A 57,671-nucleotide genomic window follows, 5' to 3' on the forward strand; every position below is an offset into this window, starting at 1 on the left:
ACCATAGTTGCGAGAGTCAAAATCAGCGTAGAGGCGTCCCAGCATGACTCCGACCTGAGAAAGTGGCATGTATCCGTCTTCATCGGAGTCGAAATCAATAATTTCCCGGATTTTTTCTACGATCATATCCAATGGAACAAAGGCTGCAGCAAGTTCTTCGTCATGATGCGGTTCGGCAGGAGAACAGATGGTTTCGGGCTCTTTATCACGAAGTGGCTCAGACTCCTTTTTGCGCGCGGTACGCGGTTGTTTCTTGGATGCCTTGGATTGTGCCTTTTTCTCCGATTCTGGTGGAATGCTCGTTTCGTTCTTTTTCATCCCCATCAGTACATCCAAATATTTGAATGTGTCACATGCCGATTTGAACGCTGTGGGTGTTTTGTTTTCGCCCATGCCAATTACAAACATTCGGCTTTCGCGCAGTCGGGTTGCCAGACGCGTAAAATCTGAGTCCGAACTGACCAAGCAAAACCCATCAACATTTTTTCCGTAGAGAATATCCATGGCGTCAATGATCATGGCAGAGTCCGAAGCGTTTTTCCCTTGGGTATAACTGAATTGCTGGATAGGTGTCAGATTATGTTCTAACAACACTTTTTTCCAACTGGCCATATCCGAAGCAGTCCAGTCACCATAAATTCGCTTATAGGCTGGAGTGCCATACATACTCACTTCGTCGATAATTGTTTTGATATACTTGGGAGAGACATTTTCTGCATCAATTAAAAGTGCGATTACTTTGCCGTTTTCCATAGTTCCTCTTTCCTTTTAATGGACAAATATCAATTGCTTTTATTATACAAGATAATTCTCGCAAAGTACAATGGCGCTTGCACTTTCTTTGGGTGCGCCATATAATGATAGAAATGCTATTTCATGGCAGATCGTAAAAGAGGGGCTTACAAGTATGACGGAATTTTTAGTCAAGCACTTTATCCGAGATCCAGAGAATACGCAAGATGTGGCCGTCCGCACGGCCTTTGGCAATTTGGCGGGTGTGGTCGGCATCGTGTGTAATGCATTTTTGTGTGTCTCGAAGCTTCTAGTGGGTACAATTTTTGGAAGTATTTCAATTACTGCAGACGCAGTAAACAATCTTTCCGACGCGTCGTCTAGCATTATCACCTTGCTGGGTTTTAAACTTTCGAGCCGTCCTGCGGATGAAGAACATCCTTATGGACATGCGCGAATTGAATATTTGGCAGGTCTGTGTGTATCCGTAATGATTCTTGTAATCGGAGTGGAACTGGCCAGAAGCAGTATAGATAAAATTATTCATCCTACACCGGTAGTATTCAGTTGGCTGACAGTGTTTGTTTTGCTCTTGTCCATAGCGGTCAAACTTTGGATGTCTCTGTTTAATCGTACCATCGGCCGGAAAATCGGGTCTTCTACCTTGGAGGCCACTGCAGCAGATAGTCGAAACGATGTGATCAGTACGAGTGCTGTATTGGTCGCAGCTCTTTTGGCACATTTCACCAATCTGTCCTTGGACGGATGGATGGGATTGGCGGTAGCTGTATTTATCTTTTTCAGCGGTCTGGGAGTGCTGCGCGATACGCTGAATCCCCTTTTGGGAGAGGCACCCAGTGAAGAACTGACGGCTTATATCGCCCGCAAAGTGTTGAGTTATGATGGAGTATTGGGTACGCATGATTTGATGATCCATGACTACGGTCCAGGTCGGTGTTTTGCCAGTGTACATGTGGAAATGGACGCCAAAGAGGATGTGATGAAAAGTCACGATATTATTGACAATATTGAGCGGGATTTTCATGAGCAGGATAATATCCATTTGGTGATTCATTTTGATCCCATTGTGACAGGGGATGAAGCGGTAGGAACTATGCGCAATTGGATGGCAGAGAAAATCAAATCGATTTCTCCAGAGCTTTCGATTCATGACTTCCGCATGGTGCAAGGGAGAAGCCATACAAATTTGATTTTTGATGTGGTAGTTCCGCATGGTTTTACATATTCGGATCAGGTGCTGCGCCAAAAGATTCAGCAACTTGTTGCGGATGAAGAAACACGCTACTATACGGTTGTGACCATTGACCACAGTTATGCTCCATTTCATACGGATGGCGCAGGAATTTAAAGGAGGAAGGAACTTGGATTTTCAAATTTCAAATCGCATGAGGGGAATGAAACCTTCCGTTATTCGCGAAATTCTTAAGCAAATGAGTGATCCGGAATTGATTAGTTTTGCTGGAGGAAACCCTGCGGCGGATTCTTTCCCTGCAAAGGAGATTGCTCAGTTCTCTGCAGAAATGTTGGAACAAGATCCGGTTGGGGTGTTGCAATATTCCGTGACAGAAGGTGTACCAGCCGCCCGTGAGGCCGTTCGTAAATTTGCCAATAGACACTATTCGGTTGTTAAAGCAAACGATGATCTGATTCTCGTGTCCGGAAGTCAGCAAATTTTAGATTTTGTGACAAAGTGCCTTTGCAATGAGGGCGATGTAGTGGCTGTGGAAAATCCGGCATTCCTTGGAGCCTTTTTGTCATTCCGATGTTATGGAACAAAACTGGTAGGAGTCTCCATGGAAGAGGATGGAGTGAATCTGGAAGAACTGGAAAAAGTATTTGCGGCTGAACCTAAGCCACGTTTCTTCTATTGCATTCCCAATTTTCAGAACCCGACGGGAAGAACGATGAGCGAGGCTAAGAGAAAAGCGGTCTATGCGTTGAGCGTAAAATATGGTGTTCCCGTTTTAGAGGATGACCCCTATGGCGAGTTGCGTATTGCAGGGCAGGCCATTGCACCTATTAAAAGCTTGGATGAAACAGGAAATGTAATTTATGCCGCAAGCTTTTCAAAAATTATGTGTCCTGGTATGCGTCTTGCATATTGTGTTTGCGATAAGACTTTGATGAAAAGTCTGGTCATTGCAAAGCAGGGAAGCGATGTGCACACAAATGTTTGGTCCCAACGAATTTGTGCGGAGCTTTTGACTCGGATGGACATGGAGGCGCATATCCAGGAAATTCGCGGAATTTATCGGGAGAAAGCACAATGGATGATGCAGCTTTTGGATGAAAAGTGTCCTGAAATTCGTTATATACGTCCAGAGGGCGGTATGTTCCTTTGGGGAACCTTGCCGGAAAATGTTCAGATGCAGGATTTTGTGAAAAGATGTTTGGATAAAAAGCTCGCGGTAGTACCGGGAAATGCATTTTTGGTGGATGAAAATCAGCCGTGTCAGAATTTTCGGATGAATTTTTCGACCCCTACAAAGCAGCAAATTAAAATGGGCGTAGAGATTATGGCGGCGGTCCTTAGGGAAATGCAGTTGCAATAAGAACTCAAAAAAGAGAACCTTGTTATGAGGTTCTCTTTTTTTGCTCTCAAATTATGCAGCGGGAATATTTTCCATATAAACGACCATACTTCCACACAGAACAGGAGTGTGGAACAATGAAAAACCATAGATGTGTACGTTGGAAAGTGACAGAAATCTCAGTAGCAATTGGTGTTTTACTCGCTATTTTGATTACTGCTTTCGCTCCATTTGCCGAAGCTTGTGAAGAAGTAAGACAGGATACTCTTAGACTGCATATTCTGGCGAATTCTGATTCTGACGAGGATCAAGCTTTGAAATTAAAAGTGAGAGATGCGGTCTTGGCAGCACAAGCGGATCTTTTTGGCGCGGCGTCATCCAAAGAGGATGCGATTGAAATTGCGACAAGAGAACTGGAGAACATTCGTACAGTGGCTCAAAAAACGGTGTGGCAAGAGGGGTATTCTTATCCGGTAAGGGTTCGTTTGGAAAATATTTATTTTGCTACGAAAGAGTATGAAGAATTTACTCTTCCTGCCGGGAGATATGATGCGGTTCGCATTGAGATTGGTGAGCAAGCAGGACATAACTGGTTTTGTGTATTGTTTCCGCCCTTGTGCGTACCGGCGGCAGTGGATGCAGATGATACAACACAATATACCGAGGAAGAACAACAGGTTTTAACCTCTCCGTATCGAATAAAATTTGCAGCAATTGAGCTGTTTGAGTATTTGAAGGAAAGTGTAAAGTGATACACGCGGCAGGAAGAAAAGATTTTCAGGAATTTTGTGTTAACTTTTTGTCAATCTACTTGCAGTTCTCAAATATTTAGGGTAAAATAGGTACAGACCTATGGGTAAATCAACGGCGCGGGGTGCGTCGAGCTTTGCCTAAATATAAGGAGGATGTATTCATTATGGCAGTTAAAGTTGCAATTAATGGTTTTGGCCGCATTGGTCGTCTGGCTTTCCGTCAGATGTTCGAGGCAGAAGGCTATGAGGTTGTTGCAATCAACGACCTGACCAGCCCGAAAATGCTGGCCCATCTGTTGAAGTATGATACTGCACAGGGCAGCTTTGTTGGCAAAATCGGTGAGAACAAGCACACAGTTGAATCCACTGAGGATTCCATCATCGTTGACGGCAAAGAAATTAAGATTTATGCTATTAAAGATGCAAAAGAGTGTCCTTGGGGCGAACTGGGCATTGATGTAGTTTTGGAGTGCACTGGTTTCTACACCAGCAAAGAAAAATCCATGGCTCACATTGAGGCTGGCGCTAAAAAGGTTGTTATCTCCGCTCCGGCTGGCAACGACCTGAAGACCATTGTGTACAGCGTAAACGAGAAGACCCTGACCAAAGAGGATCAGGTTATTTCTGCGGCTTCCTGCACCACCAACTGCCTGGCTCCTATGGCTGATACGCTGAACAAAGCTTATCCTGTTGTTTCCGGTATTATGACAACAGTTCATGCTTACACTGGCGACCAGATGATTCTGGATGGCCCGCAGCGCAAAGGCGATCTGCGTCGTGCTCGTGCTGGTGCTCAGAACATTGTTCCGAACTCCACTGGCGCTGCTAAAGCGATCGGCTTGGTTATTCCTGAGCTGAACGGCAAACTGATTGGTTCTGCTCAGCGTGTTCCTGTTCCCACTGGCTCTACCACCATTTTGGTTGCAGTTGTCAAGGGCAAAGATGTTACAAAAGAGTCTATCAATGCTGCTATGAAGGCTGCTGCTTCTGAGAGCTTTGGCTATAACGAGGAGCAGATCGTTTCTTCTGACGTTATCGGTATGCGTTATGGCTCTCTGTTTGATGCTACTCAGACCATGGTCACTAAGATCGACGATGATACCTATCAGGTTCAGGTTGTTTCTTGGTACGACAATGAGAACTCCTACACTTCTCAGATGGTCCGCACCATCAAATACTTCGCAGAGCTGTAATTTTTACAACAAAGCAAAACCGGGTTCCCGAAAGGGAACCCGGTTTTTTATTGTGCCAAGAGAGTTAGCGATACAAGATGAGAGCGATCATCTCGACGGGCTCATCGCCCAGAGCACGGATGCCATGACCTTCGCCGTCGCCTGTGAAAGTGACATCGCCAGGGCCTACTGTGACCAGTGTACCATTGTCATTGAACTCTGCAGTACCGCTCAAAATATAGTAAGTCTCCGACTCTTTGTGGTGAACATGATATCCGATAGCAGAACCGGGATAGACGGTCGTATGTGCAAAAACACGACCTTTTTCATACAGTTCTTCCGGCCCGCTCAAAAGGCTACGGACGGTAATGTTGCCTACACCGTCAAACGGAGCGGGTTTGTACTCGGAAATTTTTTCGTCGTTTTTACGAACCATTGAAAAGCCTCCTATTTCATTTTGGAATCGATTGCAGTTCCTGTATATTTCAAAATAGCACATTTTTTCGTGTAAATCAAATAAAAATACCGATTTGAGGTGAAAAATAGAGCAACAAATCTTGTGCAATGTGTATAAAAAATGCAATCGAATGCAGTATTTTATTGCAATGAATTGAAAAGATGATAAAATGAAACCAGAGTATACCTTGAAACGAGGGAGAAAGATGACAATCTACGACATTGCAAAAGAGGCCGGCGTTTCTGCGAGCTCCGTATCGCGCGTTATTAATAATAAGCCAGGTGTAAACGCGGAAACTAGGCAGCGAATCATGAAATTAATGGAGAAACATAGCTATTCTCCCAATGCGATTGCGCGTGGACTTGTCAGTCAGTCTTCAAAAACCATTGGAATCATGGTAGCGGATATTCGAAATATCCATCATACAGATGGTGCTTATTATATTGAACGCGAAATGGTTGCAATGGGATATTGCTGTATTATTTTAAACACAGGCAATAACGAAAAGGAAAAAGTGAAAGCGATCCTGACTTTGCAGCGCAGGCGGGTGGAAGGCGTAGTAATGATGGGCTCGATCTTCCAATCAGAACCCGTTCGGGAAGCAATCGCGCTACACTTGTCCAATGTGCCGGTGGTTATGGTAAACGGATGGTTAAATTTGCCGAATGTATATGGAATCCTATCGGATGAACAAGGTGGAGTGGAGCAATGCGTCCAATTGTTGGCATCAAAAGGTCGCAGTCGAATTGCGTTTGTGTGTGATGTGCCCAAAACGCCCAGTAACTCCTTAAAGGAAAAAGGATTCATCAATCAAATGCATTTGGCGGGCGTAGATGCAGAAAAATGGGTGTATGAAACCGAAAACTCTTTGGAGGGCGGCAGTGAGGCCACGATGCGGATATTGAATGCACATCCCGATGTAGATGGAATTATCTATGCAGTTGACCTTCTTGCGGCGGGAGGGCTGCAAGCGTTAGCGGCAAAACATATTTCGGTTCCGGACGATGTGGCGGTCATTGGCATCAACAATTCTGCATATGCAGAAATTTGTACTCCAAGATTGACCTCGTTGGACAATAAACGCCTAGATTCGAGTGTATTGGCCGCTCGGACTTTGCTGGATTGCCTTGCGGGAAAGACTACAACTAAGCGGATTATGCTTTTGCCGGATTTGGTGGAACGTGATACGACTTGATATTTTTATCGCTTTCATAGAAAGCGCTTTCGGTTTTGAATGGCGACTTTTTCACAAAAGCGAAATCGATTGCAATGAAATAAGAGTGAAACCGGTATAATTTTTCAAAAAAACAGCGCAATTTCCACAAAACATAGCAATATAATTCTCGAATTTGTAGATATTGCGGAATAAATATTGTATTTTCCACTGGATGTTGTTAAAATCATGACGTAAGATGTTGTAATCGATTGCGGCTAACTTGGATGATGCTGAGAAATTTCGCTTGAATAAAAGAAAAGTTAGCGAGTGTAATGACAATAAAACGAGAGGAGCATGAGTGGTGATTTTAACAAGCATTTACGATACGGTCGGAAAAAAGACTTGTCCAAAGGCGGTTGAACGAGCGATTGAATATTTGCAGTCCCATAACTTTATGGAGATGGAACCCGGGGAATATCCCATTGAAGGGAAAAAGATGTTTGCAAAAGTTTTTGACGCAACACCGCAAATTATAGAGGATACGCACCCCGAACTTCACAAAGAATATGCGGATGTGCAGTTTTGGCAGGAAGGCGATGAGTGGATGGGATATGCACTCAATCGCGGTGATGTTAAAGTGATTCAGGAAGACGTGGAAAACGATTTGTATTTTACGGAAAACATCGAAGGCGAACGGTTTATTCCGGCCCAGCAAGGCGATGTAATCGTTTTCTTCCCGGGAGAAATCCATCGTCCGGCAATCAAACGCGAAAGAGAAAGCGCTTACAGAAAAGTAGTCGTTAAAGTAAGTGCAGAACTCTTGTGAGGGGGGACAGATGTGAGAATTGCGGTTTTAGGAGCAGGCGCTATGGGGATGTTGGTCGGCGGAACGCTTAGCACGGCCAACGATGTGTTCCTGATCGATGTAAATCAACAGGCGGTTGATAAGATTCAACGAGATGGAGTAGTGATCCATGAGAAAGATGGTTCCTCCCACATTGTCCATCCGAAAGCAGTTGTGGATACAACGGGCTTGGAACCTGTGGAACTTATGATTGTATTTGTTAAAGCGATGTTTAGTAATACAGCGCTCAAAACCAATCAGCATTTGATTGGGCCGAATACATATCTGATGACTTTGCAAAATGGTGCAGGCCATGAGGAAACACTTTTGAATTTTGTTGACAAGGAGCACGTTGTGATCGGCACGACACAGCATAACAGCTCCGTTCAAGCGCTTGGAGAGGTTTTCCACGGTGGCGCTGGTCATACGTACATCGGTGATTTGACGGGAGATGCAACTCGCTTGCAAGCGATTGCGGATGCTTTCAATGCATCGGGGCTGGAAGCCAGTGTGGACAACAATGTGCGCAAGCTGATTTGGAGTAAACTTTTTACAAATGTTTCGGCGAGCGCGCTCACAGGCGTTTTGCAGTGCCCACTCGGATTTATTGCCGAGAACGAGCATGCGACTTATTTGTGCCGGCGGTTGGTAACGGAAGCAACCGAAGTGGCCAATAAGGAAGGCATGGGCTTTGACGCGGAAGAGGAGCTGGAAAAAGTTTTGGCGGTATGCCGCAATGCTCCCAATGGATATACTTCGATTTATGCAGATTTGCACGATGGACGCCGTTCGGAAGTTGATACCATCAGCGGCAGCATTGTGAAGGCGGGACGGAGGAACGGAGTGCCCACTCCTTCTCATGAGTTTATGGTGGAAATGGTTCACGCCATGGAAGATTTTAAAGGAGATGCAAAACGATGAATACAAGTTATGAGATGAATGGATTGAGGATTGTAGATCTTACAAAGGTTCTGGATCCGAAAACAGAGAGCAGAAGATGCCATTTGATCCGTTACAATACCGGCGGTCCCATCCCTGATTTTCATACGGCACTGGATTTGACAAGCCACTTGGGAACACATTGTGAGTGCCCTTATCATCACGATGATAATTGGCCCAGTGTTGCAGAACTTCCCCTGACAACTTTCATGGGCCGTGGCCTGTATGTGGTTTTGGATTTGCCGGAGAATCATCAGATCACTGGTGACGATTTGGAAAAAGCAATTGGCGGTCGTGTCAAAGAGGGCGACGTTGTGATTTTGGACAGCCCTCATAAACTTGCTCCGTTTACACCGGCTACCAATGGTCCCGATGATCACCGTTTGGTAGTGGGTGAGGACAGCGCTAAATGGTTTGCAGCCAAGAAGGTAAAATGTGTTGGCTTCGGAGATGGTGTTTCCATTGAGGATTGCCTGGAGAACGTCAAACCTTTCCACGATATTTTGATGGCAGAAAACATTGTGTTCTTGGAAGTGCTCAAGAATCTGGATCAACTGAAAAAAGATGTTTTCTTTGTGTCCTATGCGCCGCTACCCATTGTGGGTGCGGATTCCTGCCCGGTTCGGGTATATGCAATTGAGGGACTGTCAGAGTTTTCGGAATAATGTAATTTTGAATATCGAATTTTGTTCAGAATAGGAGGATGAAACGAATGAAGATCCCTTCATTGCAGGAGGTTTTGAAAGAAGGCCAAATCGTGGTGCCGGACGTGTTTGACGGTATTTCCACTCGTGCGGCGGAAGTTTTAGGGTGCCGTGCAGGACGTTTGAGCGCTTCTGCTTTAACTCACACCGTACATGGCACACCGGACGAGGGTACTTTGAGCACTACGGAAATGGTATGGTCGCTGTACAGAATGGTAGAAGACAACTGCAATATTCCTTTGATTGCAGAAGTGCGCAGCGGATTTAGCGATAACCTGAGAATTATGCCGTATGATTTAGAGCGTGTTGTGAAGGCGGGCGCTGCCGCATTGCTGCTGGATGACCGTGCTTTCGGTTGTGGAAGTGACAGCGAAGAAGTTGTTTTGGTAAGTCCAGAAGTGTTTGCACGAAAAGTTGAAATCGCCGTTGAAGCGGCTTCTAATACGGATTGCATGGTTTTGGCACGCAGCTATTCTCAGGACCCGGACGATGCCATTGCACGTTGCAAATTGGCACGTCAAGCTGGTGCAGAGTTTGTGGGTGCAGCTTGTATGCATATAGAAAGCGATGCAGTTCGTTTCGCACAGGAAATTCCCGGTGAAAAGTTGTGGAGCGATTTGACGGTTGCGAACGATGAGCCGGAGGTTACTGCTGACAAGCTTAAAGAATTAGGCTATAACCTGGTCTTTATTACCTTTATGGAAAAGGCAGCATGGTTCGGCGATATGGACTTTGGCGTGAAGAACTTTGCCAACGGCAATACCGTTTATGCGGATCTGCATGATTTTGATGGATATTTGCGTGCAGCCGATGGCAGCTTGACGGATTATCACGTAATCTTCAGCTACTGGAAAAAATGGATGCCGCTTGAAAAGCGTTTTGAAGATCTTAGCGAATTGGGCGCAGATGCTTATCAGGAGGTGTGAAGAGTATGAAAAAGAAATTGACAGGAATGGAATTATTCAACTCCGGCAAGCAAATCTTCGCCCCCTGTGTGTATGATTGCATGAGTGCTCGCGCAGCGGAAAAAAGCGGTTATCCCTGCATGATGCTCAGCGGCGGTGCAATTGCTTACAGCATGGACGGACAGCCGGATATGGCGTTCGGAACGCTGGATGAAGTAATCACCATTGTAGAGGCCATCACCAATTGCGTGGATATTCCTCTCTTGGTAGATTTTGATGATGGTTATGGCGAGAGCCCGGCAGTTATCTATCGTAACGTCAAGCGTTTGATCCGCGCCGGTGCGGCTGGATTTACACTGGATGACAGCACTGGTTTCCGTGGCTTTGAGCGTATGGAGTATTACAAGGCAAATCCCAATGAGGTAAATCCGGTTACGGTTGATCCGACATACAAAACGATTTCTCGTCAGAAATGGCTTGCAAAAATAAAAGCCGCTGTGGCTGCTTGTGAAGGAACCGGATGCGTATGCATTGCACGTACCGAGGCAGGCCCTTCTTACGGAATGGACGAAGCAATTCTTCGTTGTGTGTTGGCTAAGAAATTGGGTGCTCCGATGACGACTGTATGCGGTGGCATGAATGATTTGGCGATGGGCACTCGTGTAGCGGAGAAAGACATCGGATGGAAAATGTGGCCTGACGTAATTGTGATCAACGGAAAGCCGTCGATTGAACTGTCTGATGCGGAAAAACTTGGATTCAATTTGGTGACCATGCATGTATTTGAGAAATCTGCTCTGTATGGCATGATTAAATATGGCCAAGAGGATCTCAAAAATAAAAATGTTGTTTTTAGCACAAAACATGCGATGGGCGGGCTTTCTGTAGAGGAGCAAAAAGAGCTTTTGTCTATGAGATAAAATGGTTCTTTCGGGTTTGGTATTTGCATATGCGGGATGCATATGAGAATATTTAAGTATTTTGAATGGAGGAGAAACGAATGAAAAAAATTACAGCGTTGATTCTTGCTGCGATTATGTGCGTGTCGTTGGCGGCGTGCGGAGGCGGAACGTCGTCTTCTGCTTCCACCGCAACTGGTTCCAGCAGCAGCACTGCGCAGGCCACCACAGCTACGGAGCCGGTGTCTGGCGGTACCGTAAATATTCCCATCACCGATGATCCCACTACTCTGCAAGGATGGATGCTCCGCAACTCGAACGAGAGTGTTCTGTCCTCGGCCATTTATGAAACCTTGCTCAAATATGATGAGACTGGCAAACCCCAGCCTTATCTGTTGGAATCCTTTGAGGGCGATCCGGAAGCTCTGACCTACACGATGGTCGTAAAAGACGGTATCACCTTCCAGGATGGAACTCCTCTGGATGCAGAGGCTGTTAAATGGAATCTGGATTGGTACAAAGAGAATGGTGTTCTGACCGGTTCTTACTTCGGAAAAGTCGAGAGCGTTAAAGTTGTCGACGAGAAGACCGTTGTGGTTCATATGAGCAGTTGGGACGCACTGTTTGACTATGGCTTGGCTCGTCCCTGCTACATCTGCAGCCCGACAGCCGTGGAAGAACTGGGTGCGGACGGATTCAATGAGGCTCCGGTTGGCACAGGCGCATTCAAAGTGACCAAATGGGTACATGGCGAAGGCGTGTACACTGAGAGATATGAAGATTACTGGCAGGGCACTCCGTATCTGGATGGTGTAAACTTTAAAGTTTATGCTTCTACTGCAACTCAGCAGGCTGCTCTGGAAGTAGGCGATCTGGACATCATGAACCTTTCCGGTGACGCCGTGACTGCGGATGCTTTGGAGCAGAAAGGTTATGTATTGACCAACGCGGCTATTCCTGCTACTGGTTACACCCTGTGCTTCAACAGCTTGAGCGACGGTCCTTTGACCGATGTGCGTGTACGTCAGGCGATTTGCTATGCCGTTGATGCGGAAAGCATCTGCGAGGCTCTGCTCGGCGGTGACAAGTATGGTTCTGTTTCCACCCAGTGGGCTCTGCCGACCTCTAGTGAGTACACCGAAATCGAAGGATATGGCTATGATGTTGAGAAAGCAAAATCTTTGCTGGAAGAAGCCGGTTACGGCAGCGGATTTGATCTGACCATCAACTTCCAGGTTGGCGACTTTGCAAAGAACGTATGCCAGATCATCCAAGCACAACTTGCAGAAGTTGGTATCACAGTTACCTTGAATCAGGTTGACGTTGCGAACTATGCGAACTATCTGGGCGAGTGGGATGGCATCCTGTTCCACCCGATGGGCCTGAGCAACGGTCAGTATTCTCAGATTGCTGCGAACATGATCCCCGAAGCGACCTTCGGTGCTGGTTCCTTCCTGCACGACGAGGAGTCTGTTGCGAAGATCAACGAGGCTATTACTTCCGATGCAGAGACCATGGCTGCGGATTTGAGCCGCGCTGTGGAGATCCTGTTCCAGGAGAACGTAGAATTGTATCCCATCGCAATCACCTATACCACTGCTGTTTCCAGCCCCAAACTGCATGGCGATTACAATGCAGTGCAGCAGTACAATGCATCTTGGCATGAGATGTGGAAAGAGGCCTAATTGAGAGCCTTTTGAGAGCTTTTTGTAAGTGAAGATCTGAAAAAGGGCACACGCCTGCCCTGAGGCGGCGTGTGCCCTGATTTTAAGTAAGTGTGCATAATTTTGAACAATCAACAAAGGCGGTGATTTTATGAGCCGATACATTTTGAAGCGCCTGGGTATTTCAGCAATCGTAATCCTTCTGGTTTCGATCATCGCATTTACGCTGGTCCATATTTTACCGGGCGACCCCGCAGTTTTGGCTCTGGGTTCTGAAGCGTCGGAACAGGATTTGGCTACTTTCCGTGAACGGTATTATTTGGACAGGCCGGTAGTCGAACAATATTTTATTTGGATGAAGGATTTGCTGCATGGAAATCTGGGCGATTCGATCGCATATAGCCGCCCGGTGCTGGATTGTTTGGTAGAGCGGTTGCCTCGTACGATTTCCATTGGTCTTCCGGCGTTGATTCTCTCCAGTGTTTTGGGTATTTTGTGTGGAATTGTCAGTGCGGTAAACCGCGGCAAATTTGTAGATAACTTGATTACATTTTTAAGTACGATTGGATTGGGTGCGCCTCAGTTCTGGCTTGGAATTGTAGGAATTTATGTATTTGGTATGAAGCTGGGATGGCTTCCTCTTTCCGGATATGTGGCGCCCAGTGAGGATTTTGGGCAATATCTGTATTACGGAGTAATGCCGATTTGTATTTTGTCGTTTAGCCTTCTGGCGTCGGTTGCGCGTCAAACGCGCTCCAATATGCTGGAAGTTATTAACCAAGACTATATCCGTACTGCGCGTGCCAATGGTTTGGCTAACCGCAGCGTAATTTATAAACATGCGTTGAAAAATGCGCTCATCCCTGTTATTACTACCATCGGCCTGCAGGTGCGTGTAATCGTTGGCGGCTCCTTGATGGTTGAACAGGTATTTAATATTGCTGGTATCGGCACCTTGATTGTCAGCGCCATCAATGGACGCGACTACATGGTAGTGCAGGGATGCGTTTTTGTGATTTCAGTGTTTACTGTTCTGTGCAACCTCGTCATTGACCTGTTGTACGGTTTGGTAGATCCGCGCATTCGAAAGTCCTGGAGGTGAAACACGATGACAGCATCAACAACAACTTCTGTGAAAAAAGTTTCTCGTCTGGCGGGTGCGCGTCGATTCTTTCGCGTATTTTTTAGTCGTGGCTGGGTAACAAAGCTTTGCTTCGCAATCATTGTTGCGTTCGTGTTGTGTGCGATTTTTGCGCCTGTTCTTACGCAATATACTCCTTATCAGCAGGATTTGCTGAATATGTTGAAAGGACCGTCGGCAGAACATCTGCTCGGAACCGACAGTTTAGGGCGCGATACCCTCACACGTTTGATTTATGGTGCGCGCGTGTCCTTGGTAACCGGTTTGCTGTCCAGCATCTGGGCTGCCGTGGTAGGCTCTACACTGGGTTTGATTGCTGGTTATTTCGGTGGTTGGCTGAACAGCATCATCATGCGTCTAACCGATGCAATGTTTGCAATCCCGCCCCTGATTTTTACAATGGTTTTGTCCACGATGGTATCCGGAAGTCTGCTGGGTGTCAGTGTGGTAATTGGTGTATCAATCGTACCGAGTTACATTCGTATGGTCAATGGATTGGTCATCAGTTTGCGTGAGAATGACTACATCACTGCGGCCAATTTGATTGGTCAGAAACAGGGAATCATCATGTTCCGACATCTGCTTCCCAACTGCCTTGCATCTTTGATCGTTACCTTCACCATGAACGTTGGTTCCGCAATCATGCTGGAATCTACACTGAGCTATTTGGGCGTTGGCATTATTCCGCCGACTCCTGCTTGGGGCGTTATGGTTTCTGAAGGATACAAATACCTGTTCAACCAGCCCTTGGTAGCAATTTTGCCTGGTATTTGCATTATGCTGGTAGTAATTGCATTTAACATTGTGGGCGATGCGTTGCGCGATGCGCTCGACCCGAGATTGAGGGGGAAACTGTAATGGAACAGCAAAAGGTTTTACTAGACGTAAAGAATTTGCGCACTTCATTCTTTACGGATGAGGGCGAAGTAAAAAGCGTCAATGATGTCAGTTTCCATGTCAATGAAAAAGAAGTCGTCGCGGTCGTTGGTGAGTCCGGGTCCGGTAAGTCAGTCACACAGTTATCAGTTATTCAACTGATTCAAAGCCCTCCGGGAAAAATTCTGGGTGGTGAAGTGTGGTTCGATGGCAAGGATTTAATGAAATTTACTAAAAATGAGATCAAAGAAATTCGTGGAAATGGTATTTCTATGATCTTCCAGGAACCAATGACCAGCTTGAATCCGGTTTATACGGTTGGAAATCAGTTGACGGAAGTTTTGCGCAGTCATAGCAAGATGAGCAAAAAAGAAGCTTGGCAGCGTGGTGTAGAGGCTTTGGCCGCGGTGGGAATTCCCGATCCGGAAGCTCGCATGAAAAACTATCCGTTTGAAATGTCTGGTGGTATGCGTCAGCGTGTTATGATCGCAATCGCCGTGGCATGCAATTCCAAATTGATCGTGGCGGACGAACCCACGACTGCCCTGGACGTAACAACGCAGGCGCAGGTTATGGAACTGTTGCTGTCATTGGTAAAGGAAAAAGGAACGTCTATCATCGTTGTGACGCATAACTTGGGCTTGGTCACACGTTATGCGGATCGGATTTACGTTATGTATGCTGGACGAATTGTGGAGAGCGGAACAACGGAACAGTTGTTGACAGATCCCCGGCATCCTTATACGCTGGGTTTGCTGGCTTCCGTTCCTCGTTTGGACAGTAATAAGGACGAAGACCTGGTTCCCATCGAGGGAACACCTCCAAACTTGGCCAGAATCCCGGAGTATTGTGCGTTTTATCCGAGATGCCGTTATGCTTGTGAGGAGTGTAAGAAGAAAGCACATCCTGAATTGCGTCCAGTAGGTGGGGATGGGCATTTTATCGCTTGCCACCGGAACGTAAAGGAGGGGTGATCAATGGCGGACAAAGATATTTTGCTGAAAGTCGAAAATTTAAAAATGTATTTTTCGGCTGAAAAAAGTTTGTTGGGCAAAACCCTTTCCAGCGTAAAAGCAGTAGATAACGTTAGCTTTGAAGTAGAAAAGGGAAAGACTTTTGGCCTTGTGGGTGAGTCTGGTTGTGGAAAAACTACCACAGGTAAGTGCATTTTGCGAATTAATAAACCTACCGCCGGAAAAATTTTCTATAAGGGCCAAGACATTACAAAGATGTCAAAACATGCATTTCGGTCGATACAACGTCAGATTCAGTTGATTTTCCAGGATCCGTATGGCTCTTTGGATCCGCGTCAATCAGCGGGTTCGATTATTCGTGAGGCCATTTTGGCGGATGGAAAGCATCATTCGTCTGCCGAGGTTACAAAACGTGTAAATGAGCTTTTGGAGACGGTTGAGATGCTTCCTGAAATGGGAGCAAGGTATCCTCATGAAATGAGTGGTGGACAGCGGCAGCGTTTGGGAATTGCACGTGCTTTGGCTTGTGACCCTGAACTGATTGTTTGCGACGAGCCTGTTTCGGCTTTGGACGTGTCCATTCAAGCACAGGTTATTAACCTGTTCAAAAATCTGCAAAAGCAATTGGGTTTAACGTATGTGTTTATTGCACATGATTTAGCGGTAGTTCGTCATATTGCTGATACAATCGGCGTTATGTATTTGGGGCATATTGTGGAGATCATGGATGCTGCTGAGATTTATTCCAATCCAGTTCATCCTTATACGAAAGCATTGCTTTCTGCGGTTCCCATCACGGATTATTATGTGGAGAAAACTAGAAACCGTATCTTGCTGGAGGGCGAGGTCCCGAGCCCGATCCATGCACCCAAGGGGTGTCCGTTCCATCCGCGTTGCATTTATGCCACGGAGAAGTGCAAAAGTGAAATTCCTGCATTAACGGATATTGGTGGCGGCCATAAGGTGGCTTGTCATCTGTGCACAGGTGCAACGGAAGCAAAATCTTAAAGATCGCAGACAATCCCACCGCGAAACGGTGGGATTGTCTTTTAATAAGGAATAGGAGGTTTGAATGGATACTAAACAGAAAAATATTTCATTTGCATTAATAGCAATTTCTTTTTTAACGCTTGCATCTAGCGCGGTAAGTCCGGCGCTTGCTAGCATGGGGCAGGCTTATCCGGATGTTCCGGCAACGCTAATTTCATTGCTGACAACACTTCCGTCTCTTTTGGCGGTACCTATGACGCTCTTGTGCGGTCAGATTGCCGGAAAGTATGTTTCTTATCGCGCATTGGTGATTGGAGGATTGCTTTGTAATCTCATTAGCGGTGTGGCGCCTGCGTTTACACAAAATTTCTATTTATTGCTGGTATGGCGCGGTCTGTTTGGCTGCGGAACAGGAATTTTGTCTCCTTTGATCATGCCGATGATGATGGCGACTTTCGAGGGTCAGCGCGTTTATCGTCAAGCCAGTTATAACGCGATTGCGACCAATATTGGTGCGGTGGTTTTCCAGATGTTGGGCGGAGTTGTTTGCGCAGCCATGGGTTGGAAAGCGATGTTCATGATTTACTTTTTGATTTTGCCCGTGTTGTTGCTTGTAGCGAAGATTATGCCCGAACCTCCTCGGCAGGAGAAAAGCAAAGATTCTCCACCCGTAACGTTCAGCCTTTTAAAACCGTCTTTTAAATGGTGCGTTTTGTACTTTACGCATATGGTGCTTTTTTATGTTTCTGTAACGGAGATATCCGGTGTGGTAATGGAAAGCGGATTTGGAACCTCCACCGTTTCTGCTGTTTTGCTTTCTCTGACGACACTGGTTGGCGTAGCTGGAAGTTACTTATATAAGTCCGTCAATCATCGTGGAACAGGATTTTTAGGATTGTCCTACCTCAGTTTGGCGGCAGGATATTATGTGATGGCGATTTCGGGAAATGTTTTTGTTATGGCTGTGGGAGCAATATTGATTGGTATCGGATTCGGAATCAATATGCCGGCTGCTCAGGTTTATGTAGGACAATCCGTTCCGGGCTATGCCAGAAATGTTGCAGCATCTATTTTGGCGGTCTGTGGAAATATCGGAGGCTTTTTATCCAAGTTTATTCTTGCAGGAATTACCGGATTTTTAGGCCTGGAAGGCGGACGCAATGCTTTCTTAGTATGTGTTGTCGGATACCTTGTGTTAGCGTTCCTCATGGGACTTCTCGCTCTTTTAAAAAGGGGTAAATCAGATGTCAAAGGCATGGATAAAAGATGTTAGAAATTGTGCATATGCCGTACTTCTGACAACAGCGATGGCTTTAGGGACCAGTGGATTATCTTGGTTTGTAGTGCCGGTCACTGAGCAGGAGGGATACAGCAGGGCAGCTTTTGCTCTGTGTTCCTCTCTGGTCTCTCTTCCATCTTTGTTTTTGTTTCCCGTACTGGGATTAATTTTGAAAAAAATAGGGCCTCGTAAGTTGGTGGCGATTGGGCTTGTAGGCGGCACTCTGTTTTTTGGTGGGTTGTCTCTTTCGCACTCTCTTCCTGCTTTTTATGTAAACAGTGTGTTGCTTGGCTGCGTACTGATGCCCAGCACCTCCTTTGTAACAACGGTCCTGGTTAATACTGCATTTTCGAATCATCGTCAGATGATGATGGGAATTGTGGCTTCCGGAAGCGGTGTGGGTAGCGTTTTGTGTGGCTTGAGCATTCCGGAAATTATTTCGATTTGGGGATGGCCGGGTGGATACCGCTGGTTAGCAGTGCTCTGGCTGGTATTGCTTGGCATCGCGCTGATTTTAATGCCAAAAAAATACGATGTGCAAGAAGAACCAAAACAGAAACTCAAAGCTCCGCAATTTTGGAAGACAGGTACTTTTTGGTTCTTAGGCGCGGCGGCGTTTTGTCTTAGCGCAGTCAACGGTGTGTACCAACACATCCAGGCCTTTTTGATGGATGCAGGCTTTTCATCGACGCTTTCTGGCCAGGTAGTAGGAATTTTTGGCGTCGTTTTGATTTTTTTTAAACTGACGTTTGGTGCGCTATGGGAGCGGATGGGTATGAGATTGGGCCTTTGCGTTTCACAGGGGCTTTATGTCATTGCATTTGTCCTTTTGCTGAGCGGCAATGACCCTTGGAGAATGGTTGCCGCTGTGGTCCTGTTAGCTGCCGGAAGTGCTACCGTTTCTATGGCTCCTTCATTGGTTGCGAGAGAAGTATATACAGCGGAACTTTTTGTGGCTTTGTGGGGGACGTTGTCTTTGTTTGGAACTTTGGGAAATTCTGTCGGAGTTTGGGCCTGGGGACTTGTTTACGATTGTTTTGGTAATTACAGGTTTGGTTTTATTGCTGCCGGCCTTTTTATTGTACTTTCTTGGGTCTGTTATCAAATCTTATTAAAAGGCGGACAGAAAAAAACGCAAACATCCAAACATGTGTGATACTGGACGGATTGCTCATACGGCAAAATGCTCTTTAAAATCTGTATTTTATAGAACCTTTTTGGAGCCATCGCCGATTTTTGTAAAATAACTTGACAGAATAGGTCGATACGAATAGGATATATAAGGTATAGCTGGACGCAGAAAGTTCTGCATTGCTGTGTGCAAAGAGGCACGCCATTTCCTTTGAGTTAGGAAGGGCGTGCTTTTTTACGGCCAGCAGCCGCTGTACACAAACTATTTGGAGGAATTATTTCATGAGCGCACCTGAAAATAAGCAGACGATTGATCATGACTATTCGCTGGAGTGCGTGCCGCATTCTGCTCGAAAGACGTTTGTTCCGATGTTCTTCATCATGCTGGGCTTTACCTTCTTTTCAGCCAGCATGAGTGTAGGCGCAAAACTGGGAAATGGGTTGGATTTGTCCGGCTTTATTTGGTCCATTTTGCTGGGTGGTATTTTGTTGGGAGCCTATACGGGTGTGTTGGGCTATATCGGCAGTGAAACGGGATTATCTCTGGACATGCTTGCACACCGTTCTTTTGGAAAGTTGGGTTCTTATCTTCCCTCGGCGCTGATCAGTTTTACACAGATTGGCTGGTTTGGTGTTGGTATTGCAATGTTTGCGGTTCCAGCGGCGGAGCTTTTGAATATCAGCCCAATCATTTTGGTGGTTCTCGCAGGAGTGTGCATGACGGCATCCGCCTATTTTGGAATTAAAGGCTTGGAAGTCGTGAGCTATGTTTCTGTACCGCTGATTGCTATTTTGGGTACCTATTCGATGGTCACAGCAACGATTGAGGGCGGCGGACTTGCTGCAATTTTCAATCAAAATGCAGGCTCTTTAACTATTTTCGGAGGCATTGGACTGGTAATTGGTTCTTTTGTCAGTGGTGGTACAGCCACTCCGAACTTTACGCGTTTTGCGAAAACGAATCGTGTGGCTGTTGTGACCACGGTAGTGGCCTTTTTGCTTGGAAATACTCTTATGTTCGCATTTGGCGCTGTTGGTGGGGCATTTACCGGAAAAGAAGACATCTTTTATGTTATGATTGCCCAGGGCCTTGCAATTCCCGCATTGATCGTGTTGGGAGCCAATATCTGGACAACCAATGATAATGCACTGTATACTTCGGGTCTTGGATTGTCCAATATTACCAAAATTCGCAAACGGCCGATGGTTTTGATTGCAGGTGTGATTGGAACGGCGGCTGCGCTGTGGCTTTATAACAATTTTGTCGGTTGGCTGAATTTTTTGAATGCCACATTGCCGCCGGTTGGCGCACTGATTGCGTTGGATTTCTTCTTGCATCGTGCGGATTATGCTGAGGGTGTACCTGCAAAGCGGAATTTTAACTGGGGTTCCATTGCAGGTGTCGTGGTAGGTGCTCTGGTAGGCAATTACGTCACATTTGGTATTGCATCTATCAATGCAATGGTGGCTGCTTGCGTATGTTACCTGCTTGCGAGCCTGGTGGAAAAGAAGTAAAATAAAGACAACCACTGGAGAACAGGAAAGGGGAATCGGGATGCTACTGAAAAATTTATATCTAGAAAACGCACAGGAACTTTCGGACATTCGGGTGCGGGATGGAAAGTTTTTCGAAATCGGACCAGGACTGGTACCGGACGAGGGAGAAGAGACCGTTGATTTCGGCGGGAAGCTGGCTTTGCCTCCATTTATTGAATCCCACGTGCATCTGGATACCTGCCTGACGGCCGGAGATCCGGTTTGGAACATGTCGGGGACATTGTTTGAGGGAATTGAATGCTGGGCCAAGAGAAAGAATAAACTGACCAAGGCCGATGTTCGTGAACGGGTGAATCGTGCGGTTCGCATGCAGGCTGCCAATGGAATTCAGCATGTGCGCACTCACGTGGATGTGACAGACCCTAAACTGACTGCTATGGAAGCCATGTTAGAGCTGAAAGAGGATTTGAAGGATGTAATGGACATCCAAATTGTGGCTTTCCCGCAGGAAGGAATCCTCAGCTACCCCAATGGCAAAGAACTGATGGAAAATGCGGTGCGTATGGGAGCCGATGCGGTAGGTGCAATTCCGCATTTTGAGTTCACCCGTGAATACAGCGTTGAATCATTGAACTTTGCAATGAAATTAGCAGAAAAGTACGATCGGTTAGTGGACGTTCATTGTGATGAAATTGATGATGAAGCTTCTCGAGGACTGGAAACTCTGGCCGCGCGTGCTTATGAGATGGAGATGTTCGACCGGGTAACGGCCAGCCATACGACGGCAATGCACTCGTACAACAATGCCTATGTCCTTCGTTTGATGCGACTTTTAAAGTTGTCTCGTATCAACTTTGTGTCCAATCCGTTGGTAAATACGCATTTGCAGGGCAGGGTGGATACTTATCCGAAACGCCGCGGCGTTACCCGAGTTCGCGAGTTAACGGAGGCCGGATTAAATGTGTCGTTCGGACACGATGATATTTTTGATCCTTGGTATCCGCTGGGCAATGGAAATTTACGAGATGTGGTCTTTATGGGACTGCACGTTTGCCAGATGATGGGCTATGAAGAGATCATGAATTCCTATCGTTTTATCTCTACCAATGCTGCACGCACATTGCATTTGGGAGATACATATGGCATCCGTAAGGGGAACCCGGCCGATTTGATTGTGCTGGATGCCAAGAATTATTACGACGCGCTGAATTACAATTCTGTGGTTCTTCGTTCTTACAAAAATGGTCGCCTGATTGCGCAGAGCGATCCTGCAAGCCGCAAGGTTCTGTTTTAAAAAAGGCCGCCCGAAAAGGGCGGCCTTTTTTTCGTTCGGCAGCACTTTTCGGCGGCTTTCTCTATGCAGAATTTGTGAAAAATGGTATACTAAACTTAATAATGCTTTCGGAAGGAGCGCGTTTTATGGCGCGTCGAGTTTTGTTTTTTAAAACCCTGTGCATCAGCGGTGTGGTCGTATTTGGAGTAGGTGTGTTATTGGGGCTTGCTGGATACATTTTTCCTGCTCGAGTAGTGAGTATGACTGTGGGGTTTTGCGTTAGCGTATTGGCGCTTTGGCTGTTGTTTAAAGCATGGGACCGCGCTCCCAATTTGTCAGCGGTGGGAGCCTTTTATGCTCTGCGAGTGATGGTAGAGTTTGGCGCGGTGATTGTATCTTTGTTCATTCCAGCAGCAGACCCGATTGGAGTTCTGATTCCGCAATTATTTGGACTCCCGATTTTGGCTATATTAATGGCAATTGAAAAAGAAGCGTGAGAGAGGAGCATAAAGAATGATAGAGAACCGTACGGTGGCTGCGATTATTGTGGCGGCGGGAAATTCAACCCGCATGGGATTTGATAAACTTCTATATAACTTGGATGGTCAGACGGTTCTGGAAAAGAGTGTGCGCGCTTTTGATGAACATCCTGCAATCGACGAACTGGTGATTGTTGTAGGGGAAAATGCGGAAAAGGCGGCACCTTTGCTTCAAAACATGCATAAGCCGGTACGCTTAGTGCCGGGAGGAGCTACGCGGGCACAGAGTGTTCAGAATGGATTAGCGCAAATTCGTTCCGATTTTGTAGCGGTTCATGATGCAGCACGTCCTTTTGTCAGCCAGACGGTGATTACGGCGGCGCTAAACGCGGCTTTTCGAATGGGGGCGGCAGCGCCTGCAGTTCCGGTAAAAGATACGGTAAAAGTGATTGGCGCTGACGGAATGGTCAAGTATACACCGGACCGCAGTGGCCTATATGCAGTGCAAACACCGCAATGTTTTCGTACGGAGCTTTATCGAAAGGCTTTGCGCGCAGTTTCTAATGGGGAAGTTACAGACGATTGTTCTGTTTTGGAACTGGCAGGGGTTCCCGTTCAGCTTACGCAGGGGGATTATGCCAATTATAAAATTACAACGCGGGAAGACTTGCCCGTATACAGGGAGGAACGGCAAATGCATATAGGGCATGGGTACGACGTACATCGCCTTGTAGAAGGGCGTAAATTGATTTTGGGTGGCGTGGAAATTCCTTATGACAAAGGTTTGCTGGGACATTCAGATGCAGATGTTCTCACGCATGCAGTGATGGATGCTTTGCTGGGGGCGGCCGCATTGGGAGATATTGGGCATCTTTTCCCTGATAACGATCCAGCTTATGAGGGCGCAGACAGCATAGGACTTTTACGCAAAGTGGGAGAGCTTTTGAAACAGCAGGGATGGGATGTGGAAAATCTGGACGCGACCATCCTCTGTCAGGCGCCGAAATTGGCACCGCATATAGCTGCGATGCGGGAAAATATTTCGCGAGCTTTGGGCGTGGATGTGACCAATGTGTCGGTGAAGGCGACCACGGAGGAAAAGTTGGGATTTACAGGAGCAGGAGACGGAATTGCCGCTCATTGTGTTTGCCTTTTGACCCGACTGGATTCTCAGTCGTGAAAAAATTTTTTCCTGTACGGCGTTTTAGGATTATGGTATACTATTTAGTGGCTTATTTTTAAGAGAAGGGCGGTGCCAGTATGAACTTAAAAGACATATGGTACGATTTATTCACCCTGTTTCATGTGAATGTAGGGCTGTCTGACATCTTGGATATAGCAGTCGTGGCATTTTTGATATATGAAATGATTCGGCTGATCAATCAAACGCATACGGCGCAGATTGCCAAAGGGATTCTTGTGCTTATTTTTACATTTGTAGTGGCCAAAATTGCTGATTTTCGCACGCTGCAGTGGTTGATCAACAGTGTGATGAGTTTTGGATTAATTGCTCTTGTGATTGTGTTTCAACCGGAGTTGCGCCGTGCGCTGGAACAAGTGGGACGCACCAATTTCTTTGGAATTCAGTTGTTTCGCAGTAAGGTGAATCCGGCGGATTTGCGCGAGGCGTGGCAAAATGCAATCGTGGCGGTATGTGACGCAGCAGAACAGATGTCTGACACGCGCACAGGGGCTTTGATGGTGTTGGAGCGCCGGACCAATCTCTCGGAAATCGTGAAGACGGGAACAATCTTGAATGCCGATATTACTCCAGAGATTTTGGAAACGATTTTTTATGAGGGAACAGCACTGCATGACGGTGCGGTGGTAGTGCGTGATGGCCATGTGGAAGCGGCAGGATGTGTGTTGCCGTTGTCTAATAATTTGGAGATTGGAAAAGACATGGGAACACGTCACCGGGCAGCTTTGGGAATGAGCGAGAATTCGGATGCGGTCGTGGTTGTTGTCAGCGAGGAAACCGGTATTATTTCCATGGCCAAAAACGGCGTTTTGATTCGCCGTTTGGATCGGCAGAATCTGTTCAATATGCTGCAAGGAGATATGGTACCGCCACCCGCGGAGGAAAAAAAGCAGCCTTTCTGGAGGAAAAAGCATGAAAGCTAAAAAGAATCATTTTGAAAAGCTGTTTTCCGATAAGCGTTTTACCATCATTTTTTCCATTTTGGTTGCAATTGGTTTGTGGTTTGTGGTGCGTTCTATCATCAATCCCAATAGTACGACAACCATTCGGAATGTGAAGGTGAATTACGATTACAATTCGGCGGCTTATCTCAGTCAAGGCCTTGACATTGTAGAGAAGGATACAGGTGACAAAAATATTACCATTTCCGGCGATGATAATCAGATCAGCGGAGTAGAGGCCGAAGATATTTTGTTGTATCCCAACTATTCTCAGGTGAATGGTCCTGGAACTTATACGCTCAAACTGGTTGCGGCGCAGACGGATTCACTTTTGAACAGCCGTTCTTTTGATTTTGAAGAAATCAGTCCAAGTGCGTATGTACAGGTTACATTCGATAAGGTTTCGACCAAGAAATTCCCCATTACAGTCAATGCAAGTGGTATTGTTCCTGAGGATGGGTACTATGTTGATACGCCGGTATCTTCTCCTTCTGAAGTTACTGTACGTGGACCCGAAAGCGTTGTGAACAGCATTGATAAGGTGATGGCAAACGTCACATTAAACGAAAAACGTACAGAATCCGCCTTGGCAACGGCGCAACTGGAGTTTTTGGACAAAGAAGGAAATCCGGTGGAATCGGATTACCTGACGATGGATGTCAGCCAGGTAGAGGTGACCATTCCGGTTTTGAAAATTAAAGAGGTTCCATTAACAGTAGAATATACGCATGTTCCATCCGGGTATGATGTGGATGTGTTGAATCCCACATTGTCTCAGGAAACGATCCGTGTAGCTGGCAGTGCGGAACAGGTGGATGCGCTTGAGAGTATCAATGCGGGATATATCGACTTGGCTAAGTTCCAGTTAGGCACCAGTGTGGACCTTGATTTGGAACTGCCGGAAGGCCTGCGTAACATTGATTCTGTCCAGCAGGTAACGGTAAGCTTTAACACACTCGGGTTCTCCACACGCACGATTTCCGTCAGCGAGATTCGCGTAGTCAATGCAGCCAGCGGAACCACGGTTACTCCATCGGTGGCAAGAATCAACAATGTGACACTGATTGGTCGTGAAGATGAACTGGAGGAGTTGAGTGAGTCCAGTGTGGTGGCACAGATTGATGCCTCGCCAACAAACATCAGTGTAACCAAAGGACAGCAGAATATGGAAGTACAGATCATTGTTCCTGGTACGGAAACCGTATTTGCTACGGGTACGTATACGGTGTTGTGTGATGTGAGCACAGGAGCGTAAAAATGCTTTTGGTAAAAGAAATTCGTCTGCCTTTGGAGAGTGGTCAGACACAGGCTATAGACGTGGCATTGAAAAAAATTCGTCTGACACGGGCACAGATTGCAGGTGCTGAAATTTATAAAATATCTGTGGATGCACGACATGGAAGACCTAATTTGGTTTATACAGTTGCCATAGATCTTGGTCAAAAGGGTGCAGAGCGTTTTTTTGAGGGCTTTGCACCCTCTGTTTCAATTTTAAATCGACCGGCGTTTACATTAAAACGGGGTGCGCATCTCATAGAACATGCTCCAGTGGTATGTGGATTTGGTCCCGCGGGATTGTTTGCAGCATTGGTTTTGGCACGGCAGGGCTTTTGTCCGGTCGTTCTGGAACGAGGACCGGAGATGGCTCGACGCATGGATGCCGTACGCTGTTTTTACGAAACAGGCAATTTGGATGAAAATGCAAACATTCAATTTGGAGAAGGCGGCGCGGGGACTTTTTCTGATGGTAAATTGACGACGCGTATTCATGATCCTTTGTGTGGGTTCGTAATGGATACGCTGTTGGAACACGGTGCGCCTAAGGAAATTGCTGTTCGACAAAAACCGCATATTGGTACCGATCGGTTGCGAGATGTAATTGTTTCTATTCGAGAAGAGATTCTTTCGCTGGGCGGTCAAATCTTTTTTGATACGCCGTTGACTGGGCTTTGCATAAAAAACAAAAGGTTGGTTGGCGTTCGTACTTCCCGTGGGGAGATTCCTTGCGAGGCGTTGGTATTGGCAGTGGGCCATTCTGCCCGTGACACTTTTGAAATGCTTGCGAAGTCAGGCTTGGTATTACAGGCAAAACCTTTTTCCGTCGGTTTTCGAGCAGAGCATTTACAAAGCAGGATTGAAGAGAGTTTGTATCATGAAGCGGCAGGACATCCTGCCCTTCCTCGAGGAGAATATCAGCTTTCTCAGCATGTGGGCAATCGGTGTGTGTATACATTTTGTATGTGCCCTGGCGGCCAGGTGGTGGCAGCGGCCAGTGAGACTGGGCGTGTGGTGACCAATGGAATGAGTTTCCACGCACGAGATGGAAAAAATGCAAATGCGGCCGTTGTGGTGAGTGTCAGCGATCGAGATTTTCAAGGAGATGCCCGAAAGGCGATTGAGTTTCAAAGGCAACTGGAACAGAGGGCTTTTAACGCAGGCTGTGGTGATTATGTGGCACCGGCAGAAAATGTTCAAAGCTTTTTAAAGGGCGAGGGAAAGTTACATATGACCGATGTACAGGCGAGTTATTCTCGAGGTGTCCGTGCGGCGGACTTGGGCGCGTTACTCCCGAAAGAACTGGCGGACGCACTTCGCGCTGGATTGAATGCTTTTGAACGAAAGCTGCGTGGTTATACTGCGCCAGAAGCGGTCTTGACCGGCCTTGAAACGCGTACATCCAGCCCGGTGAGGTTGGAGCGAGGAGAAAATTTGGAAAGTTTGGATGTATTGGGACTTTACCCGTGCGGAGAGGGCGCCGGATATGCTGGCGGAATTATGTCAGCGGCTGTCGATGGTATTCGCGTTGCGCGATCTATCGTAGAATTTTATCGACCAATGGGCCAATAATGGAGGAGCGTTATGTCTGAAAAACGACAGGATTGGGAAAAAGATTTAGAACGGGAATTTTCAAATGTCGGAAAAGAACTGGAATCGGCTATGCAAGATTTGGCCAGTGAGTTTCAGAAAAACGTTGCTCCGGCGCTAAAAAATGCTTCTCTATCTTTTGGGAAGATGGTAAAGGATATGGCTCAGGAATTTGGCGAGTCCGCTCAAAAAAGTTCCTCACCTGCCCGCGCACTTAAAAAAAGGGAAAGAAAATTAAAAAAGTTGCGCAACAATTACAAAAGTCTGGAAGGCACGGCGCTGGGGCTGGGAATCACTGCGTTTATTATGGCGGCGATTACGGGAATGGTTGTATTATCTGGAGAGTCACAAGTGGAAGCCTGGGGCGTGACGGCATTGATGGCGGTGGCTTTTGCAATTCCGGCACTGATTTGTCAAATGAAGAGCTATCCTGCTCGACGGTTGGTTGTGTATCATCAAATATTGGATGGACGCAGCTATTGCAAAATGGAAGAATTTGCTGCAGCGGTGGATCTTCCGGTGGGTAAGGCAAAGCGTGAAATACGTCGAATGATACAGCAGGGAAGTTTTGAAGGAATGTTTTTGGCGCCGGATGCGTCACGCCTGTTTACAAGTCGTGCTGCTTACGCTGCATATGTTGCACAATGTGCTCAAAAGGAGCAGATACAAACGCCGGTAGAGCAGCCGGTTCATAATGGTACGGTGGATGAGCTTCGTTCTTTCTGGACGGGTCTTCGCATGGAAAAACGAAAAATTTTAGATGCGGCAGTACTTGGCGAAGTGGAAAAGCTGGATGCTCAGACAGCGCAGTTGATTGCGTGGTTGGAAACGCATCCGGAAGACGAAAATGATGTTAAACGTTTTACCACTTATTACTTGCCTACTACATTGAAATTGCTGAGAACCTACAACGAAGTAGGCAATCAGACTGAGCAGAGTCATGCTGCAGCGCAAATACAAGCAGACATTATGCGCGTATTGGGAACGATCAATACAGCGTTTTCCTCTTTGCAGGATGGCTTGTTGCAGGACACGGCGTTGGATGTGTCTGCGGAGGTGTCTGCGATGGAAACTGTTTTGGTTCAAGATGGACTCAAGCCGGATGAATTTTCAAATGTGCTGAAAAAATAGTTTTTGGGGTGGGGGAGAAAAATGGAAATCATATTTTTGATTATTTTGCTAACGGTGGTGCTTCCCCGGCTGAAAGGTGTTTCTACGCCCAAAAAATTTACGGATTGCGGAGCAAGATATTATGCGCCGGAGTTGGATGAGGCGAGATCCAAAAAACAATTTTTGCAAGAAGATAAAAACATGGACTTCAAGATGTTGTTGGGTGGCTTGGCCGGTATAGGCGGTGCTGCGCTGGCAGTTTTGATGTTGTGTGTGATGCTTTATCAGGCTGGAGAAGAATCTTGGTTGCTTTACTCAGTGCCTACGACCATAGAATATTTTGCGGGTGTGGCCGAGTTTGGATTATTGGCTGCGGTATTCGGAAAGGTTTCTCAGATAGGATTTAAATTGTTTAAGCGAATCCAAAGCTATAAACTTTACCGCAAGATTATCAATGTGCAAGAAATGTGTCCATTGTCGGATATTGCACGTGCCAGTGGCAGATCGGTGACAACCGTGCGTCAGGATTTGAAAGATATGATCCAGCGTGGTTATTTTCCTTTCGGATTTGTAGATGATGACAATGGCTGTTTTTACGCGAACAATACGGTATGGCGTTTGCAAAATCCCGATCGTGCGAAAGCACAGGATGAAAAAAGTCAGCACAAAAAGCGTACTTCAAAATCCCGCAAAAAGGAGTCGGTCAAAAAGGCACCAGAGGGCGAAATGTTTTTGACCAATATGAAACAACAGCTTGCAGACATTGATAATGAAGAGATCCGTGCAAAGGCACAGGATATTTATGAGCAGGCAGACAGCATTTTTGCGTGGGTAAAAACGCATCCGGATTGCGGAGAAGATGTGCGTCGGTTTTGCGATTATTATTTGCCCACAACGATCAAGTTGTTGAAAACATACAATGAAGTGGAACCCCATGCGGAAAGTAGCGAAGTTGCGGCAAAAATTCAAAAAGAGGTATCCGATGTATTGGAACCGGTGTCGGCTGCTTTTCACAATTTGTTAGACAATCTTTTGAAGGATACAGCTCTGGATGTTTCAGTGGAGGTTAGTGCGCTGGAATCGGTGTTTACACAGGATGGCTTGGCGCAAGAATCACTAAAGGTCCCATCGGAGAAATAAAAAGGAGAGCAAGTTTTATGATTTATCATCCATGGCGGGTGAGCCATCCCGATTCACAGACGGCTGCTTTATTGAGCCAGTCGGTAGGCCAGCCTCTTTTGGTTGGAAAAGTTCTGGCCGCACGGGGTGTGGTAGAGCCGCAGGATGCGCAGCTCAAATGTGGCGCTGGACAGACGATTGGTGACCCGCTCCTGATGTGTGGAATGGAACAGGCGGTAGCGCGAATTCATCGTGCAATGGATGATGGCGAACGAATTGTAGTTTTCGGAGACTACGACGTGGATGGTGTGACTGCCACTGCGCTTTTGTATACCTATTTGGATGCATGTGGTGCTGAAGTTTATTACAAGCTTCCAAGCCGTGATGAAGATGGATATGGACTTTCAGAAAGTGCTGTGGACCAAATGGCCGAAAAGGGAGTCAATCTCATCATTACGGTGGACAACGGAATTTCTGCTCACGAGGCTGTGGCACGAGCTGCACAACGAGGTATGGATGTAGTGATTACAGATCATCATTTGCCACCTCAGAATCTTCCGGACGCAGTTGCAGTGATCGATCCGCAGTTGCCAAATGATAAAAGTTCCTGCAAAGTCCTTTCGGGTGCAGGTGTTGCCTTTAAGTTGATTTGTGCTCTGGATGGAGCACAACCTTTCGAAATGCTTCCCTATTATGGGGATTTGGCTGCTATTGGAACAGTGGCAGATATCATGTCACTCACAGGTGAAAACCGCACAATTGTCAAAGCGGGTTTGTCGTTTTTGCAGAATACAGATAGACCGGGCCTTGCGGCTCTGATTGCAAAATGCGGATTGGAAAACAAAGAATTGACCGCTGAAAATGTGTCTTTTGGTCTGGCTCCGCGCTTGAATGCAGCAGGGCGTATGGATTCTGCGACGGTTGCACTGCGTCTCTTACTGAGTGATGACGAAGAAGAGGCTGAGGAATTAGCGCAAGAATTGGATGAAAAGAATGCGGCCCGGCAGAAAGCCGAACAAGAAATTTCTCAGGTTGTCATTGATCGTATTTCATCGGATCCAGAGTATCAGGCCGATCGGATTTTGGTGGTATGGGGTGAAGGATTTCACCCGGGAGTGATTGGTATTGTGGCATCCAGAATTGCCGATCGTTTTGGGAAGCCGGCAATCGTGGTTTCGGTGGATGAGAATGGCGAGGGCAAAGGATCTGGACGTTCTCGTGAGGGGATTTCTTTGTACGATGCGATTTTCGCATGTTCAGAGCTGCTTATTCGGTTTGGAGGACATGCTTCTGCGGCGGGACTTTCCATCGAAAAAGAGAATCTCCCGGAGTTTCGGCGCATGATTAATCAGTGGGCTGCGGAACATCACCCTGTGATGCAAGTGCCGCCCATTTCTGTGGACACACCGGTCAATTTGAGTGAACTCACAGAAGAGAACGTGGCGGCGTTGAGCGTTCTTGCACCCTTTGGAAATGGAAATCCGGCGCCATTGTTTCTTGTAGAATCTGTTTCCATAGAGGCGGTTTATCCGGTGAGCGAGGGAAAACACTCACGCATCCGCTTTCGGCAAGGTGCAAACACTTTAAATGCAGTACTTTTTGGAAAAGGACCAAATACATTAGGTTATGGTGCGGGCGATGTGGTCGATGTGATTTTGTCATTATCGATTTTTGATGGAAGAAACGGCCCAATGATTTCTGCACGAATTCGGGATATGCGACCAGCCGGTATGAATGAAGAACACGCAGAACTTGCTCAATGGGCAGAGGCGTTTTGCAGTGGTGCAATATTAGATTCGGAAAAAGCGAGAAAAATTACTCCAGTGAGAACGGATACTGTTGGAGTATACCGCTTTCTTGCGGCACATCCTCAAGGGGTTGCCGCGGATGATTTAAGGCCGCTTTTTGCCAAATTAGGGCAAGAGAGCGCGGGGAAAGTGTTGATTTCTTTAAAGGCGTTGGAACAGCTTTCATTGGCAGAGCAAAGGCAGGGAAGATGGTATATTGTCCCTGCGGCCAAGAAAAAGGATCTTTTCAGTGCGCCTGTGTTACAAAAGTTAGAGGGGTGAATCGGTATGGAAAAGCCATCTGTTCTCACATATGAAGATTTGAAAAAACTGGCGCAAGAATCTGGCAAACCATATGACATGGAAAAGATTGAACGTGCATACGAGATGGCTCGTAATGCACATAAAGATCAACGGCGTTTGTCTGGTGAATTGTATATCAGCCATCCGGTTGCGGTAGCTTGTTTGGTGCTCAACCTTGGACTGGATACAGATTCTGTGATTGCGGCGCTTCTGCACGATGTTGTAGAAGATACAGGACTGAGCTTGGAGACCCTCCGGCAAAATTTTGGTCCGGACGTTGCTCTTTTGGTGGACGGCGTGACCAAACTGGGAAAAATCAAATTTTCTTCTATGGAGGAACAGCAAGCGGAGAATCTGCGAAAAATGCTGATGGCGATGTCGAAAGATGTGCGCGTTATGTTGGTCAAGTTGTGTGATCGCTTGCACAATATGCGTACGGGAGATGCATGGCCGGATCAGAAGCGCCGCGACAAGGCTTTGGAGACAATGGAGGTTTACGCTCCTATTGCGCATCGACTGGGTATCAGTAGCATCAAAGAAGAATTGGAGGACAGAAGTCTTCAGTATTTGGATCCAGTGGGATATGAGGAAATCCGTTCTTATCTTGCTAAAAATGGAAGCGCGGAACAGTTCATCGCTGGAATTGTCGAAAGGATAAGAGAACATCTCGCCCAAAACGGGATTGAAGAATGTGTTATTAAAAAGAGAATTAAGAGCGTTTATGGCATTTATCGTAAGATGTATATGCAGAATCGGACGTTCGAAGAAATCTATGATGTATATGCGGTACGCATCATTTTAGACACAGTGGGAGAATGCTACAATGCCCTTGGTGTAATCCATGATATGTATCATCCCATTCCCAGCAGATTTAAAGACTATATTTCTACCCCCAAGCCGAATATGTATCAGTCTCTTCACACAACAGTGATCGGACATGAAGGAATCCCCTTTGAAGTGCAGATTCGCACTTGGGAAATGGACCAGACCGCAGAATACGGTGTTGCTGCACACTGGAAATATAAAGCGGGCGTCACAAGCGATAAACAGTTGGATGAGCGGGTCGCCTGGGTGCGTCAGCTATTGGAGAGTCAACGCGAGAGTGATGATGCGGGCGATTTGTTACGCGAAATAAAATCTGAGCTTTTGCCAGAAGAAGTATTTGCGTTTACACCAAAAGGTGATGTTATCAATCTTCCCACAGGCGCTACGGCGATAGATTTTGCCTATGCAATTCATTCGGCCGTAGGCAATCGAATGATTGGTGCCAAAGCGAATGGACGCATTGTTCCCATTGATCACAAAGTGGTTACCGGAGAGATTATTGAAATCATCACAGGTCCAAAGGATAAAGGTCCAAGCCGCGATTGGTTGAATATTGTAGCGACCAGTGAGGCGAAAAATAAAATTCGCAACTGGTTTAAAAAAGAACGGAAAGAAGAAAATATTGCAGAAGGAAAAGCGGCGCTTGAAAAGGAAATGCGTCGAAATCTCATCACGGTTCCAGAAGAAAAATACGATGATTTCATGACGGAAATTGCTCATCGTATGCGTTTGAATACAGTGGAAGAAATGTATGCTGCTTTGGGCTATGGTGGCATTCAGCTCTCCCGATTGATGATTCGCGTAAAGGATGAGTATGCAAAACTCATCAAAGAGGATACGCCGGCCGCAGTGTTTAAGGTTCCTCTCAAGAAACACAAATCCAGTGAAGGCGTTTTGGTTGAAGGAATGGATGATTGCCTGGTAAAATTTGCAAAATGCTGTAATCCGCTTCCTGGGGATGACATTATCGGATTTGTGACTCGTGGGTTTGGCGTATCGATTCATAAGCGTGATTGTCCCAATGTTCGTATCGGTCTGGGGGGAGAGGACGCCCCTCGCTGGGTACAGGCGCATTGGGCAGAAGGCGTGAAAGAGAGCTTTAAATCTTCTCTGGAAATTTCTGCAATAGACCGTGACGGCCTGATGGCAGATGTGGCGGGCCTTATTGCGGAGATGCGTCTTCCTTGCTATGCCATTTCCGCTCGGCAATTGTCCGACGGGCGAGCAACCATGTCTTTAACTGTTGGAGTAAATAATACAGAGCATTTGAATACCGTAATCGCTCGGTTGAAAAAAATCCGAAGTGTCACAAGCATTGTTCGTGTATAAAAGTAGGGAGAGTTTATGAAAGCAGTGATTCAAAGAGTTCTTTCGGCCAGTGTTGTAATCAATGGCGTGGAGGAACGGTCCATCGGCCCGGGTTTGGTGATTTTATTGGGTGTGTCGGATACGGATTCTCTGGCTATTTGCGAAAAGTTAGCCAGAAAATGTGCGGGATTACGAATTTTTAGTGATGAAAACGGAAATTTGAATATTTCGGCTGAAGAAAACGGCTATGAGGCGATGGTTGTTTCCAATTTTACTCTTTACGGAGATGCGAAAAAGGGAAAACGTCCAAGCTTTATCCGTGCGGCAAAGCCGCCGCTTTCGGTGGATTGCTACAATCGATTTGTGGAGGAGCTGCGAAAGACCGAACTCAAACGGGTTGTAACTGGAGAATTTGGGGCGGATATGCAGATTTCATTGGTCAATGACGGCCCTGTAACCATTGTAATCGAAACAGACGATTGGGTGGCATAAAGGAGGATGCAATGAAGATATTTCACATTCAGGCGTCGATGCCGCTGTGTACCAATACTTTTTTGTTGATTGGAGAACAGGGCCACGCCGTGGTGATTGACCCTAACGCACCGGCTCAACGCTATTTAGAATTGTTACAACAGCAAAATGCACAGTTGGTAGCGGTGCTGTTGACACATGGTCATTACGATCATATGGGAGCGGTGGCCCAACTGCGCGAAAAAACAGGTGCAAGCCTGATGATGAGTCAATTGGACGCATCTCCACATATGGACGAGCGTTTGTTCCCGCCGGTACACGATGTGACTTGTTATACGGATGGCGAAAAGTTTTGTATAGATGATATGGAATTTCAGGTGATCGCCACACCGGGCCATACATCAGGATCGGTTTGTCTATTGTGTGGTGGAAATCTTTTCAGCGGAGATACGTTGTTTTGTGGAGAGATTGGCCGTACGGATCTGGAAACAGGAAGTATGGTGCAGATGAATGCGAGCCTTCGAAAATTAGCTGCTTTGGGGCTGGATGACGATACACGTGTCCTTCCCGGGCATGGCCCGTTTTCCACTATGGGAAAGGAAAAAGAAGCAAATTATTACCTGAGTGCTGCATTGGAGGACCAGTTATGAAGCTCTATTTGGCTGGGTTGGCTTCCGGGTATGAACCGGAGCACGTTGCACGTCTTTTTTGGCCAACGCTTCAATTGGTAAAATCTTATCCCACTCACAGACCGGATGCTATTGTAATTCGAAAGCACAAAATGCATATATTATGTGGAGTACGAGTAGAATCTCAGGTGACTTTTCAAAAGATTTTATTGCCAGAACAGGTGGATAAAAAGCGAGAGGAAACCATTCTTTGCACAGCATTGTTTCAAATGTTGTGCGGTGTGACGGGCAAACGTCCTCCTTGGGGTATGCTCACAGGAGTGCGTCCAGTTCGTTTGGTTCGTAGTCTGTATCAGCAGGGCATGAATGAAGAACAGGTAGCGAACCATTTGACGAAGGATTGCTTCGTCAGCAAAGAGAAGTTGCAACTTGCCATGCGGATTGAAAAGTTACAACGTCCAATCTTGGCACAAGTCCATCCGCGCAGTTTTAGTTTGTATATCTCCATCCCTTTTTGTCCCTCACGTTGCAGCTATTGCAGTTTTGTTTCTCGTACAACGGGAGAGAGTGCAAAATTGATTGAGCCTTATGTGGAGCGCCTGTGCGAAGAACTGAACGCTATTGGTTCACTTTCTCAAAAGTTGAATCTTAAGCTGGAGACGATTTATATTGGCGGCGGAACTCCAACAGCAATCTCGGCAGATCAGCTTCGGCGTCTGATGAAAACCGTAAACAGTTGTTTTGATGTTGCGGGTATTCAGGAATATACTGTGGAGGCTGGTCGACCCGATTGTACAACACCAGAGAAGTTAGCCGTGTTGAAGGAGTACGGAGCAACCCGCATATCCATCAATCCGCAGACCCTTTCTGATGAGGTGCTGCGTGCAATTGGCCGGCGTCATACTGCACAGGACGTTTTAGATTGTTTTGACATAGCGCGTAAGTTGGGGCATAATAACATTAATATGGATTTAATTGCAGGGTTACCCTTGGATACTGTAGAGGGCTTCTCGCGGAGCCTCTCAGGCGTAATGGCACTTGGTCCAGAAAATATTACTGTTCATACGCTGACGCTCAAACGTGCATCCACCCTGGTGGAGGATCACGCGCCTGATCGATATGCCGATGTGGCGAAGATGCTGTCATGTTGCTCAGCTCTTTCAGATGCAGGATATGTACCCTATTATATGTACCGTCAGAAGGGAACACTTCAGAATTTGGAGAATACCGGGTATACAAAACCGGGATATTCCGGGCTTTATAATATCTATATTATGGAAGAGGTACATACCATTTTGTCTGCTGGAGCGGGTGGTTCTACTAAAATGGTCGCACCCGATGGCCATATCAAACGCATTTTTAATCATAAATACCCGTTAGAGTACCTGCGTTGTTATGATGTAGTACAGCAGCGCAAGCAAGGAATTGAGGATTTTTATGGGCAATACGTTGATTTGGATTCCTAAACGTCTGGTTGAATTGGATTTGCTGAATATTGCAGCGTTGTCTGCGCAGGCGTTTGTGGATTATTGTGAAGAGGATTATCGAACGCGCATCCGAGATGCAGCACAAAGTGTGCTGAATAGCGGAGCAAAGGTAGTCATGCTCACAGGCCCTTCTTCATCCGGAAAGACGACTACGGCGCATAAACTGGCACAACAGATTCGCGAACAGGGAGTGCATGCCGCAGTTGTTTCATTGGATAACTTTTTTAAAGATATTGAAGAGTATCCTTTGCTCCCAGATGGGTCTCCTGATTATGAGAGCGTAGATGCATTGGATGTGCAGGAGATTAATCGATGCTTGTTGGAACTGACTAGAACAGGATGTACACAGATTCCGGATTTCGACTTTTGCCGTGAGCAGCGGCGTATGGGGCGTATTCCGGTACAAATTGGTCAAGGCATCGCAGTTGTAGAAGGAATTCATGCGTTAAATCCGCGTTTGACGGCTTTGCTGCCACGCGGGAGCGTTTACAAAATTTATGCGGGGCTTCGGGAAGAGTACTCTTCTGGCGGTCAGCGTTCCTTGCCCACAAGAGATGTCCGGTTAGCAAGACGCATCGTGCGGGATTATCAGTTCCGAGGACACAGCGTAGAGAAAACCCTTTCTATGTGGCCGGCGGTATGTGAAGGGGAGGATAAAAATATTAAGGTGTTTAAACCAGAGGCGGATTTGCTTTTGGACACCAGCTTTTCTTATGAAGCATGCTGCCTAGCTCCTCTGATTTGCGAACACCGAAATGCACTTTCGCCTCAGAGCCCCTATGCTCAGAGATTGGAAAATTTGTGCGATGTGTTTCAAAGGTGTCATACCATTCCGCTTTCTTATGTTCCAAAGGATTCTATGCTTCGGGAATTCCTTGGAGATGCACAGTAAATACTTTGGGAGGTGCTACTATGATTTCGCTGGATAAATTAATGGAAGGTGCTGCTACATTGGCAGATGGAGCAGCAAAAGTAACAGGGGATTTGGTCCAGAAGGGGAAGAAACAGGTAGATCAGATTGCATTAGAGAACAAGTTGGCCAAAGCCCAAAGACAACTGGGTGCGCTTGTGTATTCTCTGCATAAAAATGGAGAGAAAAATGACGCTCTGGTGGAGAGATATGTACAAGCGATTGCTGATGTAGAGGCGGAAATTACTGCGTTGAGTGAACTCTCCGTGGAACAACCAGAGCCGCAGCAAGAAACAGCCACTTACTGCCCGCAGTGCGGCGCGGAGGTCGACCCGGGGGCCATTTTTTGTGCTCGGTGTGGGAACAAACTCTTGTAATCCGAAGGTTCAGACTTGGATTTTTCAAAAGAGAAAAAAATCGTGCCCGAAATCAAGAAGTCCATTGGCTGTCCGAAAAATGAGACTTGAGGAGAAAAAGGCGCGCGAAAGCCGTATTTTTCGTGAAAAAACGGAAAAACCCTTGCATTCCGAAGGGCTATCATGTAGAATGGACCAGAAAGGGCGGAATGACCTTTGAAATCGGCATTTGAACGCAAAGAGCGTTACGATATGGAGGATCTTCTCGCAATTGTAGCGCTATTACGAGATCCGAAAGACGGTTGTGCTTGGGACAAAGTGCAGACGCATGAATCGATTCGCAAAAATTTTATCGAAGAGACCTATGAGGTAGCTGATGCGATTGATCTTCAAGATTCGCATCTTTTATGCGAAGAATTAGGAGATGTCCTTTTGCAGGTCGCTTTGCATTCTCAGATGGAAGCTGAGCAGGGGACCTTTTCGTTTGAGGATGTTTGCACCGGTATTTGCAAAAAATTAATTTATCGCCATCCGCATATTTTTGGAGACGTTCAGGCAAATGATCCTGATGAGGCACTTCGAAATTGGGAGGCGCTTAAACGCCAAGAAAAGCACCGGGAGACTCTGGCTGCAGATTTGGCGAGTATTCCTCAGTCCTTCCCGGCCCTGATGCGTGCTGCAAAGCTTTCAAAGCGGGCTGCTGCGCATGGAAAATCGCGCGATTTAAACGAAGCGATGGCTTCTCTTACGCAAAGCGTGGACAAGTTGTGCGACTCGGTTCAAAAAGAGGACCGTGCAGATGTGTTAAATCAATTGGGCAGTCTTTTGTTTGATGCGGCAGATATTGGCAGGCAGATGAATTGCGACGCAGAAGAAGCACTGGAGCAGGCAAATAAACGATTTTTAGAGAAAGTTTCGACCGATTAAAAAAGATTGCATGTCTGTTTGAAGTGGTGGGCGCTGGCCCAAAATAGGAGAGAAGAAATTGGTTTATCCAAGGCGTTTACCGCTTTGTGGATATAAACGAAATCATCAAGGATTTGATTTGGAGGTTTTTCAACATGACAAAAGTTGAACTGATTGCAAAAGTTGCTGCCGATGCAGAACTGACAAAGAAAGATGCAGAGAAGGCAGTTGCGGCTGTTCTGGATGGCATTACCAACGCTCTGAAATCCGGTGACAAAGTGGCTCTGGTAGGTTTTGGCACCTTTGAGCCTCGTCAGCGTGCGGCTCGTACTGCTGTCAATCCCCGCACAGGTGAGGAAGTTAAAGTTGAAGCGACCGTAGTTCCTGCTTTCAAGGCAGGCAAAGCTCTGAAGGACGCTGTTTCCGGTAAATAAGCAATTTCCAAGCCCGCTCTGCGCATGACGTGGTGCGGGCACTTTTTTACGGCAATTCACTTGGAGAGACTGTTATGAGAATCGATAAATACTTAAAAGTCAGCCGCTTGATTAAGCGGCGAACAGTTGCCAATGAGGTGGCTGATGCGGGCCGGATCATGGTGAACGGAAGACCTGTAAAAGCAAGTTATGCGGTTAAAGAGGGCGATATTATTGAAATCGCCTTTGGCCAGCGTCCCGTGCAGGTAAAGGTCGTTTCCACACAAGCACCGACTGGAAAAGATGTGGCTCGGGAAATGTATACGGTATTGTCAGAATAAAGAAAGGTCTATGGAATTACAATTCCATAGACCTTTTTGTCATAGAAAAAAGTACCTGCGCATACCAATAAAGCAAAGGCAGGTGAAAAAATCATGAATGAAAAAAGTATGCAACCAATGGGGAAAAAACCACATAATGTCATTTTGGAGAATCGAAATCTTCTTACGGCCACTGGAATACGCGCAATCCTTTCTTATGATGAAATGACAGCGTGTTTGGATACGGAATACGGTATGTTGACCATTGGTGGAGATGGATTAAAGGTTAGTGAACTTAGTGTTCAGACGGGAGAAGTGCGTATTAGCGGTTCGATTGAATATGTCCAATATACGGTAAAAAAGGAGCGTGCACCTTCCATTTTTAAAAGGCTGGTGAAGTAATTAATGGTAGCGGCGATTCCACCGTCTATGGCACTGCAGGATGCTTTTTTTGCGGCGGGACTTGGTTTTGTACTCTGTCTGTTCTACTCGGTTCTTCGATTTGTCTTGGGCCGTAGTGTGCCTGCGCTAATTGTGTGTGATGTTCTGCTTTTGACATTGGGAGCTTTGTTGATACGCAGTGCTGCGGTCAGTCGCTTTTACTCAGGATTGCCGCGCTGGTACGATGTGCTTGCCTGTGTGGGCTCTTTTTTCATTTGTCGCAGTGCATTGTTTCCGATGTTTGAGAAAATACGAAAGATTTGCCTTGGAATTTTTGTGCTTCCGGGTCGTTTGCTGGCAAAAAAACTGTTATTGCCACTTGGATCTTTTTTTCATACCCAGTGGAAAGAATACAGAGAAAAAAAGCGGCTGGAAGAACTTGAAAAAAAAGCCCGCAAACGCAAGAAAAGGTTGCAAAATACAGGCAGGGTGTTGTATAATTCTAAATAAATGTGGGAGAGCATTGTTCTCACTCGAAACGGAAGAAAGGCGAACATCTGAAAATGCGGCGTACACGAAAAAAAAAGAAAAAATTCTCGGTTTGGGCGATTCGGCTTGGACTAGTATTTGTCTGTGTTTATTTAGGTGTATCGCTGATTTCTGTACAGATGGAGATCCTTGCGAAACGGCAGCAGCTTGACAATGTAAATCAGCAGGTTTCGGCGCAGCAGGCGGAGAACGATGAAATGCGCCGTACTTTGGATACGGACGACGAGGCGTCTTATATGGAACGTTTGGCGCGCTCGAAGCTTGAATATGCTTTGCCCAATGAACGTGTTTTCGTTGATATGTCAGGCGACTAAGGTCCGTTTTTTGTTTTATTAAAAGCCGTGCGGCTTTGCATTTTTATTATAAAAAGGAGTTCTATCATTCCATGGCAGTAGAGGTAGGAAGCATTGTAGAGGGCAAAATCACTGGTGTAAAAAAATTTGGCGCGTTTGTTTTGCTGCCCGGTGGCGAGACCGGTATGGTTCACATTTCGGAGGTTTCGAATGAGTATATTCAAGAGCTTTCCGACGTGTTGAGCGAGGGGCAAACGGTGAAGGTTAAAATCATGAATGTTTCGCCCGATGGGAAAATTGCACTTTCCATTAAGCGGACGGAGCCGCGTCCACGTCCCACGCGGGCAGACACAGGACGCGTGTGGCAGCCTCGTACGCCTGCACCTCAGACCAATTTGTCTTTTGAAGACATGATGAGTCAGTTTAAAACTCGCAGTGAGGAGAAAATTTCCGATTTGCGGCGTGTAACGGAAGCACGTCGTGGCGGCGGATATTCTCGTCGGGGCCATTGATGCTTTTTTGGACGAAGCGTATCGTATAAAGACGATACGCTTCATTTTTTGACTTTTTGACGCATAACGTACAAAATAATCTTGTAATTTAAGAATAAAATGTGAATAATGACGGCCGTATCCTTGCGTGTGCACCGGTAGAGTGGTATAATAAAAACAAGAAAAAGAAAGCAAATGCGTTCTTTTTCAAACCGCAAAGGAGGCTTTGGTTTATGAAAATCACATGCACAGGACGCAAGGTCAATTTGAAAGAAGCGTTTCAACAGCGCGTGGAGACAAAGCTTGCAAAACTGGATAAGTTCTTTTCTTCGGAGGCGCAAGCTCAGGTGACCGTTACAGTGGAGAAAGGATGGCAGACGGTAGAGTTGACCGTGCGTGACAAGGGGTTCGTAAGCCGGGCAGAGAAATCAGCCGATCGTATGGAGGATGCATTTGATGCGGCAGCGGATCTTTTGACACGTAGAATTGTAAAGAACCGCAAAAAATTGGAAAATAGAATCTATCAACCTGCTGTAGAGGAGTTTGCTTACGCGGAAGAAGAGCCGGAGGAAGAAGATTATCATGTTATTCGTGAGAAACATTTTTCCGTAAAGCCGTGTACAGTGGATGAGGCTATTCTGGAAATGAATCTTTTGGGGCATGCTTTTTATCTGTTCCGCGATGGCGACACTGGCGAAGTGCAGGTTGTGTATCGGCGCAAGGATGGAACTTACGGCTTGCTGGTTCCAGAGCGATAAAAATAAAAAAGAGGGGGCTTGCCCCCTCTTTTTTTATGAGTGCGTAAAGGAATCAGGAATGTTCTGATTTGCAAAATGGTTCAGTGCTTCACTGGGATCATAAGCTGTTTGGTAGGTTACGTCGTCAATGGTGATAATGTTTGCAAATGGTTGAATCGTATGAATTTCTCCATTTTGCATTTGAACAGTAAATTCTACGAATTGACCCGTCATAGGTTCCGGAGAAAAGGTGCGATAGGTTACTACATCGTTTAGCAGCTTACAGAATTCCTCGGCCTTTTCATTGGACAATTCATATTGAATACTAGGGGGAATCATTCGAACATGTACAGATTCTATTTGATTTGCTTCCAAGGTGGAAAATGGGTGAGTGCCACTGGTCATCCATACCACAATGCCAATGGATAGCACAACCAATCCAAGTATTCCGGGCAGGAGCAGGCGCGTCTTCATAAATAAATCTCCTTTATAAAGGACTTTTCTTGTATACAATACGAAACAAATGAAAAAATTATTGCGTTTTTTTATGGAGCAGCCAAGAGAACTAGTCATGGTAATTGTTTTGTGATATACTAAAACAAAAATGTGAAAATGAGGAACCAGATTTGCAGTATAAGATGATTGCTCCGTGTTATTTTGGAACGGAGAGTGCCGCAGCGTATGATTTTAAGCGCATAGGAGCGCAGAATGTAACGGTAACAGATGGTCGAATCCTTTTTGAAGGCGATGAAGAAATCCTCTGTGCGGCAAATTTGTGGAGTCGCTGCGCAGAGAGAGTGCTCATTCTCTTGAAAACCGGAGATGTTTTGAGTTTTGATGATTTGTTTGATTTAACTGCAAGCATTCCGTGGGAGGAGTTGCTTCCTGCCGATGCGGAATTTCCGGTGAAAGGAAGTAGTCTTTCTAGTAAACTTTCCAGTGTCCCCGCATGTCAAAGCATTGTCAAAAAAGCGATAGTGGAACGGTTGCGAAAGGGACATCGTGTGCAGACACTGCCGGAAACAGGTGCTCTTTACAAAATCCGTTTTTCCATTCGCAAGAATAAGGCGGAAATTTTGTTGGATACTTCTGGAGATGGTTTGCATAAGCGCGGTTATCGCCGCAATAGTACACTGGCTCCTATCAAAGAAACGCTTGCCAGTGCAATCGTAGATTTAGGAAGGATTTATCCAGATACCATGGCACAGGATCCGTTTTGTGGGTCCGGTACACTGATGATTGAAGCAGCAATGAAGGCGATGAATTTGGCGCCTGGGTTGCGCAGACGTTTTGCGGCAGAACAATATGCATTCATTTCGAAAAAAGCTTGGGCGCATCAGAGAGAAAAGGCGCTCAGTGAGATTCGGAAGGATTGCACATTTGAAGGAATTGGATTTGATATCGATCCGTTGGCGGTACAGTTGGCATCTGCAAATGCAAAGCTGGCGGGTGTAGAAAAGCATTGCCGCTTTTTTGAAGCAGATGTGAAAAATTTTGCTCCGGCAAAAGGCAGTATGATTTTTACAAACCCGCCTTACGGGGAACGTTTGGGAGATTTACAACAGGCGGCGGAGCTGGAACGAATTCTTGGCCAGCGCTTGGAAGAGAATCCGGTTCGGGGCGCTTATATTATTACCGCGGATGCGGATTTTGAAACGCATTTTGGCAAAAAAGCAAAGCGGCGCCGCAAATTGTACAATGGTATGATACCTTGTCAGGTATATATGTATTTTTGAGGAGGGGTCAACTGTGAATTATTGCATTTATTGTGGATTCCCATTAAAAGACGGAAATTCAAAGTGTCCGCGTTGTGGTAGGGATTTGCCCGTGGATCAAGTGGAGCCTGCGGAAACAAGTCAGTCCGATGCAGCAACTGCGCCGGTGAGTCCGAATGCAGAAACATCACCGGTGGAAACAGCGCCGCAGTATTCACAGCCATCCGTTCAACAAGTGCCGCCTGAAAATGGCGCACAGTATGCGCATAACCCAAATCCGAACGGCCCGTCTCAGTATATGCCGGGCGGATATTTTCCGCAGAACTATGGCAATGGAGCGGGTTACTCGAACTATGCATTTTGTGAAGGCCCGGAGATGTTAAGTGTCGGCACAATCGTGGGAATGCTTGTCTTAGGGCATATTCCACTGGTTGGCTGGATTATAATGTTGATTTGGGGCTTTGAACGCTCTTCACGCCCAAATCGTCGGAATTTGGCCCGGGGAATTCTAATCGCAAAGTTGATTGAATGGGCAGTAGCAATTCTTTTGTGGGCTTTGATGATAATGATTTTGGGTTATAGTTTTGCAAATTCTTACTACTACTATTAATGCACGTTGAGTAAAGCTGTATCTGAATAAAAAGGCGCAAATGGTTAAACCATTTGCGCCTTTTTACTATATAGAGTTCTGGAGAGTTCAAAAAATAGAACACGGTATAGCCGAAGCTATACCGTGTTTTGCAATAAATGATCGATGTGATGAGAATTAGAATCAAAGAGTCTTATCTGTCATAAGACTGCAAACCGTATTGGCATAAGCCACAGGATCCTCCAGCGTTAATCCTTCGATTAGCAAAGCCTGATCGTATAAAAGTTCGCTGTACATGGCGAGCTTCTCTTTATTGCCATCACTCATCAGTTTTTGAAGTGTTGCAAATACAGGATGCTCACCATTGATCTCCAAAACTTTTTGACTTTTGACCTTTTCTTGGGTGGGCATATTGTTCAGGACCTTTTCCATTTCAATGGAAAGAGGGCCGCTGCTGGAAAGGCATACAGGATGGCTTACAAGGCGCTGAGACAGACGTACCTCACAAACCTTGTCTCCCAGAGCATCTTTCATGGCAGTGAAAAGATCTTTGTTCTCTTCATTTTTAGCCTTGATTTCTTCTTGCTCGCTCTCGCTTTCCAAGCCCAAATCGTCGCCAGAAATATTTCTGAATTCTTTTTTATCGTACTCCCGAATCATCTGAAGAGCAAATTCATCTACATCGTCAGTCAAATAGAGAATGTCGAAGCCCTTGGAGAGGATCCGTTCGGTTGCGGGAAGCTTTGCCAGTTTTTCGCAGCTTTCGCCGGCCGCATAATAGATATATTTCTGTTCTTCCGGCATAGAGTCTACATATTCACGCAGCGTTGTATATTTTTCATTTTTAGCGCTGTGGAACAGCAAAAGATCCTGCAGTTGCTCTTTATTGGCACCATAGCCTGCATAGCAACCAAGCTTAAGTTGCAGACCAAAATTTTTAAAGAATTCCTCGTATTTATCACGATCGTTTTTCAACCATGCAGAAAGTTCATTTTTGATTTTGCGCTCGAGAGTCGTTTTAATCAGCTTTAGCTGGCTGTCATGTTGAAGCATTTCACGACTGATGTTCAAGCTCAAATCCTGGCTGTCTACAAGTCCTTTTACGAAACTGAAATGATCCGGCAATAAATCGCCGCATTTATCCATGATCAAAACGCCGCTCGCATAAAGTTGAAGCCCTTTTTCATATTCTTTGGTGTAATAATTGAAAGGAGCACGGGAAGGAATAAACAGAAGCGCATTGTAGGTTGCGGTACCTTCGGTTTTAGATTGAATCACCTTTGCAGGATCAGACCAATCGTTAAATTTCTGTTTATAGAAAGCTGCGTATTCTTCCTCTTTTACTTCTTTTTTATCCCGCTTCCAGATGGGGACCATGCTGTTTAAGGTCTCGTCTTCGGTGTATTGTTCGTATTCCGGCGTTTTATATTTGCCCTCTGCGTCCTTATCAGACCCTTCAACCATACGGCTCTTTTGACGCAGCATCTTGATTGGATAACGAATATAGTCAGAATATTTTTTAACGATTTCAGCCAGCCGCCAGTCGTCTAAATATTCATCGTAACTTTCTTCGCCTTCATTCTCCTTGATTACGAGGATGACGTCTGTACCTGCAGTGGCTTTTTCACAGGAAGTAAGGGTGTATCCCTCAGCTCCCTTGGATTCCCATTTCCATGCCTCTTGTGTCCCAAACGCGCGGCTGATCACCGTTACTTTGCTTGCGACCATGAATGCGGAGTAAAATCCTACACCAAATTGACCAATGATATCGACGTTGTTGTTGGCGTCGTTGTTTTGTTTAAAATCCAAACTTCCGCTTTTGGCAATCGTTCCAAGATTTTGTTCCAAATCTTCCTTGGTCATGCCAATGCCGTTGTCCGAGATGGTCAGTGTACGGTTTTCTTTGTTCGGCGTAATCCGAATAAGAAAGTCCTCTTTTTTAAGAGCTACACTGTCATCGGTAAGACTACGAAAATACAGTTTATCGATGGCGTCGCTGGCGTTACTGATCAATTCACGCAGAAAAATTTCTTTATGCGTGTAAATGGAATTGATCATTAAATCAAGCAGTCGCTTGGATTCGGCTTTAAATTGTTTTATGGCCATAAAAAATACGCCTCCTAGATATTAGCACTCTTTACCTGTGAGTGCTAATTAATAATACCGCAATCGATGAAAAACTGCAAGCGTTTTTATGAAATTTAAAAAATTCTTCATAAAAGGTAGCAAAAGCCAAGGCCAGCAACCAGGCATTTCAGCAAAAATACTTGCTTAAAACAATGCAATGCGGTATTATATATAGTACATAAACTTAGGAAAAGGCGGTGTTTTTGTGCCGAATCCCAATATAGATTTTTTCTCCGGTGAACCGGAGAATGGTACAGGTGCTAACGGCAACGATAAACCGACGGATAGTACATTTGCAGGTATGCAAGAGCTGAATCTGTTCGATGACGCACCTCAGACAGAACAAGGTGTTAGTGACGCCACACAGGTATTCAGCGTAAATCAGCCTAAATCGGCCCAGCCTGTTGTTTCCAACGAGGTAAAGGATAAGAATAAGGAAAAAAATATTGGCGAGATGGTCTTCCAAAGTTTATTTGCGGAAGAAGAATCCTCTCAACCAGTTGCAGAGGATGCGATTCCCTTGGATTTCGCGCAACCGAGTGAGCCAACACAGGTGGTGGAGCCTGAGGCAACTGAGCAGGAACCCATTGCGGTAGAGATTCCTCAAACGGTTTCGGCCCCGGCCAAACCCACTGGTTCTGTGCCGGTCTTTAATTCGACGAATCGGCAAGAGCCGCTTCGTCGTCAGGTGAAAGCCAAACCAATTGATTGGAATTTGGATCATTTCCGTCAGGCGCAGTCTCAGCCGGCGGTGGCAGTACCCCCTCAACCTTCCCAGCCGGTACAACAGCCGGCCATGACCAGTGCGCCCATCGAACCAGTGCAAACGCAGCCGGTTCAACCCCAAGAAAACCCTGCATGGAAGCAATTGTTGGATCAGGCCATTGCAGAACAAAAGGGAACTCCGGCTCAATCGGATGGAGAGGCGGCTACCCGCGTATTCGATCCAATGAGCGTTGCGCAGCCAGAGCCGCAGCCAATGGCGCCGGTTCAGCCCGTTACATTTGAAGAACAGACGGAACTCAATAAAACTGCGGCGTTTGATTTTGATGCGCAGCCTCCTCTGCAAGAGGAACCCAAAGCAGAGAATCCTGTGATTTCTCAGACGATTCCTTTGGATTTTGAACAGCCCAAAGAACCAGAAGTGCAGCCAATTGCCTTTGATACACCTTTGGAACCTATCGGGGAACCTCAGAAAGATGATTTGGGCGGAATGCCTTCCATTGATTTCAGCGCATTTGATCAGGCTGTTTCTGCCGCGAGTGAAGCTGAATATGGAGCTGAGCCTCAAAACGGTAAAGAAGATGTTTTTGCGGACCTCTATGATGGGGATCCGGATTATGAGTCTTATTACGACGATGACGAGGAAGAAGAGGAACGGCCTAAACGTTCTCGCAAGGGTGGTTCAGATGGCGGAAAGGGCGGAAATAAGTTGCCGCTGTTCATTGGAATTGCTCTTGTCGTGTTGGTGTTGGTCGTACTTTTGTTTACAAAGCTTTTAGGCGGCGATAAAGAGTCTTCTTCACAAAGCTCTTCGCTCAGTTCCGGAACATCAGATCTTTCTGGAGTGAGCTCAGATGTTTCAACTCCGGCCGAACCGGCGGTAGAGGCCATTCCCAAAGATGAGTGGTATATGCGGCTGGTCAATCGTGACAATTTGCTGACCAAAGAAGAGGCCGATGCGATTTCTACCACGGATGTAGGCGGTGTGCCAGTGGACAGCCGTGTTGCCGAAGCGTTCAACCAATTGATTGCGGCCGCTAAGGATGCGGGATACACGCTGACCATGAAAGCCGGCTACCGCACATATGATGCACAAAATACCAACTACAATGCTGGATATACCGATTGCCCTGCAGGAGCTTCGGAACACAATTTGGGCTTATCTGCGGATTTGTTTACAGGTACAGTTTCCAGTTACGACGATGCAGCTTATCGTGCGAGCAACGAGTATAAGTGGCTTCAGGAAAATGCGGCCAATTATGGATTTATTGAGCGTTATCCGGAAGGCAGCAAGGACAAAACGGGCTTTGATCCGGAACCTTGGCATTGGCGCTATGTCGGTGTTGACCAAGCTCAGAAAATCAAGGCCAGCGGTCTGACTTTTGAGGAATACCTTGCGCAGGATTCTTCTGCGGCTCCGTCTACGGATGCTACTTCATCGGATGCTTCTTCCGCGGCTTAATTTGTTTTCAATTGGAGCCCTCTGCTTGAGTAGAGGGCTCTTTTGTTTATAAGCAATCGTCAGTAAAGGCAACGTTGGGTTATGCGGGGTGCACATAGGGAAAATTGACATGTTAGGCAAAGGGACTGAGCGGGTTAGAGCGCGCTCAGTCTTTTTTTAATGCTTAAATCAAAAGTGAAATTTGGCATGTTTCCGCATTTTTTCGAGGAAAAGTACTTCCGGTTGCATAAATGTAGTGTTATAATAGAAAAGCCGACCGACCGGTCGGTCGATTTTTGTCAACGCCGCTCGTTCGGCAGGGAGGTATTTATGCTGTCTCATTACAGCGTCAAAAAGCCGTTTACGGTTTTGGTGGCAGTAGTATTGGTACTTGTTTTAGGTGTGGTATCCTTTATGGGAATGACCACAGATCTTTTGCCGAGTATTGAACTGCCCTATGTGATGGTAGTTACCACATACGCCGGAGCAAGTCCGGAGAAAATTGAAATGACTGTAACGAAACCACTGGAATCTGTTTTGGGAACCACGGGTGGAGTCAAGAATGTGCAATCCATATCCAGCGAAAATTCCAGCCTGGTAATTTTGGAATTTGAGCAGGGGACCAATATGGATTCGGCAATGATTGAATTGTCAAGCAATGTCGATTTGGTCAAGGCACAGTTGGATGATGCAGTTGGTACACCCATGCTGCTGCAAATCAGTCCAGATATGCTTCCCGTTATGATCGCCAGTGTAGACGTCAATGGAATGGATGTAGCTGCGGTATCGGATTACGCACAGGAAGAAATCATTCCGGAGTTTGAGAGACTGAGCGGAGTCGCCAGCGTAGATGCAACGGGATTGGTAGAACGGCAGGTCTCTGTAACACTGGATCAGGCAAAAATAGATTCTTTGAATGACCGCGTGCTCGCAAACGTTGATGGAGAGCTGGCAGATGCACAGGCTGAATTGCGGGATAGCCAGGCTCAATTAAATAGTGGAAAGGCACAACTTGAACAGGGAAAACAGGCGTTGAATGAAAAGAAAGACTCTACCTTGGACCAGTTGGCAGATGCTAGTGCACAGGTGGACAGTGCATCTGCACAAGTATCGGCGCTGCTCAGTGAAGAGACCTCTTTGACGGCTAGTCAAAAGGCTTTTGAAGCAGAAAAACAGGGATATCAGCAGGCGCTGGACGGTTGGAACGCGATCAACAATGGTTTGTCTAGTGCGAAACAGAGTGCGCAACAAAAGATTGTAGATCAGATAAATCAGGTAGCGTCTGAGTGGGGAATTCAAGTTGGAACTTTTGAGGACGTTCTCGCGCTGTTGGATAATCCCATGGTTCCCATTCCCGAGGATATTGCGCAATCGATACGATCTGTAAGAGATATGCCGTCCAGTGCAGAAGAGCTGCTGGCAATGGATGCAGAGAGTTTTGAAGCTTTTCGGCAGCAGGCGGCATCCATGGGAATTTCTCAGATATCTGATTTAACGCAAGATCGTTTGCAGCAATTAAAGGGGGCTGCCGATAAGGCTCCTTCTCGTATTGCGGAAATTGATGTGGAACTTTCTAATATTTCCACTCGGTTAGCAACGGTCCAGGCGATGAAACCTCAATTAGAGGAGGCTTTGAAAAAGGCTCAGGAAGGTTACGCGGCACTGGAAAGCGGCAAAATGACTGCGGTCAATGAACTGACAAAGGGAGAAATTACATTATCCAATACAGAGAGTCAATTGGCGCAGGCACAAGAACAATTAGAAGCTGCACAAGAGCAGTTCGAACAGGCACGAGATCAGGCCTATAAACAGGCGGATTTATCGGGTGTCTTGACGCAAGAAATGTTGGCCAATATTTTGATGGCTCAGAATTTTAATATGCCGGCAGGATATATCACCGAATCAGGAGAACAGTATCTGGTCAAGGTGGGCGATAATTTTCAGAGTGTGGATGAGCTGAAGGACACAGTCCTGATGCACTTGGATGTGGACGGCATCGGAGATGTGCGGCTGAGCGATGTTGCCAACGTAGAATTGACCGATAATGCCGGCGACAGCTATGCTAAGGTGAACGGAAACGATGGCGTTGTATTGAGTTTTCAAAAACAGAGCACAGCTTCTACAGCAGATGTATCCGGAAAAATTAACGATGCCATTGAAACCTTGCAGAAAGAGAATCCAGACTTGCATATTACCCCTCTTATGGACCAGGGGGATTACATCGACATGGTTGTAAACAGTGTTCTGTCCAATCTGTTGTGGGGCGGACTGCTGGCGATTTTGATTTTGATTCTTTTCCTTCGAGATGTCCGGCCCACGTTAATTGTTGCGTGTAGCATTCCTTTTAGCTTGATGTGCGCCATCACCTTAATGTATTTTTCGGGTGTTACTTTGAACTTGATTAGCTTATCCGGATTGGCATTGGGTGTTGGCATGCTAGTGGATAACAGCATCGTAGTCATTGAAAATATCTATCGGTTGCGCAGCGAGGGGATTCCGGCCACAAAGGCGGCGGTTCGGGGCGCAACTCAGGTAGCGGGAGCCATTTTTGCTTCCACGTTAACTACTATTTGTGTTTTCCTGCCCATTGTATTTACGCAAGGACTTTCCCGTGAGTTGTTTACGGATATGGGGCTGACCATCGCCTACTCGCTTTTGGCGAGCTTGGTAGTGGCCTTGACACTGGTTCCGGCAATGGGGGCAACGGTTCTACGTGATTCCACCCAGAAGGAACACAAACTATTTGACGGATTTGTCAATAAATATGAGAGAGTCCTTCGCTGGGCACTGCGGCGTAAGATGCCGGTGTTGGGGGGCGCGCTGGCTCTTCTGGTTTTCAGCGGAGTGATGGTTACTCAGATGGGAACGGCGTTTATTCCCAGTATGGACAGTCCGCAGATGTCGGCTACGCTTACGATGCCGGAGCAGTCTACTCAACAGGAAACCTATGCGATGGCAGATGAAGTAATGGCACGTATGACTCAGGTAGAAGGTGTGGAAACCGTGGGTGCCATGCAGGGTACGGGCACAAGCAGCATGCTGGGCGGCGGTTCTTCTGGCGGCATTCAGTTTTATATCCTTTTGTCGGATGATCGCAAAGTTACCAATGTGGATGTGAAAAACGAAATTGAACAGGCGGTTGAGGATCTGAATTGTACAGTGGATGTCACCGAATCGACAATGGACATGTCTATGCTTGGTGGTTCCGGGCTGGAATTGGTCATCACTGGTCAAGATTTGGATGAGATGAACTCTATCGCGGAAGATTTACGGGAGATTTTGAGGCAAACAGAAGGTGTTGTAGATATTTCGGAGAAGGATGTGACGGGAAATCCGGAAACACGCATTACCGTCGATAAAGAGAAGGCTATGCAGTATGGTTTGACTGTGGCACAGATTTATAGTGAACTTGCGACAGCACTTCAGAGTGAGACGAATGCGACGACACTTACAATTGGAACAGACAATGTACCGGTTGTGATCATTCAAGACAGTTCGGCCATTCCACAAAGAGACAGCATCATGCAATATACTTTTACGGTTACCGGACAAGACGGTGAAGAAAAAAGTGTTGCGCTGAGCGAGATTGCCACAAAAACAGAAACGGACAGTGTTCCGTCCATTCATCGTGAAAACAATGTTCGTACAATGTCTGTAACGGCTGGAATAGACGAAGAACACAACATTGGACTGGTCAGTCGTGAAATTCGCGACAAGTTGGATGGATATGCGTTGCCGGAAGGATATGATGTTTCCATTTCCGGAGAAAGCGAGAGTATCAACAGTGCAATGTTTGATCTTGTCAAAATGTTGGCATTGGCTATTGTGTTTATTTATTTGATCATGGTGGCCCAGTTCCAAAGTTTGATGAGTCCATTTATTGTAATGTTCACCATTCCGTTGGCCTTTACCGGAGGGTTATTAGCCCTTTTGATTACCGGAAAGGAATTGTCCATCATCGCCATGCTAGGCTTTTTGGTTTTGTCCGGTGTGGTGGTCAACAATGGTATCGTGTTTGTGGATAGCATCAATCAGCTCCGGTTGGAGGGAATGTCTCGTCGAGAGGCCATTGTTAAAACTGGACGCACCCGTATTCGTCCGGTTTTGATGACCGCGTTGACTACGATTTTTGCAATGTCCACGATGGCTTTGGGAATTGGACAGGGTGCAGAGATGACTCAGCCGATGGCCATTGTAACCATTGGCGGATTGAGCTATGCAACACTTTTGACATTGGTAATTGTACCGATTCTCTACGATATCATGATGAAACGTCCATTGCATAATCCGCAGCTTGATGATGCAGCGGAGGATGCAGCTCGTGAGGTAAACGGTCTTTAGGAGGAAGCAAAATGCAAAACCGGAGAACTCAGCGGGAAGAACAGATTTATGAAAGTGTGCTTCGCCTCTGGACCCAGCGAGGCGATTTGCACACAATTACAGTGCAGCAGATTGCAGATGAGGCCGGCATTGGCAAAGGCACAATATATGAATACTTTTCTTCACGAGAGGAAATTTTTGCAAAGGCATTTGCATATCGTATGGAAAACGAGTTTTCACTTTTGGAAAATGCGATGAAAGCACAAGAGAATGTGGATGGCCAATTACGTGTTCTCTTGCGTGCGGCAGACCGTGTTATAGAAATGCAGAGTGTAGGCATGCAGGTATTAACGGTTTGTTTGAATGGGAAAAATAAGCTTGAAAATCTTTGCGGACAAATGGAATGCGGATATTCCCGGAAAATTGAGAAGCTGCTGGAACAGCTTGTTCATAAGGGAATGGAAGAAGGTGTTTTTGCTCGTTCTCTCAAAATGCGTTATGCTGTGCTGGCCTTGCTCAGTGGATTGTCAGGATATGTTTCTTATCGTCGAACACATCCCGATGAGTTGGAGCTAGAACAGGAAACACTCCAAATTTTGTATCGAGCATTAAATTAGATTTTATGCTTTTGTAACTTTTATGCGGAGCATTTTGACCAAATATTGAACGCTGTTTTTGTCGAGTTTGTTTAAGGGTGCCAAATTAATGTTAAGGCGATTGACAAAGCAAAAGGATTGGGTATAGTCTTTTTTATAAGGGAGGTATGACTCAATGAAAGAAGTCGGAAGCAAAAAGCCTGTTTCGAATACATGCTATACCATCGCAGCAAAAGACGGACGTGTACTGGAAGTAGCAAATTTTGATCATGCCAGCGGAGCGGCTGTGCAGTTGTGGGAAAACGCCGGAGTCGATAGTCAGAAATGGCTGGTCGTAGAAGTGGCTGATGGCGTGTACAAAGTGGAAAACAAACTGACTGGAAAAGTGCTGGATGTGGCTTCTGCGGGAACAGAGAATGGCTGCTGGGTGCATCAGTGGGATTATATTGGAAAAGACAATCAACTGTGGCAGTTTGTAGCCGTGCGTGGCGGATATAAAATTGTTTCAAAAGCATCCGGAAAAGTATTGGACATTGTAGATATGAGCACTGAAAATGGTGCGCGTGTTCAAATTTGGGAAGATGTAGACGGACAGAACCAGATTTGGAAATTGACCGAAGAAAAACAACCCAAGAAAGCGGCAAAGTCCGCCGAGAAGAAACCCGCTGCTCAGAAACGTACCGTAAAGAAATCTGTTGCGGCACAGCCGATGAAGGAATCTGTTGAGAAAAAGGAAGAAGAGATTTTGAAGGCTGCTTTGCAATCTAAAAAAGTGACTAGCGAAAAAAAGCCAGTTGAGCCGGCTAAGAAGCCAGTACAAGAGAAAACGACCGTAGCGAAACGCGGAAAGCGTTCCAAACAGAGCAAATAATTTTCTGCGTGCCCTCTCATGCTCGTTTCTGTGCATGAGAGGGCTTTTTATACAAAAGACAGACAGAGGCTTCGAATTCTTTTAAAAAATAGATAAAAATTGACGTATTTAGGAAAGAATACTCGTCTAATAGTATGAGGACGAGGAGGATGCGGCGCATGAATTGTAAAATTGTGATTCCGGCTTATGAGCCGGACGAGCGAATGATCCACTACGTAGAAGAGATGAAGAAAGCGAATCTTCCACTTCCGTTGGTGGTGGATGACGGTAGTGGTCCCAACTGGGAACCATTGTTTGCACAGCTCAAAGCAATGGGATGCGAAGTATTAACACACCCAGTCAATCGGGGAAAAGGTGCGGCCTTAAAGACAGCGATTCGTCATGTTTTGGAACACACCGAGCAGACGCCAAGTGTAATTACCGTAGATTGTGATGGACAACATACGGTAAAGGATGTAAAGGCAGTTTGGAACGCTTTGGCGGCACATCCTGATACACTGGTATTAGGATGTCGCAATTTTGATGAGAACACGCCGGGTCGCAGCGCAATAGGCAATAAGGTTATGTCTTGGGCGATGCGGTTTGTCTACGGCATTGACCTTCAGGATACCCAGACGGGCTTGCGCGGGCTTCCGGCCAATTTCCTTCCGGATTTGGCTGAATTGAAAGGTGACCGTTATGAGTATGAGTTAAATATGCTGGTGCTTGCTCGGCAAAAAGCACTTTCTTTTACGATTGTGCCCATTGAGACCGTTTATTTTGAAAACAATGCGGGAAGCCATTTTCGAACAATTCGAGATGCTTTGCCCATTTTGGGGCGAATTTTGAGCGGTGTCTTTCAATACAGTGCCGCTGCTGCGATTTCCGTTGTAGTGGATGTGTTCCTTTATTGCATATTCGTAAAATGGATTTTGGCGGGACTTCCACTGGCGGCTCGTTTGGCATTGGCTGCTTCTTTGGCTAGAACCTCTTCTTCGGTCGTCAATTATTTGTGCAATCGACAATTGCCTTATGTACAGGACAAATCTTTTAGCGGTTCTTTGCCTCGTTACTATTTGCTATGGGCTTTTCAGTTGGCAGCCAGTATTGGCGGTGCTTATTTTATGTGTGCGTTTACACATATGGATGAAATGGTGTCCAAACTGTTGGTGGACATCGTTCTGGCTATTATTAGCTATCAAATCCAACTGCATTGGGTCTTTGCCAAAAAAGCACCTAAAGAGCCTAAGTGGAATGCTTTTGGACGCTTTGCCAAAAGAGTTGTTCGTTTGTGCATGTTCGGCTGGAAATGCGAAGGAAACTTGCCACAGGCGCCTGCCGTTTATGTTGTCCACCATCAAAATTTGTATGGTCCGATTCATACGGTTGCGCAGCTAAAGGAAAATGTACATATTTGGGCATTGCATGTGTTTTGTGACCGAACGGAGTGTTTCAATCAGTATTATCGTTATACCTTTACAAAACGTTTCGGGTGGTCCAAACCAATTGCGTTTTTGGTTGCAGGTGTTTTGTCATTGTTCGTTCCTTTGTTGATGCAAGGAATCGGCGCGGTACCGGTTTATCGTGAAAGTGCGGCAGTGCGCAGAACTTTGCGCCAGTCGGAAAAGCTTCTTTTATCTGGCAAAAGTGTGGTCATTTGTCCAGATGTGGATTATTCGAATAGCGGTTCTACGATGGGAGATACATACAACGGCTTTTTGGCGTTGGATAAGTATTATCGTGCGGCTACTGGAAAGCCATTGGCGTTTATTCCGGTACATTGCAGCTCGACGCGCAAGCGTGTGTGTTTGGGAGAAGCGGTGTATTGTGATGGACTCTCCCGACAAGATCGGCAGAAGGCAGCACAAATTCTTGCGAAAAGAGTAAATGAAATGGTATGCACCAGCGGTGACATGGAAACCAGTGTTCATCCCAATAAAGAGAACGCGGAAATTCTAGAATAATAAAACACCCTGTTTTGGCCTTACCAAAACAGGGTGTTTTATTTTATACATATTTTGCCTCTAGCTCCAATAAAAACCGTTTGCAATATAATCCACCTGCATATCCAGTCAGCTTTCCATTGGAACCAATGACTCTGTGACAGGGAATTAAAATGGGAATGGGGTTGACATGATTGGCCATACCAACTGCGCGAAAGGCCCGCGGTTTCCCTACGGCCGCAGCTTGCTGTGCATAACTGCGAGTCTCTCCATAAGGAATCGAGAGCAAAGCATTCCAACAAGCAACTTGAAAGGGAGTTCCGCACGGCGCAAGAGGAATTTCGAAATGTTTGCGGTGTCCTGAAAAATATTCCGATAGTTGAACGCCCACATCCTTTAGCAAGGGAGTTGAACGAATTTGAGAACCATCGGGGATATCACCAAAACGCAAAAAACAAATGCTGCCGTTGTTTTCTCCAACGACAAGAGGGCCAACCGGACTGGAGAAAGTTTGAATGTAGATGTCCCTCATCATAAATCAAACAGAAGAGTGCAATAATCAGGAATCGGCCAATGAGCCTGCGGCACCTGTGTTTCCAATTCATCGGCGGCACTGCGCAGCGCTGCCATTTCGTTGTGGGCAAGTTCACGGCAACGCTCTGCACGAGCACGCTCTCCCAAATGGCTGGAGTCCAGTTCCGCCAGTGCGCGGCGAAGGGCCTCCAATGCACCCACTGTGCGGTCGATGGTCACGCACAGTTTTTCGATGCTAGCTTTGGCGCTGGCGCAGGCAAAACCATTTTGCTCGGTATAATATTCGGCGCGGCTCAGGCTGGAAAGATATTCATAGCCCGCAGGAACGATATGACGTCCCACCATGGATACCATAGTCGATGCATCAATGTGGATGTGCTTTGCATAGTCTTCCAGCATAATTTCATAGCGGGCATGGCATTCGGTATTTGTGAATACCTTCGTCCTCTGGAACATTTCCAAATTTTTAGGCTCGATAAACGCATTGGCGGCATCCACCATCGAGGGTAAATTGGGAAGTCCTCTGCGCTCAGCTTCAGCGGCCCACTCAGCGCTGTAGTTGTTTCCGTTAAAGATTACGCGGCTGTGGTCACGCCAGGTTTCCGCAATGATTTCGTGCACTACGGCATGAACGTCCAATGCACCTTCCAGTTTATCGGCAAAGTCATGGAATACATCAGCAACGATGGCGTTCGTTACGGCATTGGCTAAGCCGATGCTCTGACTGGAACCGACCATCCGGAATTCAAACTTATTGCCGGTAAAGGCAAAGGGAGATGTACGATTTCGATCGGAATCATCCAGTGCCAGCAAGGGAAGGCTTTTAACACCTGTGTGCAATTCGCCTCGGGCGGCCTTTTCAAACGTGTGACCTTCTGCCAACTCTTTCAGCAAGTTGGTGATGGTATTCCCCAAGAATACGCTGACAATTGCAGGAGGCGCTTCGTTTCCGCCCAAGCGAGCCTCATTCCCAGGGCATGCAGCGGACATGCGCAGCAAATCGGCATATTTATCT

Annotated in this window: 54 protein-coding genes (1 of these 54 running past the window's edge); 48 read left to right on the plus strand and 6 right to left on the minus strand. The window is 46.3% G+C overall.

Annotation, left to right across the window (positions count from 1 at the left end):
• On the minus strand, nucleotides 1-753 hold a 753-nt coding region (locus AB5H98_RS02450), incomplete at its 3' end, for an NYN domain-containing protein (protein WP_367924328.1).
• A 154-nt stretch (nucleotides 754-907) separates the two neighbouring features.
• Between AB5H98_RS02450 and AB5H98_RS02455 the strand changes: the two genes are divergently transcribed.
• From AB5H98_RS02455 to gap, 4 genes are all read left to right on the plus strand, one after another.
• On the plus strand, nucleotides 908-2,101 hold the full coding sequence (locus AB5H98_RS02455; protein ID WP_367924329.1) for a cation diffusion facilitator family transporter: 1,194 nt from the start codon (nucleotides 908-910) through the stop codon (nucleotides 2,099-2,101).
• 13 nt (nucleotides 2,102-2,114) lie between these two features.
• Nucleotides 2,115-3,305, plus strand: coding sequence for a PLP-dependent aminotransferase family protein (locus tag AB5H98_RS02460; protein WP_367924330.1), 1,191 nt, complete (start codon nucleotides 2,115-2,117; stop codon nucleotides 3,303-3,305).
• Between the two features lie 116 nt (nucleotides 3,306-3,421).
• Nucleotides 3,422-4,036, plus strand: a complete 615-nt coding sequence (locus AB5H98_RS02465) for a stage II sporulation protein R (RefSeq protein WP_367924331.1) — start codon at nucleotides 3,422-3,424, stop codon at nucleotides 4,034-4,036.
• 164 nt (nucleotides 4,037-4,200) lie between these two features.
• The gene (gap, locus tag AB5H98_RS02470; RefSeq protein ID WP_367924332.1) at nucleotides 4,201-5,229 is read left to right on the plus strand and encodes a type I glyceraldehyde-3-phosphate dehydrogenase; all 1,029 of its coding nucleotides are present in this window, start codon (nucleotides 4,201-4,203) and stop codon (nucleotides 5,227-5,229) included.
• Between the two features lie 64 nt (nucleotides 5,230-5,293).
• On the opposite strand, the gene AB5H98_RS02475 is transcribed toward gap, so the two are convergent.
• Entirely contained in the window at nucleotides 5,294-5,644 is a 351-nt protein-coding gene (locus AB5H98_RS02475; RefSeq protein ID WP_367924333.1) for a cupin domain-containing protein, read from the minus strand.
• 226 nt (nucleotides 5,645-5,870) lie between these two features.
• On the opposite strand from AB5H98_RS02475, the gene AB5H98_RS02480 reads away from it, so the two are divergent.
• The 37 genes from AB5H98_RS02480 to raiA all read left to right on the plus strand — a co-directional run bounded on the left by AB5H98_RS02480 (nucleotide 5,871) and on the right by raiA (nucleotide 41,839).
• Nucleotides 5,871-6,860 carry a LacI family DNA-binding transcriptional regulator gene (locus AB5H98_RS02480; RefSeq protein ID WP_367924334.1) on the plus strand — a complete coding sequence of 330 codons (990 nt, stop codon included), beginning with the start codon at nucleotides 5,871-5,873 and terminating at the stop codon, nucleotides 6,858-6,860.
• 322 nt (nucleotides 6,861-7,182) lie between these two features.
• Complete coding sequence (locus AB5H98_RS02485; RefSeq protein ID WP_367924335.1) at nucleotides 7,183-7,647, plus strand: YhcH/YjgK/YiaL family protein; 465 nt, start codon at nucleotides 7,183-7,185, stop codon at nucleotides 7,645-7,647.
• A 12-nt stretch (nucleotides 7,648-7,659) separates the two neighbouring features.
• On the plus strand, nucleotides 7,660-8,586 hold the full coding sequence (locus tag AB5H98_RS02490; RefSeq protein WP_367924336.1) for a ketopantoate reductase family protein: 927 nt from the start codon (nucleotides 7,660-7,662) through the stop codon (nucleotides 8,584-8,586).
• Nucleotides 8,583-9,269: a cyclase family protein gene (locus AB5H98_RS02495; protein ID WP_367924337.1), complete on the plus strand. Its 687-nt coding sequence runs from the start codon at nucleotides 8,583-8,585 to the stop codon at nucleotides 9,267-9,269. Before AB5H98_RS02490 ends, AB5H98_RS02495 begins: the two co-directional genes overlap by 4 nt.
• Before the next feature lie 47 nt (nucleotides 9,270-9,316).
• Nucleotides 9,317-10,234: an isocitrate lyase/phosphoenolpyruvate mutase family protein gene (locus AB5H98_RS02500; protein WP_367924338.1), complete on the plus strand. Its 918-nt coding sequence runs from the start codon at nucleotides 9,317-9,319 to the stop codon at nucleotides 10,232-10,234.
• Nucleotides 10,235-10,239: 5 nt separating this feature from the next.
• Nucleotides 10,240-11,133, plus strand: a complete 894-nt coding sequence (locus AB5H98_RS02505; RefSeq protein ID WP_367924339.1) for an oxaloacetate decarboxylase — start codon at nucleotides 10,240-10,242, stop codon at nucleotides 11,131-11,133.
• Between the two features lie 80 nt (nucleotides 11,134-11,213).
• A complete protein-coding gene (locus AB5H98_RS02510; protein ID WP_367924340.1) occupies nucleotides 11,214-12,797 on the plus strand; it encodes an ABC transporter substrate-binding protein in 1,584 nt (527 codons plus the stop codon).
• A gap of 130 nt (nucleotides 12,798-12,927) precedes the next feature.
• Nucleotides 12,928-13,878 (plus strand): ABC transporter permease, encoded by a 951-nt coding sequence (locus AB5H98_RS02515; protein ID WP_367924341.1) that lies wholly within the window; start codon nucleotides 12,928-12,930, stop codon nucleotides 13,876-13,878.
• A gap of 6 nt (nucleotides 13,879-13,884) precedes the next feature.
• Nucleotides 13,885-14,775, plus strand: coding sequence for an ABC transporter permease (locus tag AB5H98_RS02520; RefSeq protein ID WP_367924342.1), 891 nt, complete (start codon nucleotides 13,885-13,887; stop codon nucleotides 14,773-14,775).
• Nucleotides 14,775-15,767, plus strand: a complete 993-nt coding sequence (locus AB5H98_RS02525) for an ABC transporter ATP-binding protein (protein ID WP_367924343.1) — start codon at nucleotides 14,775-14,777, stop codon at nucleotides 15,765-15,767. Before AB5H98_RS02520 ends, AB5H98_RS02525 begins: the two co-directional genes overlap by 1 nt.
• Nucleotides 15,768-15,770: 3 nt before the next feature.
• Nucleotides 15,771-16,775, plus strand: a complete 1,005-nt coding sequence (locus AB5H98_RS02530; protein ID WP_367924344.1) for an ABC transporter ATP-binding protein — start codon at nucleotides 15,771-15,773, stop codon at nucleotides 16,773-16,775.
• Nucleotides 16,776-16,839: 64 nt separating this feature from the next.
• On the plus strand, nucleotides 16,840-18,030 hold the full coding sequence (locus AB5H98_RS02535) for an MFS transporter (RefSeq protein WP_367924345.1): 1,191 nt from the start codon (nucleotides 16,840-16,842) through the stop codon (nucleotides 18,028-18,030).
• Nucleotides 18,002-19,192 (plus strand): MFS transporter, encoded by a 1,191-nt coding sequence (locus AB5H98_RS02540; RefSeq protein WP_367924346.1) that lies wholly within the window; start codon nucleotides 18,002-18,004, stop codon nucleotides 19,190-19,192. The genes AB5H98_RS02535 and AB5H98_RS02540 overlap by 29 nt, the downstream gene beginning before the upstream one ends.
• A gap of 257 nt (nucleotides 19,193-19,449) precedes the next feature.
• Entirely contained in the window at nucleotides 19,450-20,682 is a 1,233-nt protein-coding gene (gene codB, locus AB5H98_RS02545) for a cytosine permease (RefSeq protein WP_367924347.1), read from the plus strand.
• 40 nt (nucleotides 20,683-20,722) lie between these two features.
• The gene (gene codA, locus AB5H98_RS02550) at nucleotides 20,723-21,958 is read left to right on the plus strand and encodes a cytosine deaminase (RefSeq protein ID WP_367924348.1); all 1,236 of its coding nucleotides are present in this window, start codon (nucleotides 20,723-20,725) and stop codon (nucleotides 21,956-21,958) included.
• A 125-nt stretch (nucleotides 21,959-22,083) separates the two neighbouring features.
• Nucleotides 22,084-22,434 (plus strand): hypothetical protein, encoded by a 351-nt coding sequence (locus tag AB5H98_RS02555; protein WP_367924349.1) that lies wholly within the window; start codon nucleotides 22,084-22,086, stop codon nucleotides 22,432-22,434.
• A gap of 16 nt (nucleotides 22,435-22,450) precedes the next feature.
• Nucleotides 22,451-23,596, plus strand: a complete 1,146-nt coding sequence (ispF, locus tag AB5H98_RS02560) for a 2-C-methyl-D-erythritol 2,4-cyclodiphosphate synthase (RefSeq protein ID WP_367924350.1) — start codon at nucleotides 22,451-22,453, stop codon at nucleotides 23,594-23,596.
• An 80-nt stretch (nucleotides 23,597-23,676) separates the two neighbouring features.
• Nucleotides 23,677-24,540 (plus strand): diadenylate cyclase CdaA, encoded by an 864-nt coding sequence (gene cdaA / locus AB5H98_RS02565; RefSeq protein ID WP_367924351.1) that lies wholly within the window; start codon nucleotides 23,677-23,679, stop codon nucleotides 24,538-24,540.
• The gene (locus tag AB5H98_RS02570; RefSeq protein ID WP_367924352.1) at nucleotides 24,530-25,813 is read left to right on the plus strand and encodes a YbbR-like domain-containing protein; all 1,284 of its coding nucleotides are present in this window, start codon (nucleotides 24,530-24,532) and stop codon (nucleotides 25,811-25,813) included. The genes cdaA and AB5H98_RS02570 overlap by 11 nt, the downstream gene beginning before the upstream one ends.
• A gap of 2 nt (nucleotides 25,814-25,815) precedes the next feature.
• Entirely contained in the window at nucleotides 25,816-27,405 is a 1,590-nt protein-coding gene (locus tag AB5H98_RS02575; protein WP_367924353.1) for an NAD(P)/FAD-dependent oxidoreductase, read from the plus strand.
• A gap of 12 nt (nucleotides 27,406-27,417) precedes the next feature.
• Nucleotides 27,418-28,554: a hypothetical protein gene (locus AB5H98_RS02580; RefSeq protein WP_367924354.1), complete on the plus strand. Its 1,137-nt coding sequence runs from the start codon at nucleotides 27,418-27,420 to the stop codon at nucleotides 28,552-28,554.
• A 21-nt stretch (nucleotides 28,555-28,575) separates the two neighbouring features.
• Nucleotides 28,576-29,673 carry a 5-bromo-4-chloroindolyl phosphate hydrolysis family protein gene (locus AB5H98_RS02585; protein ID WP_367924355.1) on the plus strand — a complete coding sequence of 366 codons (1,098 nt, stop codon included), beginning with the start codon at nucleotides 28,576-28,578 and terminating at the stop codon, nucleotides 29,671-29,673.
• A gap of 17 nt (nucleotides 29,674-29,690) precedes the next feature.
• Nucleotides 29,691-31,721: a single-stranded-DNA-specific exonuclease RecJ gene (gene recJ, locus AB5H98_RS02590; RefSeq protein ID WP_367924356.1), complete on the plus strand. Its 2,031-nt coding sequence runs from the start codon at nucleotides 29,691-29,693 to the stop codon at nucleotides 31,719-31,721.
• Nucleotides 31,722-31,727: 6 nt separating this feature from the next.
• On the plus strand, nucleotides 31,728-33,896 hold the full coding sequence (locus AB5H98_RS02595) for a bifunctional (p)ppGpp synthetase/guanosine-3',5'-bis(diphosphate) 3'-pyrophosphohydrolase (protein ID WP_367924357.1): 2,169 nt from the start codon (nucleotides 31,728-31,730) through the stop codon (nucleotides 33,894-33,896).
• 15 nt (nucleotides 33,897-33,911) lie between these two features.
• Entirely contained in the window at nucleotides 33,912-34,367 is a 456-nt protein-coding gene (gene dtd / locus AB5H98_RS02600) for a D-aminoacyl-tRNA deacylase (protein WP_367924358.1), read from the plus strand.
• 11 nt (nucleotides 34,368-34,378) lie between these two features.
• Entirely contained in the window at nucleotides 34,379-34,996 is a 618-nt protein-coding gene (locus AB5H98_RS02605) for an MBL fold metallo-hydrolase (RefSeq protein ID WP_367924359.1), read from the plus strand.
• The gene (gene hemZ / locus AB5H98_RS02610) at nucleotides 34,993-36,441 is read left to right on the plus strand and encodes a coproporphyrinogen dehydrogenase HemZ (RefSeq protein WP_367924360.1); all 1,449 of its coding nucleotides are present in this window, start codon (nucleotides 34,993-34,995) and stop codon (nucleotides 36,439-36,441) included. The genes AB5H98_RS02605 and hemZ overlap by 4 nt, the downstream gene beginning before the upstream one ends.
• Nucleotides 36,413-37,354 carry a uridine kinase gene (locus AB5H98_RS02615; protein ID WP_367924361.1) on the plus strand — a complete coding sequence of 314 codons (942 nt, stop codon included), beginning with the start codon at nucleotides 36,413-36,415 and terminating at the stop codon, nucleotides 37,352-37,354. The genes hemZ and AB5H98_RS02615 overlap by 29 nt, the downstream gene beginning before the upstream one ends.
• Nucleotides 37,355-37,374: 20 nt before the next feature.
• A complete protein-coding gene (locus tag AB5H98_RS02620) occupies nucleotides 37,375-37,749 on the plus strand; it encodes a zinc ribbon domain-containing protein (RefSeq protein WP_367924362.1) in 375 nt (124 codons plus the stop codon).
• 195 nt (nucleotides 37,750-37,944) lie between these two features.
• A complete protein-coding gene (mazG, locus tag AB5H98_RS02625; RefSeq protein ID WP_367924363.1) occupies nucleotides 37,945-38,655 on the plus strand; it encodes a nucleoside triphosphate pyrophosphohydrolase in 711 nt (236 codons plus the stop codon).
• A gap of 134 nt (nucleotides 38,656-38,789) precedes the next feature.
• Nucleotides 38,790-39,068, plus strand: coding sequence for an HU family DNA-binding protein (locus AB5H98_RS02630; protein WP_367924364.1), 279 nt, complete (start codon nucleotides 38,790-38,792; stop codon nucleotides 39,066-39,068).
• 74 nt (nucleotides 39,069-39,142) lie between these two features.
• Entirely contained in the window at nucleotides 39,143-39,388 is a 246-nt protein-coding gene (locus AB5H98_RS02635; RefSeq protein WP_367924365.1) for an RNA-binding S4 domain-containing protein, read from the plus strand.
• Nucleotides 39,389-39,481: 93 nt separating this feature from the next.
• On the plus strand, nucleotides 39,482-39,769 hold the full coding sequence (locus AB5H98_RS02640) for a YabP/YqfC family sporulation protein (protein WP_367924366.1): 288 nt from the start codon (nucleotides 39,482-39,484) through the stop codon (nucleotides 39,767-39,769).
• Between the two features lie 27 nt (nucleotides 39,770-39,796).
• Nucleotides 39,797-40,258, plus strand: coding sequence for a hypothetical protein (locus AB5H98_RS02645; RefSeq protein ID WP_367924367.1), 462 nt, complete (start codon nucleotides 39,797-39,799; stop codon nucleotides 40,256-40,258).
• Nucleotides 40,259-40,311: 53 nt separating this feature from the next.
• Nucleotides 40,312-40,611, plus strand: a complete 300-nt coding sequence (locus AB5H98_RS02650; protein WP_367924368.1) for a septum formation initiator family protein — start codon at nucleotides 40,312-40,314, stop codon at nucleotides 40,609-40,611.
• A 71-nt stretch (nucleotides 40,612-40,682) separates the two neighbouring features.
• Nucleotides 40,683-41,102, plus strand: a complete 420-nt coding sequence (locus tag AB5H98_RS02655; protein ID WP_367924369.1) for a S1 RNA-binding domain-containing protein — start codon at nucleotides 40,683-40,685, stop codon at nucleotides 41,100-41,102.
• 212 nt (nucleotides 41,103-41,314) lie between these two features.
• Nucleotides 41,315-41,839: a ribosome-associated translation inhibitor RaiA gene (gene raiA / locus AB5H98_RS02660; RefSeq protein WP_367924370.1), complete on the plus strand. Its 525-nt coding sequence runs from the start codon at nucleotides 41,315-41,317 to the stop codon at nucleotides 41,837-41,839.
• A gap of 33 nt (nucleotides 41,840-41,872) precedes the next feature.
• On the opposite strand, the gene AB5H98_RS02665 is transcribed toward raiA, so the two are convergent.
• On the minus strand, nucleotides 41,873-42,292 hold the full coding sequence (locus AB5H98_RS02665) for a hypothetical protein (RefSeq protein WP_367924371.1): 420 nt from the start codon (nucleotides 42,290-42,292) through the stop codon (nucleotides 41,873-41,875).
• Nucleotides 42,293-42,444: 152 nt separating this feature from the next.
• On the opposite strand from AB5H98_RS02665, the gene AB5H98_RS02670 reads away from it, so the two are divergent.
• On the plus strand, nucleotides 42,445-43,554 hold the full coding sequence (locus tag AB5H98_RS02670) for a class I SAM-dependent RNA methyltransferase (protein ID WP_367924372.1): 1,110 nt from the start codon (nucleotides 42,445-42,447) through the stop codon (nucleotides 43,552-43,554).
• Nucleotides 43,555-43,567: 13 nt separating this feature from the next.
• On the plus strand, nucleotides 43,568-44,143 hold the full coding sequence (locus tag AB5H98_RS02675; RefSeq protein WP_367924373.1) for a hypothetical protein: 576 nt from the start codon (nucleotides 43,568-43,570) through the stop codon (nucleotides 44,141-44,143).
• Nucleotides 44,144-44,305: 162 nt separating this feature from the next.
• On the opposite strand, the gene htpG is transcribed toward AB5H98_RS02675, so the two are convergent.
• Entirely contained in the window at nucleotides 44,306-46,228 is a 1,923-nt protein-coding gene (gene htpG, locus AB5H98_RS02680; RefSeq protein WP_367924374.1) for a molecular chaperone HtpG, read from the minus strand.
• Nucleotides 46,229-46,454: 226 nt separating this feature from the next.
• Here htpG and AB5H98_RS02685 point away from each other — a divergent pair, with 226 nt between their 5' ends.
• From AB5H98_RS02685 to AB5H98_RS02705, 5 genes are all read left to right on the plus strand, one after another.
• Complete coding sequence (locus AB5H98_RS02685) at nucleotides 46,455-48,434, plus strand: D-alanyl-D-alanine carboxypeptidase family protein (protein ID WP_367924375.1); 1,980 nt, start codon at nucleotides 46,455-46,457, stop codon at nucleotides 48,432-48,434.
• A gap of 309 nt (nucleotides 48,435-48,743) precedes the next feature.
• Nucleotides 48,744-52,754 carry an efflux RND transporter permease subunit gene (locus AB5H98_RS02690; protein WP_367924376.1) on the plus strand — a complete coding sequence of 1,337 codons (4,011 nt, stop codon included), beginning with the start codon at nucleotides 48,744-48,746 and terminating at the stop codon, nucleotides 52,752-52,754.
• Nucleotides 52,755-52,765: 11 nt separating this feature from the next.
• Complete coding sequence (locus AB5H98_RS02695) at nucleotides 52,766-53,350, plus strand: TetR/AcrR family transcriptional regulator (RefSeq protein ID WP_367924377.1); 585 nt, start codon at nucleotides 52,766-52,768, stop codon at nucleotides 53,348-53,350.
• Between the two features lie 154 nt (nucleotides 53,351-53,504).
• Nucleotides 53,505-54,200, plus strand: a complete 696-nt coding sequence (locus tag AB5H98_RS02700; RefSeq protein WP_367924378.1) for an RICIN domain-containing protein — start codon at nucleotides 53,505-53,507, stop codon at nucleotides 54,198-54,200.
• Between the two features lie 158 nt (nucleotides 54,201-54,358).
• Entirely contained in the window at nucleotides 54,359-56,143 is a 1,785-nt protein-coding gene (locus AB5H98_RS02705; protein WP_367924379.1) for a glycosyltransferase, read from the plus strand.
• 43 nt (nucleotides 56,144-56,186) lie between these two features.
• Here AB5H98_RS02705 and AB5H98_RS02710 read toward each other — a convergent pair whose 3' ends face one another.
• Nucleotides 56,187-56,657 carry a methylated-DNA--[protein]-cysteine S-methyltransferase gene (locus AB5H98_RS02710; RefSeq protein ID WP_367924380.1) on the minus strand — a complete coding sequence of 157 codons (471 nt, stop codon included), beginning with the start codon at nucleotides 56,655-56,657 and terminating at the stop codon, nucleotides 56,187-56,189.
• On the minus strand, nucleotides 56,654-57,671 hold the 3' portion of the coding sequence (locus AB5H98_RS02715; RefSeq protein WP_367924381.1) for a glutamine synthetase III. The gene runs 1,073 nt beyond the window's last position; the window shows 1,018 of its 2,091 coding nt (coding positions 1,074-2,091); its start codon lies beyond the right edge, outside the window; it ends in the stop codon at nucleotides 56,654-56,656. The genes AB5H98_RS02710 and AB5H98_RS02715 overlap by 4 nt, the downstream gene beginning before the upstream one ends.

The sequence above is a fragment of the uncultured Ruthenibacterium sp. genome, from assembly GCF_963558415.1.
Classification (GTDB): Bacteria; Bacillota; Clostridia; order Oscillospirales; family Ruminococcaceae; genus Ruthenibacterium.

Bases quoted from the DNA above. Each gene is read 5' to 3' on its own strand.
- AB5H98_RS02480 (WP_367924334.1), top strand. From the start codon at position 5,871: ATGACAATCTACGACATTGCAAAAGAGGCCGGCGTTTCTGCGAGCTCC.
- gap (WP_367924332.1), top strand. From the start codon at position 4,201: ATGGCAGTTAAAGTTGCAATTAATGGTTTTGGCCGCATTGGTCGTCTG.
- AB5H98_RS02510 (WP_367924340.1), top strand. From the start codon at position 11,214: ATGAAAAAAATTACAGCGTTGATTCTTGCTGCGATTATGTGCGTGTCG.
- AB5H98_RS02710 (WP_367924380.1), bottom strand. From the start codon at position 56,657: ATGATGAGGGACATCTACATTCAAACTTTCTCCAGTCCGGTTGGCCCT.
- AB5H98_RS02650 (WP_367924368.1), top strand. From the start codon at position 40,312: ATGCGGCGTACACGAAAAAAAAAGAAAAAATTCTCGGTTTGGGCGATT.
- AB5H98_RS02540 (WP_367924346.1), top strand. From the start codon at position 18,002: ATGTCAAAGGCATGGATAAAAGATGTTAGAAATTGTGCATATGCCGTA.
- AB5H98_RS02690 (WP_367924376.1), top strand. From the start codon at position 48,744: ATGCTGTCTCATTACAGCGTCAAAAAGCCGTTTACGGTTTTGGTGGCA.
- AB5H98_RS02630 (WP_367924364.1), top strand. From the start codon at position 38,790: ATGACAAAAGTTGAACTGATTGCAAAAGTTGCTGCCGATGCAGAACTG.
- AB5H98_RS02555 (WP_367924349.1), top strand. From the start codon at position 22,084: ATGGCGCGTCGAGTTTTGTTTTTTAAAACCCTGTGCATCAGCGGTGTG.
- AB5H98_RS02495 (WP_367924337.1), top strand. From the start codon at position 8,583: ATGAATACAAGTTATGAGATGAATGGATTGAGGATTGTAGATCTTACA.
- recJ (WP_367924356.1), top strand. From the start codon at position 29,691: ATGATTTATCATCCATGGCGGGTGAGCCATCCCGATTCACAGACGGCT.
- AB5H98_RS02535 (WP_367924345.1), top strand. From the start codon at position 16,840: ATGGATACTAAACAGAAAAATATTTCATTTGCATTAATAGCAATTTCT.
- AB5H98_RS02465 (WP_367924331.1), top strand. From the start codon at position 3,422: ATGAAAAACCATAGATGTGTACGTTGGAAAGTGACAGAAATCTCAGTA.
- htpG (WP_367924374.1), bottom strand. From the start codon at position 46,228: ATGGCCATAAAACAATTTAAAGCCGAATCCAAGCGACTGCTTGATTTA.
- raiA (WP_367924370.1), top strand. From the start codon at position 41,315: ATGAAAATCACATGCACAGGACGCAAGGTCAATTTGAAAGAAGCGTTT.
- AB5H98_RS02570 (WP_367924352.1), top strand. From the start codon at position 24,530: ATGAAAGCTAAAAAGAATCATTTTGAAAAGCTGTTTTCCGATAAGCGT.
- codB (WP_367924347.1), top strand. From the start codon at position 19,450: ATGAGCGCACCTGAAAATAAGCAGACGATTGATCATGACTATTCGCTG.
- AB5H98_RS02640 (WP_367924366.1), top strand. From the start codon at position 39,482: ATGAATGAAAAAAGTATGCAACCAATGGGGAAAAAACCACATAATGTC.
- AB5H98_RS02505 (WP_367924339.1), top strand. From the start codon at position 10,240: ATGAAAAAGAAATTGACAGGAATGGAATTATTCAACTCCGGCAAGCAA.
- AB5H98_RS02585 (WP_367924355.1), top strand. From the start codon at position 28,576: ATGGAAATCATATTTTTGATTATTTTGCTAACGGTGGTGCTTCCCCGG.
- AB5H98_RS02500 (WP_367924338.1), top strand. From the start codon at position 9,317: ATGAAGATCCCTTCATTGCAGGAGGTTTTGAAAGAAGGCCAAATCGTG.
- AB5H98_RS02575 (WP_367924353.1), top strand. From the start codon at position 25,816: ATGCTTTTGGTAAAAGAAATTCGTCTGCCTTTGGAGAGTGGTCAGACA.
- AB5H98_RS02620 (WP_367924362.1), top strand. From the start codon at position 37,375: ATGATTTCGCTGGATAAATTAATGGAAGGTGCTGCTACATTGGCAGAT.
- AB5H98_RS02605 (WP_367924359.1), top strand. From the start codon at position 34,379: ATGAAGATATTTCACATTCAGGCGTCGATGCCGCTGTGTACCAATACT.
- AB5H98_RS02580 (WP_367924354.1), top strand. From the start codon at position 27,418: ATGTCTGAAAAACGACAGGATTGGGAAAAAGATTTAGAACGGGAATTT.
- dtd (WP_367924358.1), top strand. From the start codon at position 33,912: ATGAAAGCAGTGATTCAAAGAGTTCTTTCGGCCAGTGTTGTAATCAAT.
- AB5H98_RS02455 (WP_367924329.1), top strand. From the start codon at position 908: ATGACGGAATTTTTAGTCAAGCACTTTATCCGAGATCCAGAGAATACG.
- AB5H98_RS02515 (WP_367924341.1), top strand. From the start codon at position 12,928: ATGAGCCGATACATTTTGAAGCGCCTGGGTATTTCAGCAATCGTAATC.
- hemZ (WP_367924360.1), top strand. From the start codon at position 34,993: ATGAAGCTCTATTTGGCTGGGTTGGCTTCCGGGTATGAACCGGAGCAC.
- ispF (WP_367924350.1), top strand. From the start codon at position 22,451: ATGATAGAGAACCGTACGGTGGCTGCGATTATTGTGGCGGCGGGAAAT.
- cdaA (WP_367924351.1), top strand. From the start codon at position 23,677: ATGAACTTAAAAGACATATGGTACGATTTATTCACCCTGTTTCATGTG.
- AB5H98_RS02635 (WP_367924365.1), top strand. From the start codon at position 39,143: ATGAGAATCGATAAATACTTAAAAGTCAGCCGCTTGATTAAGCGGCGA.
- AB5H98_RS02665 (WP_367924371.1), bottom strand. From the start codon at position 42,292: ATGAAGACGCGCCTGCTCCTGCCCGGAATACTTGGATTGGTTGTGCTA.
- AB5H98_RS02655 (WP_367924369.1), top strand. From the start codon at position 40,683: ATGGCAGTAGAGGTAGGAAGCATTGTAGAGGGCAAAATCACTGGTGTA.
- AB5H98_RS02700 (WP_367924378.1), top strand. From the start codon at position 53,505: ATGAAAGAAGTCGGAAGCAAAAAGCCTGTTTCGAATACATGCTATACC.
- codA (WP_367924348.1), top strand. From the start codon at position 20,723: ATGCTACTGAAAAATTTATATCTAGAAAACGCACAGGAACTTTCGGAC.
- AB5H98_RS02475 (WP_367924333.1), bottom strand. From the start codon at position 5,644: ATGGTTCGTAAAAACGACGAAAAAATTTCCGAGTACAAACCCGCTCCG.
- AB5H98_RS02695 (WP_367924377.1), top strand. From the start codon at position 52,766: ATGCAAAACCGGAGAACTCAGCGGGAAGAACAGATTTATGAAAGTGTG.
- AB5H98_RS02705 (WP_367924379.1), top strand. From the start codon at position 54,359: ATGAATTGTAAAATTGTGATTCCGGCTTATGAGCCGGACGAGCGAATG.
- AB5H98_RS02595 (WP_367924357.1), top strand. From the start codon at position 31,728: ATGGAAAAGCCATCTGTTCTCACATATGAAGATTTGAAAAAACTGGCG.
- AB5H98_RS02530 (WP_367924344.1), top strand. From the start codon at position 15,771: ATGGCGGACAAAGATATTTTGCTGAAAGTCGAAAATTTAAAAATGTAT.
- AB5H98_RS02525 (WP_367924343.1), top strand. From the start codon at position 14,775: ATGGAACAGCAAAAGGTTTTACTAGACGTAAAGAATTTGCGCACTTCA.
- AB5H98_RS02615 (WP_367924361.1), top strand. From the start codon at position 36,413: ATGGGCAATACGTTGATTTGGATTCCTAAACGTCTGGTTGAATTGGAT.
- AB5H98_RS02520 (WP_367924342.1), top strand. From the start codon at position 13,885: ATGACAGCATCAACAACAACTTCTGTGAAAAAAGTTTCTCGTCTGGCG.
- AB5H98_RS02645 (WP_367924367.1), top strand. From the start codon at position 39,797: ATGGCACTGCAGGATGCTTTTTTTGCGGCGGGACTTGGTTTTGTACTC.